Source organism: Sporosarcina sp. ZBG7A (genome assembly GCF_000813425.1).
In the GTDB taxonomy this organism is placed as follows: domain Bacteria; phylum Bacillota; class Bacilli; order Bacillales_A; family Planococcaceae; genus Sporosarcina.
In genome coordinates this window covers 1-57,671 of the sequence record NZ_JWIB01000046.1, presented here as the reverse complement: position 1 = coordinate 57,671, position 57,671 = coordinate 1, and the positions used below count along the sequence as shown (strand labels likewise).

The following is a 57,671-nucleotide window of genomic DNA, read 5'->3' as shown; positions in this document are numbered from 1 at the left end:
TGCAAATCAAAATGGCAATTGAGCGTATTGAAGAAGGTGAAGATGCAAAAGGTTCCATTTGGAAGCAGATGACGGAATTGAGAAGCTCTCCGAAGTAAAGGGTGTTAGCTAAAGAAGTACTCAGGATCAATTACATCTTGATAATCAGATTGCCAATAAGCAAGCTACAAGCGATTCAATAAAAAAAAACAGTGCCGACTGATTAAGATTCAGTAGGCACTGCTTTTTTTATACATGTGATGGTATTTCCGGGAATGTTACGATAAGTTTGCCTTCGTTTGAGACGATTTCTGCAATTGTTGTTTCAAACAGGTATGGACTGTCAGCATCATCTTGCTTCTGAACATTTTCATACTCGTTTTTAACAGCGAGTATCGGGAATGTGACAGGAACGGAGCGTCCGCGAACAGTTGTCTTAATAGTACCCATTAGGAGGAGCTCTTTATGAGACGCTCCGAAGCATAAACTTCCGGATACGCGACGATTCTTTCCGCTATGAATTTGTATTCCTTGAAGAAGTGAAATTAAACAGAGGAGTACATCACTGACTGCGCCAATCTCCAATTTTTCAAAACCGTTGTCTGTGAAATAATGGTTGAGTCCATTTCGGATTTCCTTGAAGGAAAAAAGAAGTTGGATTTTCTCTTTCGGTCCCCCTGAACCAAGTCTACTAATGACGTCATGGGCTCGATCGAAATAGGGTTTGACAGAGTTCGTATCTGTATCGCGCGTTGTTACAAGTTCCTTTAGTGCAAACAACACTTCAAATTGAGGATCGTTACCAGCTACAGTTAAAAAGCCGAGTACATCTTTTTCGTCAAAATTCCTTTGAGTAAAACGTTGGTAGTAATAAGCATTAAGTTGTTGGTGTTTAATATCCATGAAAATTCTCCTTGCGTGTAAAGTCTGTATGTAGTGTATCACAGGTAGAGTCTTTTCTGGTTTCAAATGCCGTTCGTTTTCATTCGGGAGTTTTCCATGTAGAATAGGAATGAGCGGTGTATCGCATAGAACACCACAGATCTTGAGGGAGGCTATTTACAATGAATGCTTATGAAGAATACATGCAAGGCATTGTTCAACCAATGCGTCAACAATTAGTTGCTACTGGCTTTACAGAGCTACTAACAGAAGAAGATGTGACATCTGCGATGGATGAACATAAAGGAACTGCACTTGTCGTCATCAATTCGGTTTGCGGTTGTGCCGCTGGACTTGCTAGACCTGCTGTACGCGAAGCATTGAGTCTAGTGGATCAGCAACCAGACCACTTATTTACTGTGTTTGCAGGACAGGAAAAAGAAGCCACAGCTCAAATGCGTAATTACTTTCCTGAAGTACCACCAAGTTCACCTTCAATAGCAATTGTAAAGAATGGCGAACTTGTATACTTCATACCTCGAGAGCAAATTGAAGGGTTTGAAATGGAACAAGTAAGAGATCACTTGACAGGTGCTCTGAACCAAGTCACCGTGTCGTGAAACGTGTACTGATTACAACCGCTGGACGACCAAATGAGGTAACAGAAACTCGTGCTTTGGCTGCGCAACACGCACTCGGCTACGAGCGAATTCCGCGCAACAAACAATCTGTGAAAAATCTAATGGTATCCAATTCGTGTGATCTCCTAGTAGCAGGAAAAGAACGTTATGAGTTGTACAGACAGACAATGAGTGAACCTTTTTTCTTTCACCCGGATACAGCTGCTTTTCGATTGAAACGTTTGCTAAAAGGGGAAACAGATCCACTCGTTGAAATGTGTCAGTTAGAACCGGGGAACTCATTTTTAGATTGCACGCTTGGTTTAGCGACAGATAGTATTGTGGCATCTTTTGCAGTTGGAGCTACAGGTAAAGTAAAGGGGATTGAAGCAGATCCTGATGTCGCATTCATCACGGCAACAGGATTGACACAATTCCAACCTAAATTCCAAGAATTGAAGGACGCGATGCAGAGGATTTCTGTGGTACACGAATCAGCACCCACATTCTTAACAGGATTATCTGATGATACATGGGATGTGGTCTATTTGGATCCTATGTTCTCACAAACCATCTCTGAGTCATCTAGCTTTGCACCATTGCGGCAAGTAGGGGTTCATGGGGGTCTGACAGAGGAGTGGGTTTCCGAAGCAAGGCGTGTTGCTAGAAAACGAGTTGTAGTGAAAGCGCATTTCAACGATCCGGTCTTTGAACAATTTGGTTTTACACAAATTATAAGACCCAATACAAAGTTCCATTTCGGGTTTATAGAAAAATAAAACGCCAATCGGTCTCGTTAGAAACCGATTGGCGTTTTGTGAATTAATGCGTGAAATTAAATGAACTTAAGTATAGGATGAATACTAGCATGCCGATTCCGGCGATTAATTGAAAATCCATCTGAGTAACCTCCTTAAAAAACATACACGTACTCTAAAGTTTATTGTACAATGAAATTAGAAAAGAGGGAACCTTTTCGGTTATTTTTCGTACTGTTCAGAAAGCGGTTGTTTAAAAATACATAAGTGTAGGTGATGGGATATGAAAAAATGGTTACAGCAACTGATGATCATATCAGTCGCATTCGTGACATTTGGTGTCATTTCTCCTTCTCATGAAATCTGGTCGACTCTTCATGAAAAGGAAGATGTAAAAGAAACTGACCAACCTCAGCATACAACTCAGTATGCCGTTGATTTTGACGATTCGTATTTTAATAGACTTGAAGCTACTGAAGATTTTCTTACTGAAGAAGACCTTGTAAATGGGGCACACACACTCGCATTCACAAAATTCGGTTCAAAAATCGGACCTATTATTGAAGATGAATTTGACGAAGTGATTTTCCCTCAAATCGAGCAAGTCATTCGTGAAAAAATTGGTGAACATGTACAAATGAATCGAAAATTAGCTATTTCAGAACAACCTTCTGGCGGAACCGCTGAAAAAATATTTAATATTAAAGATGTAGATGCAGATAAAAATTTGCTTCTTTTCCACGTGAGAACAGAGAAACGTCCGCAAGATGGGTACTTCTTTAACTTCCATTACCATCTACCTGAAGACGACTATCAAACGCATCACACGCTAGGAGATGTTTACTGGTCCAAAAACACACCACCAAGGTGGCTGTCCTAACAGCTGACTGGGTGGTTTTTTGTTGACTTCTTGGAATTTGTAATAGGTAACCTTCACTTGGTATAGTAAGACTAGAGAGTAACAGGAGGGTGTACAATGAAACAATATTTAGAACTTTGCCAGCACGTGCTGGATACAGGCATTCAAAAAGGGGATCGCACAGGGACTGGCACTATGAGTGTATTTGGTTATCAGATGCGATATGACCTACAAAAAGGGTTTCCATTAATGACTACTAAAAAGACGGCGTTTCGCCTGATTGTATCAGAACTTCTATGGTTTTTAAAAGGAGACACAAACATCCGCACATTAGTGGAAGAAAACAATCCGATTTGGGATGAATGGGCGTTTGAAAAATGGGTCAAGAGTGAAGAGTATACTGGACCTGATATGACGGACTTCGGAAGACGTGCTCCAGTTGATGATGAATTCCGTGCAAAGTATGAAGTTGAAATGGCACACTTTAAAAAGCGGATACTTGAAGATCCATCATTTGCTGAAAAATACGGCGACCTTGGTCCTGTATATGGAAAACAGTGGCGAAGCTGGGGGAATGGATCGGCTGAATCTGGACAAAAGCCAATCGACCAGATCGCAAAGTTGATCGAAGGGTTAAAAAATAATCCTGATTCGAGACGACATATTGTGACAGCATGGAATCCGACGGAAATGGAAGACATGGCATTACCACCTTGCCATGCGTTGTTCCAATTTTACGTAGCGGATGGGAAATTGTCGTGCCAACTGTATCAGCGGAGTGCAGATATCTTTATCGGTGTACCTTTTAACATTGCATCGTATGCGCTACTGATTCATTTGATTGCATTAGAAACAGGACTGATCCCAGGAGAATTCATCCATACATTAGGCGACGCTCACATTTATTCGAATCATGTCAACCAAGTAAAAGAGCAATTGAGCAGGGAACCAAGAGAGTTACCAACAATAAGTGTCAACATGGAAGGCAAGTCAATATTCGATCTAACGACATCTGACATTGTCCTATCGAATTACAATCCACATCCAAGGATCAAAGCACCGATTGCTGTTTAAAAAAGGAGGCACACTATGATTTCATTATTGGCAGCGCATGATGAGAATCGTGTTATTGGGGTAGACAACGAAATGCCTTGGCATATCCCAGAGGAGTTAAAATATTTCAAAGAAAAAACGATGGGAAAAGGAATCATTATGGGTAGGAAAACGTTCGAATCTATTGGTAGGCCACTACCTGGACGTCTGAACATCATCCTTACACGTGATCAGGATTACCAAGCTGAAGGTGTCGTCATTGTCCATTCGTTGGAAGAAGCCATTGCACGTGCTGAAAGCTATGCAGATGAAGTCATGGTAATTGGTGGCGCTCAAATCTTCGAAATGGCAATGCCATACGCTGATCGACTCTACACGACGATTATTCGTCGTACATATAAGGGAGATACGTTTTTCCCACCATATAACATGGGATGGAAACTCATCTCAGAATCCAATGATCATCTCACTGAAGACGGTCTCGCTTACGCTTATCACATTTATGAACGCGAAACAGCAGCATGAAAAAAGGCAGCCTTTTTGGCTGCCTTCCCTATCTATACAAAGAACAAAACACTAAAATACATGGAAGCGCTGCCAGCTAAAACGAACAGATGCCAAATCGCATGGTTGTATGGGAGACTACGCCATGCATACACTAAAGCACCAAGTGTATACAACACACCGCCCACAACGAGCAGCGCAATTCCAGTTCCTGTGAGTGTATCGTATAATGGTTTTATAGCAATAACGATTAACCATCCCATAACGATATAAAGGATGAGGGATACAATTTCGAAACGATGGATGAAGAATACTTTAAAAAGCGTTCCAAAGATCGCTAACCCCCAAACGATACCGAAGAGCGTCCATCCGAAACTACCGCCGATTGCAAGTAAAACAAATGGGGTATAGGTACCTGCAATTAAAAAATAGATGGCAGAATGATCGAAGATGGAGAAAAGCTTTTTGAACTTTTCCGGTAAACTATGAAGAAGTGTACTCATCGAATACAACAAAATCATGGAGACACCAAAAATAATGTAACTGACGAGCGCGAGTGCATCGCCTTGCTGAACCCCTTTTAAAATGAGGAAGACAAGAGCAGGAATACTTAAGAGTACTCCGATACCGTGCGTTATGGCATTCCATCGCTCCTCTTTACGGGTTTTATAGTCAAATGCGCTTTCCATTGGCGAAAAGCCTCCTTTTCGTTCATTATACTAAAATAGAAACATGGTTTCCACTGACAGAGGAGAGAATGACATGAGCAAAATCAAAATCGTAACAGATTCAACAGCAGATTTATCAGAAGAAGAAATTAAAAAATACGGGATTCAAGTTGTCCCTCTATCCATTCATATTGACGGAGATATCTATCAAGATCAAATCGACATCAAACCACTGGAATTTCTAGAAAAGATGGCGGCGGCAAAAGAGTTGCCAAAGAGCTCTCAACCTTCATCAGGTATCTTTACGGAGTTATACGATGAACTCGGTAAAGATGGGAGTGAAGTGATTTCCATCCATATGACGGGCGGAATGAGTGGAACTGTAAAATCAGCGGAAGCGGCTGCTGAGATGACAGAGACTCCTGTTACAGTCATCGATTCCCGATATATTTCACATGCATTATCTTTTCAAGTGATTGAGGCAGCTAAATTAGCGCAGCTTGGGAAAAAGATGGATGAAATTGTTCAACATTTGAACGAAGTACGATCTAAAACAATGCTTTATGTAGTCGTTGACAAATTAGATAATCTTGTTAAAGGTGGTCGTATTGGTAAGGGGAAAGCTGTCATTGGATCGTTACTTAACATTAAACCAATTGCCTCTCTTCAGGATGGTGTCTATACGCCTGTTGGCAAAGCGAGAAGTCATAAGCAAGTTGCCGCACAACTTTTCACCTCGTTTAAAGAAGATACAGCGGGGAAAATAGTGAAAGGTGTAGGGATTTCCCATGCACACGGTTTAGCAATGGCAGAACCATTGAAACGTCTAATCGAAGAAAGTGGTTTCACTGATATAAGGTTTTCGTTCACCTCACCTATTGTCAGTACGCACACCGGAGCAGGCGCAATCGGTTTTATGTACTACACTGAATGAGAACATGACTCTATTGGTAATTCATGAGTCTGATAATATAAAGGAAATGAGGAAACTTAAAAATGAGAAGAAGAGCATGGATAATTTTACTTGCCTTCTCATTGGTACTAACGGGATGTGATCAGGTGTTCAGAAATAATGCAGAGCCTTTTACGGAAAGACGAGACATAGAGTTTTCCAATTGGGATATCCCAACTAATTTTGTGCCGAAGTCGTTACACGTTGTGGGACTGGGAGATTCATTGACACAAGGTGTAGGAGATGAAATGAAAAAGGGCGGTTATTTTGAACGGGTAGCTTCAGATCTGACTGAATGGGAAGGTATTTCTTTCGTGGAAACGGAAAACTTGGCAAAACGAGGTCGTCGAAGTGACCAGCTTGCCCAACAGCTTGAGGAAGCTGATATTCAGGCTTCAATTGAAGACGCAGACGTAATATTCATTACTATTGGCGGAAATGATATTATGAAAGTATTAAAAGCCAATTTGTTTAAGTTGAAGACAAAACCTTTTTATAAAGAACTCGGCAAGTACGAAGAACGGCTAGATAAGATTTTTGGAACAATTCGAGCCCTCAATCCGGATGCACCTATTGTCATGTCAGGGTTATATAATCCAATATTACTTATTACCGACGAGGTAAAAGAATTTGACGACATCATTGATGATTGGAATGCGGCAATTGAAACAAGGATCGAATTGGACGGCAATAGCTGTTTTGTACCCGTCGCAGATTTGTTTGAAGAAAATACAAATATTGTCTATCATACAGACTTTTTTCATCCGAATGCACAAGGCTATACGTTGATGGAAGAACGCTATATGAAATACTTGGAGGATTGTGGTTTGCAAGAACTGTTCCAAGGGGAAATGGACAGGTAGGAGATGATCGCTTGAACCGATGGAAAATTGCTTTTTTCACATTATCAGGAATGGTAGCAGCAGGATTTGCAGGTGTTCTCTTTTTATTAGGTTCTGCGGGGAGCTCAGAGCCGTTACCTGAAGCAGAAGTGATCGAAAAAGGCGATGCTAATATCCTTACAGTCCGTACGACAAAAAAGGATTTTGAAGGAATTGCAAATACGTATATCCGTGAAGCTATGAAAGGTGAAGAATTACCTGTTCAAATGAAAGTGAAGGATGACGTAATCCTTTATTCAGAGCTAACAGTGTTTTCCTTTACGCTACCAGTTATTATGCATTTTGATCCCATCGTGCAAAAAGATGGGAATTTGATATTAAAACAGTCTTCCATGGAATTGGGTCAATTAAACATTCCACCATCAACTGTTTTAAAGGTTTTACGGGATTCCGTTAAGTTGCCTTCTTGGATGATGGTTCGACCAAAAGAAGAAGAGCTTTTCATTGATTTATCGAAAGTACCAGTTGCGAAGGATGTATCGGTGCGTGCAAAATCGTTCAACCTAGAAAAGGATGAAATCTTACTTGAAGTATCCATCCTCAAAAAATAAGGAGTGGTTTACGTCATGAAGAAATATGCAACGTTTGCGGGTGGCTGTTTTTGGTGTATGGTAAAGCCGTTTCATAAGTACGATGGTGTCTATTCAGTTGTCTCCGGCTATACTGGCGGAGACGTGCCGAACCCATCTTATGAACTTGTCTGTTCAGAAACAACAGGTCATCGAGAAGCGGTTCAAATTGAATTTGACAACGAAGTCATTTCATATCAAGAATTATTGGATATCTTTTGGCGTCAGATTGACCCCACAGATAGTGGGGGACAATTTTTCGATCGTGGGGAGTCGTACCGAACCGCAATTTTTTATCATTCAGCTGAGCAACAGAAAGAAGCTGAACAATCTAAGCTTGAACTAGAACAGTCAGGAAAATTTTCGAAGTCCATAGCTACTGAAATTCTACCTGCTAAACCGTTTTATTTGGCAGAAGAGGGGCATCAAGATTATTATAAGAAAAATCCAGGACATTATAAGCGCTATTCAGTTGGGTCTGGTAGAGAACGATTTAAATCAGAGAATTGGAGTGAGTGATCATGAAAGAGGATTTGAAAAATCGATTAACCGAAATGCAATATCATGTCACACAGGAACAAGGAACTGAACCTCCATTCCGTAATGAGTTCGACAACCATTTTGAAAATGGAATCTATGTAGACATTGTTTCAGGAGAACCTCTATTCAGTTCAAAAGATAAGTATGATGCGGGATGTGGGTGGCCAAGTTTTACAAAACCCATTGAAAAAGAAGAAGTGACTGAGCACTTCGACACTACACATGGAATGCGTAGAACTGAAGTACGCAGCAAAACAGCAGACTCGCATTTAGGACATGTCTTCCCGGATGGTCCTGGGGAAGCGGGAACTCGTTACTGCATTAACTCAGCAGCTCTTCGTTTTGTACCTGTTGAAAAATTCGAAGAAGAAGGTCTGGGCGACTACAAAGCTCAATTCCAATAAGAAAGGGGGTCCGCGGATGGACCGCTCTTTTTATCAATTTGTTTTGTCCTATCGTGGTGGCGAAAAAAACGATTCACATTCTATATTTGCTGAAAGCATGTTTAAGGATCAAAGTTTTCCAAGGTATGAACGTTCTTTCGATACGTTGTCACGCTATATTGAAGAAAAAGCCGATCCACAAATGCCTTCAGTTCTGTTTGACGAACTGTATCGTCATTTCGAAGATCGATTCCTTTAATCGGGCGGTGGAACCGTTGCAATACCGCCTGTTTAACTGTATGATAAGTACAGAAAATGAAAAAAGAGGTGCTATGTAGAGATGAGTATACATATTAATGCGAAAAAAGGCGATGTCGCCGATACGATCCTACTTCCTGGAGATCCTCTCCGCGCGAAGTATATTGCAGAAACATTCCTTGAAGATGTAGTCCAATACAACGAAGTTCGTAATATGTTCGGTTACACAGGAACGTACAAAGGAAAGCGTATTTCTGTTCAAGGAACTGGAATGGGTGTTCCATCGATTTCAATTTACACGACTGAACTAATGCAAGAATTTGGCGTGAAGAAACTGATTCGCGTTGGAACTTGTGGTGCTATTCAAAAAGACGTGAAAGTACGTGACGTCATCCTTGCTCAAAGTGCGACAACAAATTCTCCAATTAACCGCACGTTCTTCAACGATGTGGACTATGCTCCAACAGCAAACTTCGATTTGCTTTTGAAAGCTTATAACGCAGGTAAAGAGAAAGGTTTACACCTGCAAGTAGGAAATGTTTTCACTGAAGACTTTTTCTACAACGAGCACGCAGAACACGAGAAGCTTGCTTCTTATGGAGTTCTAGCTGTAGAGATGGAAACGGCTGCATTGTATACTCTTGCTGCAAAGCATGGTTGCCAAGCTCTTTCTGTTCTTACAGTAAGCGATCATATTCTGACAGGTGAAGCAACAACTTCTGAAGAACGTCAAACAACGTTCAACGAAATGATAGAAGTTGCTCTAGAAGCCGCTATTCAGGAATAATCCAAATGGGGCCGCCAGCCAGTTAGCGGCCCTTTTTCGACTATATACGTATTAAGAAGTAGAAAGTGGGATCGCGAATGGACGAAAATGAACAAAAAGAGCAAAACCGGCCACCAGAGCCGGAACAACATCCTGCTCACAATCGATATTTTAAGATCAAGCCGTTCTCATTCGTCATGTTGATTTTCACATTAGTCATTCTTACTGCAGGAATTACGTTTTTTGCACTTACGTTTGGTGATGACAAAGTTGTCGAAGTGGTAAGTCCTCAAAAAAACGATCGTCAGGAATTCCAAAAGTTTTATGACGCGTATGACGAAATTAAGAAAAAATATTTTGAAGATATTGACGACAAAGCTGTATTGGATGGCGCGATAAATGGGATGGTAGATGCTTTAGATGATCCGTATTCAGATTACTTGAATACAGAAGAGACTGAACATCTGATGGAGAATATTTCATCAAGCTTCCAAGGTATCGGTGCTGAGATCCAAGAAGCGGACGGCTATATCAAAGTTGTTTCCCCAATAAAAAATTCACCTGCTGAAAAAGAAGGCTTGTTGCCGAACGACCTGATTCAAGCGGTCGATGGTAAAAGCATTCAAGGCATGTCTTCTTCAGAAGCTGTCATGCTCATCCGTGGTGAAAAAGGGACGACCGTTACATTAACGATCAAGCGTGGAGAAAAAGCAGAACCTTTCGAAGTGAAAATAAAACGTGATGACATTCCGGTAGAAACTGTTTATGCAGAAATGCTAGACGGTGGAATTGCGCATATTCGTATGACAACATTCTCGGAGCATACGTACGACGAGTTACTAACAGCATTAGACGATATGGAAGCCAAAGGAATGAAAGGGCTAGTACTCGATGTCCGACAAAATCCCGGCGGTGTCCTAGATGGTGCTCTGAAAATTTCTGATCTATTCTTGGACAAAGGAAAAACAATCCTTCAAACTGAAGAAAAAGGTAAGAAACCAGTACTCTATCCAGCATCTGAAGGTCGAAAAGTAGAAGTTCCTGTTGCTCTGGTTGTCGATGATGGAAGTGCATCGGCATCAGAAATTCTAGCGGGTGCTTTAAAAGAATCCTCGGACACTCCGATTGTAGGAATTAAAACATTTGGTAAAGGTACAGTTCAATCTCCGTTAGATATGAAAGACGGTTCCAATTTGAAAATCACTACTGCAAAATGGTTGACACCGGACGGCAATTGGATCCATAAAAAAGGAATTGAACCAGATGTGAAAGTAGACTATCCTTCTTATGCGATGTTGCCTTTCCTAGACCCATCTGAAGAAATGAAAGAAGGACGGGTTTCCGCTAATACTGAAACTGCTAAAGAAATGTTGAAAGCAGTTGGGTATGATGTAGGGAAAGTTGATGGCCTATTCGATGCAACAATGACACAAGCTGTAAAAAAACTTCAAGCCGATCTTAAACTTGAGGAAACTGGTGTTTTGACAGGAGATACTGCAATTGGTCTCATGAACAAACTCCGTGAAAAAATCGAAAAAGACGATCCACAGTTGTTGAAAGCAAAACAAGTTGTGGTCGACAAAATCGGTAAATGAGCTGAAGGCGCCCAATCCAACCGGATTGGGCGCCTTCTCTACTAGAAAGGACTGAAGGTAATGATTGATGTGTATCTATATAGCGGTTTCTTAGGGAGCGGTAAAACTTCGCTCCTTCTACATTCAATTGCACAACTAAAAGCGGCTGGAAAAAAACCGGCTGTTTTGATGAATGAATTCGGGGAGTTACCAGTGGACTCAGATTCCGTATCAGCATCTGGGGATGTGCCGTTGAAAGAATTATTGAGTGGTTGCATTTGTTGTACGGGGTCTGAAAAGACAGAGGCGCAATTACAAGCGCTATTGGAAGACTACGAAGGCATTGATGTCATTCTAATTGAAACTACGGGCGCTGCACATCCAGTGGAAGCTCTGGACGCGGTGTATTCACCCTTATTTGCAGATCGACTTCAAGTAAAAGGTATTGTTACAGTGGCAGATGCACCCCGCTGGCTCCATCGTGAAGAGCTTTTACCTAGAATTCACTCATTAATGTTGGAACAAATTCGCCACGCGCATATCATTGCTTTAAACAAGTCTGACTTAGTGACTGAGTCTCAATTAGCAACAATATCTATGGAACTTGCTAACTTAAACACGTCTGCACCTATTGTTCAGACGGTTCAAGGCAAATTGGATTTTTCATTCATCGAGAAAACATTGTCGGCTGAAAAATCTACTCAACAACCGATCATCTCAGGTAAGAATTTACCACTTTCATCGAAAGTCATTTCGTTTTCTCGTCCTGTAAAAAAAGAGGATGTAGAAGCATGGACTGTATCACTTCCGGACACCGTTTATCGTATGAAAGGATATATTCCTATTGAAGGTGTCAAAAATCCGATGTTGTTCCAATATGCTTACGGCATGGTTAATTGGATGCCCGAATATGTAAAGATGCCTGAACGCCTTGTCATGATTGGGGAAGGCATTGAACAGATTGACTGGAACGATTAAATATACGCTTTATAATGGTTTGTCAACACGATCTGATATCCAATAATTCATCCGAAATCCATAGATATCCAATGGACTCACTCTTGAACTCTTTTTTCTTAGTCTACGAGATATGGAGTGGGGATGTCTCCAAGGTATTCCAGTTTTCCGTCAGCCTTCTTCGTTTACGATAGTTTCGAAGGGAGGCGTACAAGATGAAAAAATCGATAGCAGTCATCTTACTCGGTTCGGCACTCGTATTGCCGAACACTAGCCAAGCAGAAGCTTCAACTCTAGATTCTGCTCAAGTTAACAAAGTAGTAAAAACAATTACAGTGGAGGGGAATCTACACCAACTCCCAACACAACTCAAATACAACAAGGGGGATCTACAAGCCTATTACAATGGGTTAGCTAGTTGGTTAAAGAAACACTATGTTAAGCCACAAGAGAAACCTGTAGAAAAGCCGGATACGCCAGTTGAAAAACCGGACACACCTGTAGAAAAACCAGATACGCCAGTTGAAAAACCGGACACACCTGTAGAAAAGCCAGATACGCCAGTTGAAAAACCGGACACACCTGTAGAAAAGCCAGATACACCAGTTGAAAAACCAGATACACCTGTAGAAAAGCCAGATACACCAGTTGAAAAACCGACACCACCAACTAATCCAACACCTGAAGAAAAACCCGATCAGGGTCAAGGACAAGTTTCTGCAAGTCAAATCGAAAAAGCGGTCTTGACGCTTACCAATGCAGAACGTCAAAAAGCAGGTTTGAAACCTCTTCAAATGGATGATAAATTAATGAAGACTGCTCGTGCAAAATCTGCAGACATGGCTTCTAAAAATTACTTTTCTCATACGAGCCCAACATACGGCTCACCGTTTGACCAGATGAAAGCGAACGGTATTACGTACCGTGCTGCTGCTGAAAACATTGCAATGGGACAACGTAGTGCAGAAGAAGTCGTCAAAGGATGGATGAATTCTCCTGGACACCGTCAAAATATCTTGACTCCTGGCTTCACTCACATTGGAATCGGTTACGATGCAAAAGGTAACTATTGGACACAACAATTCATACAAAAATAAAATAAAGGGCTGTCCGGAAAAGTCGAAATATGACTTTCCCGGACAGCCTTTTTATATATGAAGTCGTTCATGTAACTAAAATACTCATTTATTTCACTTGAAGTTCATGTCTTTTCTGAACAACTCTTAGTCTAATACTTAACGCAATTGCTCCAACTGTTAATCCGGCAATTAAACCTACCCAAAATCCAAAGGGTCCAAGATCGGTATAGGTTGCTGATACATAGCCAACAGGAAGTCCAATCACCCATAGGGAGATAAAGCCCATCAGGAATGTGATGTTGACATCCTTGTAACCTCGTAACGCCCCTTGTATGGGTGCTTGAACAGCGTCCGACAACTGAAATAGCGATGCAAATATGAAAAACTGGGAAGCCAATGTAATGATTGACTTGTCTGTCGTGTATAACGAAGCGATTGGTTCGCGGAATCCTAATAATATTGCGATGCCTATAAAGCTAAAAATCACAGCAAAACTAATGCCAAGCAAGCTATACTTCTTCGCATCATTAGATTGACCTGCGCCAATCGACTGTCCGACTAGTATGGTTGCACCCATTGATATACTAAGTGGAATCATATACAACAAGGATGTGAAGTTTAGTGCGACTTGGTGCGCAGAAATCACTTCGGTTGAATAAGAACTCATCAATAACGTAACGACTGAAAAAATACTGGTCTCAATAAAAATGGACATTCCAATCGGTACACCAATGAACAAAATCTCTTTCCAATATGACCAACTTGGCAACTGCCAATGGTTCATAAGCTCATATTTCTGAAAAGGTTTACCAGTCACTGCAACTACTCCGGCGATGGCAAACACAATCCAATATGTAATTCCTGAAGCATACCCAGCGCCAGCTCCACCCAGCTCAGGGAAGCCGAAATGACCGTAGATTAATAAGTAGTTCAATAACACGTTGATGGGAGCGGAAATTAGGATAATGAACATCGACACTCGAGTAGAACCGAGCGCATCGAAGAACGATCGCAATACGGTATATGCGAACAATGGTGCAAGACCGACACTCATCCCTTTTAAATAGTCAATCGCAACAATACTCACTGGTGCTTCGAGTGACATGGTACGGATAATTGGGAAGAATACGAAAAGAATTAATCCAAAAACGACTGCTGCTAATGCAACGGATACATAGATACCTTGTTGAACAGACGGTCGCACATGCTCACTCCGACGAGCTCCGACGTGTTGCGCAATAATCGGGGTAAGCGCCATAAGGATTCCTGCAAGACCTGTATAAACGGGTACCCAGAACGATGAGCCAATCGTTACCCCGGCTAAATGGTATGTATTGTATCTCCCGGTCATAAGGATATCAAAGAATGTTACTAAGTACAGTGCAACCTGTGTGATTAAAATCGGCATGACAATCTTGGCAAAACGGAATGATTTTCTTTCCTGAGGAAGAGAAGATTCCATCGATTTCCCTCCTTTTTTGTTTCAATCCTTATTGTATCATGCTTATTTTGGTATACTATCAAAAGAAACATTTGAGAATGACTTAAATTTTTAACGAATAGTAGAGGTGAACGGCCCCAATGAAACGGCCAGTAATCGTGTTAACAGGTGGAGGAACGGCGGGTCATGTCTCGGTTAACGAAGCAATTATCCCAACATTTATAGAACGAGGATACGAGATACATTACATCGGATCCCATGAAGGAATTGAACGAGACTTAATCGGTAAAGGTCATCCAGAAGTGACTTACCATTCAATTGATAGTGGAAAACTAAGACGTTATTTTTCAATGAAAAATTTCACAGACCCTTTCAGAGTAGGTGCAGGTGTTCTACAAGCCTTTTCGATTTTGCGTAAGTTGAAACCGGAAATCATTTTCTCTAAAGGAGGTTTTGTATCGGTTCCTGTAGTACTTGCGGCTAAAATTGCACGTGTTCCAGTCGTTGCACACGAATCAGACGTATCTCCTGGTTTAGCAAACAAAATCGCACTTCCTTTTGTGAAGCACATATTTACTGTGTTTGAAGAAACACTTTCCTATGTACCCTCAGAGAGATCTTCATGTACAGGAGCCATTATTCGTCCTGAACTATTTGAAGGGGATCGGAAGACTGGGTTGAGAATGTCCGGATTATCCGAGGAGAAGCCGGTTGTCATTGTAATGGGGGGGAGCCAAGGCTCTGCAGTTCTCAATGATGCATTACGAGGGAACTTACCAACTATTTTAAAGGACTTTCAAATCATTCATCTATGCGGTAAAGGGAATCTTGACGAGTCACTAGACCAAACAGTAGGGTATATTCAGTTTGAGTATGTTACTGAAGGATTACCACACCTGATGGCAGCATCAGATTTAGCACTTTCCCGTGCAGGCTCGAACGCAATATTTGAATTACTTGCCATTCGTATACCGATGCTTCTCGTGCCGCTGTCTGCTGAAAAAAGTCGCGGAGACCAAATATTGAATGCCAAGCACTTTAAGAAACTTGGTTTTGCGCACGTAATTAACGAAGAAGACATCACGGAAGCATCTTTACAATCGGGTCTTATTAGTCTAGCTGATGATAAATCGAATATTGTATCGACTATGGAACAGACAGATGCAACAAAAACTCCCGAAGAAATGGCGAATCTAATTCTCTCTTGTCGAATGAGTGTATAAAACCATTTATCCACAAAATAGACACTTGCCTTTTATAAATTCTTGCATAGAGAGTCTACAAGGTGTAAACTAGTCCGCGGATAATACATGTAGTTACTAGAACGAAACCCTTTCAGTTCAAGTGTTTGCATGGTAACATAGAAATGGATATAAAAATTTGCGCAACATGCCAAAAGGCAAATGTGGAGGTAATAACTCATGTCGAACAGTGTTGGTTCCGAGCGTTCACCGTATGCAACTTTTTCAGGTCCGAACCTTGGCTATGTAATGGAAATGTATGAGCTTTATAAAAATGCACCAGAATCCATCGATCCGGAACTTGCTGAATTCTTTAAGCGAAACGGTAGACCTGAAACGGGAGGCGATAGCTCCTCAAGTTTAGCGACAGCAGATGGAGCTCAAGGAAGTCCAGCTGATTTCCGTAAGGTACTTTCCGCATACAAACTCATGGATGCAATTCGGGCATACGGACACCTAAACGCTGATATTTACCCGCTGAATGACCGTCCTAAAGACGCTTCACGAATTGAACTTTCAGCTTATAATCTATCTGAACGTGACCTAGAAGCAATGCCTGCATCACTCTTCTTAACAGAAGTGCCTGTACAAGTAGAGAATGCGCTGGATGCAGTGAACTATTTAAAATCCCTTTACACGGGCAAAATAGCTTACGAATTCGCTCATTTGATCGAAGTAGAGGAAAAACAATGGATCAAAGACAACATCGAATCTGGTAAATTAGCTGTTTCCCTTACAGCCGATGATAAAAAGCAATTGTTAGATCGTTTAACTAGAATCGAAGGTTTCGAGAAGTTCATCCACAGAACGTTTGTAGGAGCGAAGCGATTCTCGATTGAGGGCCTTGACACGCTTGTCATCTTCCTTGATGAATTGGTGAGACGTTCTGAAGAAGCAGAAACGAAAAAAATGCTAATCGGAATGGCACACAGAGGACGTTTGAACGTTCTTACGCACATTTTAAACAAACCTTATGAAATGATGTTTGCAGAGTTTGCAGGTGTACCATCAGGACCGTTTCTGCCTGAAGATGGTTCAGTTGAAGTGACACGTGGCTGGTTTGGCGATGTGAAGTATCACCTTGGTGCTTTGTACAAAGGTAAAACAGGCATGGATCGTTTCCTAGCGTACAACCCATCCCACTTGGAAGTCGTAAATCCAGTGATTGCAGGGCAAACACGAGCTGCACAAGAGAATACAGATCACCCTGGAATTCCCGTGCAAGACACGAATGCTGCTTATGCGGTCATGGTTCATGGAGATGCTGCGTTCCCTGGTGAAGGAATTACACAGGAAACATTTAACTTCAGCCGTGTTCGCGGATTCCAGACTGGCGGATCCATTCACGTCATTGCGAACAATATGATTGGATTTACAACAGAGTATTACGATTCACGTTCAACACACTATTCTTCAGATATGGCAAAAGGATTCGAAGTACCGATTCTGCACGTGAATGCAGATAGTCCAGAAGATGTTATCGGCGCAGCATTATTCGCGTTTAACTACCGACAGAAATTTGGTAAGGACGTTCTAATCGATCTTCTCGGTTACCGTCGTTACGGTCACAACGAAATGGATGAACCAATGGTTACAAACCCTGTTATGTACCAAGACGTGCACAACCATCCGACTGCTCGTCAGTTGTATGGAGAAAAACTAGCGAAAGAAGGCATCTTAACCGCTCAAGACGTTGAGAACTTGGATGCTGACGTATTTGCTGAGATGCAACGTGCTTATGACAAAGTAAAAGAGTCTTCATCGGATACTAGCAATAGTTCCAATGCGACTCCTGATGCTGTACTTGCAGGATATCCAAGAGACCTTCAAACGGGCGTGTCGGAAGAACGTCTTCGTCGCATGAATGAGGAATTGCTCTCTTATCCAGAAAGTTTCAATGTGTTCGGTAAGTTGGATCGTATATTAAAACGACGTCAAGATCCGTTCAATGGAAAAGGAAAAATCGACTGGGCGCATGCAGAACAACTTGCATTCGGTTCAATTCTTCAAGACGGCAAGCCAATTCGGATGTCAGGTCAAGACATTCAGCGCGGTACTTTTGCCCATCGTCATCTTGTGCTTCACGATGAGAAAACAGGTGAAGAATTTGTACCACTTCATCACATCAGTGACTCAAACGCATCATTTGTCGCTTACAACAGTCCGTTGACTGAAGCGGGAGTTGTTGGTTATGAATTCGGTTATAATCTAGAAGAAGAGAAGACCGTTACAGTTTGGGAAGCACAATATGGAGATTTCTCCAATATGGCTCAAGTGATGTATGACCAATTTATCTCTTCTAGTAATGCGAAATGGGGTCAGCAATCTGGTTTGATCATGATGCTGCCACATGGTTACGAAGGGCAAGGTCCTGAACACTCAAGCAGCCGTATCGAGCGTTATTTACAGCTTTGTGCTGAAAACAACTGGACGGTAGCGAATATTTCAAGTGCCGCAAACTACTTCCACGTACTTCGCAGACAAGCGGCAATACTTGGAGATGAAGCAGAACGTCCACTCGTCATTGCAACACCTAAATCACTACTGCGTCATCCACTCGTGGGTGCTGATCTTGCTGATTTGACGGAAGGTCACTTTGAAACAGTACTCGAAGAACCGAATACTGGTAAGAACGTAGACAGCGTGAAGAAAGTAATTATGACTAGTGGTAAAATGGCAATAGACCTAGCAGAAAAAGTGAAAGAGGGAGAAGGATTCGACCACTTGCATATAGCACGCGTGGAACAATTATATCCATTCCCATCTGACAAATTAGCTGCTATCATTCAACGATATCCGAACGCTGAAGAAATCGTTTGGGTACAAGAAGAGCCGAAGAATATGGGCTCATGGTCATTTGCACTACCATATTTGTATGAGATTTCTCAAGGTTTAAAAGTGAATTACGTGGGGCGTATTTATCGTGCAAGTCCTTCAGAAGGAAATGGCACAATGCATAAGCTTGAACAGCAGCGTATCATTGAAGAAGCACTTAAAAACTAATTACAGCAATTCCTAAACGATTGAACGATATTAGAGGAGGAAATTATTGTGGCAGAGATCCGAGTACCTGAACTGGCAGAATCGATTACTGAAGGAACTATTGCAAAGTGGCTAAAACAACCAGGTGAATCAGTAGATAAAGGTGAATTCATCGTTGAACTTGAGACAGACAAAGTAAACGTTGAAGTAATTTCAGAAGAAGCTGGAACAGTTCAAGAACTAATGGCGGCTGAAGGCGACACTGTCGAAGTCGGTCAAGTCATTGCGATTGTTGGAGCAGGTTCTGGAGCACCTGCACAGCAGCCTGCTGCTCCCGCTCAAGCTGCACAAGAACAGCCTGCACCAGCAGCATCTGAACCAGTTGCTGCGCAAGCACCTGCTGAAGAAGCAACTTCAGGAGATCGTTTGATTGCAAGTCCTGCTGCACGTAAACTTGCACGTGAAAAAGGCATTAACTTAGCTGACATTTCACCTGTAGATCCAATGGGCCGTGTACGCGTTCAAGACGTAGAAGCACACGGTACTGCTCCTAAAGCACAACCTGCAGCACCTGCCGCTAAACAAGAAGCAAAAGTGGACGATGGACGCGTAGAACGCGTGAAAATGAGCCGTCGTCGTCAAACGATTGCGAAGCGGTTGCTTGAAGTTAAGCAAAACACAGCAATGCTTACAACGTTCAATGAAATTGATATGACTAACGTGATGGAACTTCGTTCACGTAAAAAAGATGAATTCTTTGATAAGAACGATGTACGCCTAGGCTTTATGTCATTCTTCACTAAAGCAGTAGTCGCTGCACTTAAGAAATACCCTAAAGTCAACTCAGAGCTTGATGGAGATGATTTGATCATGAAAAACTACTTCGACATCGGTATCGCGGTTTCTACAGATGGCGGACTAGTTGTACCAAACGTTGTCGATGCAGACCGTAAAAACTTCGCTGAAATCGAAGCAACTATCGGAGAACTTGCTAAAAAAGCTCGCGACAACAAATTGACGCTTGCTGACATGTCAGGCGGTTCATTCACAATCACGAACGGTGGAGTATTCGGTTCACTTCTATCTACACCAATCCTTAACGGAACGCAAGTAGGTATTCTTGGAATGCACACAATCCAGAAACGTCCGATTGCTGTCGGTAATAACGTTGAAATCCGTCCGATGATGTATGTGGCTCTATCTTATGACCACCGTGTTATCGATGGTAAAGATTCAGTTGGATTCTTGAAAATGATTAAGGAATTAATTGAAAATCCAGAAGATCTTCTTCTTGGATCTTAATCACTAAATTACACCTCCCGCGTTTTGCGGGGGGATTTACTCTTACACTTTTCTATAGGAAGGGCGGGGTCCTAGAATGTCTTCGTTCAAAGAATGGCTTCACGCACCAGCAATCCGGCAAGTCGTCTGCAAACACGCAGATGCTGAAAAATATTTAGTAACAAACGTCCTCACGCCTGGAAAAACTTATGATGTGAAAAACGAAACGGAAGAATTTCTTTTCGTTGTTGACAACACAGGTAAAGTCGGCGGATATTACAAAACATATTTCGAGTGACATGCAGGTAGCCTTACGTAAACACCGATCCATGAAACGGCCTGATGCTATAATTGCATCAGGCCGTTTTATATAGAAGGAGACAAGAAGTCATGAACCTGTTAATCGAAGAAACTTTAAAAAATCGTGCAAATAGATCGTATACAGAAGAAGAGCAACTACTCATTCAAGTAGGTGGATATGTAAGCCCTACTCCCAACTTGTTCGAGGATATTTTAATTGCCATTTCGTTAAAAAAACCGATTCTTTTGAAAGGACCTTCTGGCAGCGGGAAAACTCGTCTTGCTCAAAGTATATCAGCAATGTTCCAGCAGCCCATGCAAAGCGTCAACTGTTCAGTGGACCTGGATGCTGAAGCGTTACTAGGTTTTAAAACCATTGTGACAAAAGACGGTCAAAGTGTTATTGAATTTGTAGACGGCCCAGTAGTGACTGCTATGAAGCGTGGCCATATTTTATATATAGATGAAATCAATATGGCCAAACCTGAGACGTTGCCAATTTTACATAGTCTATTGGATCATCGGCGCATGCTAACGAATCCTTTTACAGGAGAAGTCATCATAGCACACGAAGATTTTTCCGTCGTCTCAGCTATCAATGAGGGCTATATTGGGACATCACCGATGAACGAAGCACTAAAAAATCGTTTCGTATCATTTTCTATTCCGTACTTAGAAGCAGAGCAATTACGAACGGTATTGGAGAATGCAGTCCCAGAAGCGAAAGCATCTATAGTGGATACGATGATGAATCTATCAGAGGACTTATCTAAACAAGCTGCTAACGGATTGCTTGCTGACGAAGCCGCTTCTGTAAGAAGTCTAATCGATGCCCTCCAACTCGCTGTTCATATGCCTGTAGATCGCGCTGTAATGTATGCAATCTCTGAACTGTTGGAAGATAAAATGGAACGAGATCTCGTGAACGAATTGACAGCTACTTGGGTGAAATGAGGGATCGTGATGGATAAAGTCAGTCGGTTCATACAGTTTAATGATGAATCCGTAGAGACACGAAAAATTCTGCTTTACGAGAGAATTGCACAATCGTTAGCGAACGCTCCATTTGTGAAAATAACAGAGCGTCAGTTAATCGAGTATCAGCCAAAAGATGCAACTCTTGCGATGAGCGTATTTTGGCGACATCGTTCAGAACAGATAACTCATCTTGGTCGTCTTTCGGATATTTATCTGCTTGCTGCAGGTTTTTATCGACACTTTGACTTAGCGGCCTGGAGAGCTTTCAAGTTGGATATGAAGTCTAGCCGACTTCCTAAATTAGCAGGTCAACTATTGATGATGATTGAAGAATTTAGACTAATGGAATCCATTCAAAAGTCTCGCATGGGGACACAGAAAGCTTTTGCAGTGCGCAGTAAAGTCTATGCGGAATTCCATAGAGATCGTCTTCTGTCAAACACACAGCGGGGGTTCTCAGCGGACGCATTAGTTAACCAGCTATTTTTAGATATTCATATGGGGATGACAGCTGCATCTCACGAATCGTTGAATCATCTGCCTATGGATAGGGTTCGGCAAATTGTACAACAGGCTTACGACTTGGAAACCACAAGTCAAAGCGGTTTTCTAGCAAAGCGAATTATAGAACTCGTAGAAGAGCAATTGACTGGGGACATCGTACTTCCTATATACACGTTTGGAGACTACTTCGAAGATGGTACAGAGATGAACACCGATGTACGAGCAATGTCAGATCCGAGTGATTCAGAAGATCAGGAAGTGAAGGAGACAATTGAAGAGGAGTTTCGTACGTGGCACCAGGAGACCGAAGAAGATAAGGGAACTTATCTTGAATTTGAGCTGCAACAAGGAACCCAAGGTGCTGCAGATGCAACGGATGCGAGTCCTGGAGATGACAACGCAGAGGTTCAACAGTTTGGATTGGGAAGCTCGGAAGGTAACGATAAAGAGGGGATGCCGAAACAGGAGGCAGACCTTGAGGGGGACAGGGCAGAGGAGACATCAGCTAAAGCGGGTTCCGATTATGGTCCTGCACATACTCATGTCACGTTTAAAACAACAAAAATGCCAAATACGGAAGAGGCGTCCTCAACAAACCTGCTCAATGAATGGCGAAATAATCATTTACCGATTGTTCGTGCACTTGTTACCGAGATGAAAAAAAGATTAGAGCGAAAAAAACACCATAAGCGTGAGAACTTAACGAAAGGGCGCCTTTCATCAAAGCTAACAACCATGCTGACAGATGAACGGCCAAAACCCTTCTATCGGAAACAAGCACCTTCACCGGAACTCGATGCTGTATTTGGATTACTCGTAGATGGCTCGGCGTCTATGATTGACAAAGTCCAGGAGACAAAAGAAGCAGTTGTTCTTTTTCATGATGTCTTACGGAAACTTAACGTCTCCCATGAAATTACTTCTTATTACGAAGATGCATTTGAAGCAACGAAAGAAGAGCAACCGAATTTTTTTGAAGTCATGCATACGTTCGACGAAACGCATATCGACAGTGGCCCAGCAATTATGAACTTTGAAGCACATGAAGATAACCGTGATGGGTTTGCGATCAGATGGATGGCGAATCGCTTGGCGAATCGATCTGAACAGCATAAATTTTTACTCGTATTCTCTGACGGTGAACCGTCAGCTTTCGGATACGATCGCAATGGGATAGTTGATACAGCGGAGGCTGTTTGGGAAACAGAGAAGCGGGGGATATCGGTCGTTCATTTATTTTTATCTTCACAACCTCCGACAGAAGAACAGAAAGAACTGTTTGCGACAATGTTTGGGAACAAAACCGCTGCGTCTGATTCAGTGCAAGAATTCGCTAGCCAGACACTGCGTATCCTTAGAAAGTTACTCGCGATAGCAGCCCAATGAAAAACGCAAAACCACCTTATAAAGGGCGATTTTGCGTTTTTTCATGGATATTGAGGAGACGTTGCTTCAACTCTTCTTCCATTCTACCAATTTCTCGTTCTGCTTCTTTTCTCTTAACTCGGCCATCAGCCTGAATCACAAGAGTTTCCTCGATTGTTTGGATTAAGTTTTCTTGAGTCTTTTTCAACGTGTCAATCTCAATGATGCCGCGTTCGTTTTCTTTTGCGGTTTCAATTGAATTCAATTTTAGCATTTCAGAATTACGAAGTAATAAATCATTTGTTGTCTTCGTTACAAGACGTTGAGATTCGACAGCTTTCTTTTGGCGATTCAAAGTTAATGCAATTGCAATTTGGTTTTTCCATAACGGGATTGACGTCATGATTGATGATTGAATCTTCTCAGCAAGTGTTTGGTTTGTCTGCTGAATCATACGAATTTGAGGAGCACTTTGGATTGTCAATTGACGGGATAATTGTAAATCATATAACCGCTTTTCCAAGCGATCCAAAAACTGACTCATATCATTTACTTCTTGAATTGCCATTTGGTCATTGGAATTTTGAGCATCTGCACGCATCTGAGGAATCGTAATGTTAGCGAGTTCGTCACGTTTTATCTCTGCAGCGGCAATATAGACGTTCAATGCCTGAAAATACGTCTTGTTTTGCTCATATAAATTATCGAGCATGTGGACATCTTCTATCAAACCCCGTTTAGAATGTTCTAACTGGACACCGATACGGTCAATTTGTGTACTTAGTTTTTGATACTTCGTCATCATTTCTTGAATAGAACGGGATGCTTTATTGAAAAGGCGGCTCAAGCCGGTCTTTTTCTTTTCCGAAAGATCGTCAGGATCGATTTCAGAAAGCTTCCCCATTAAATCGTTTAAGACATCTCCAACAGGACCAATATCCTTACTTTGAACGTGATCCAACATTTTATGGGAAAAACGGGACAGTTCGTTTTGTGCTGTAGCACCGTAGGTTAAAATCGCTTCATAATCACCAACAGGAATTTGATCGGCAAGTTCCTTAGCTTTTTGCTGTTCCTCAGGTGATAGTCGATCCATTAGTGCTACAGAAGCATTGTTTTCAGTTTGCTCTGTTTGCATTTCTTTCGGGAGCATCGGTTCACTTCTATCAAATGGACTACTGAGTAGATCATCAAAAGATTTCACATCATTATTCATTGGCTGATTTTCGGTCATCTAGCGTTTCCCCTTTCGTGTTCGGCAAGGCTTTTTTACGTGCCATTGTAATATCTACATAGTCGAGTTCAAGTTGCAGGGCTGCTAAATCAGTAGCAAGGGCATCCTGCAAATCACTTTCCAACTGATGGGTGACATCAGTAATAGTTTCTCGAGTATGCTGCAGAGCAATACGAACTTCTTTTTCTTTCAGTTGTTGATTGGCAAGTAGTGCATATTTAGAGGTCAGTTCAACTGCAGAATCCAGATGTGCGTAAAAGAACTGTTCGGTCTGATAAAATTTCTTTGGATCGTTACGTACAATCGCGAGCACTTTTCTAGATAGATTACTCAGCTCATACACTTGACGGAAAGCCTGAACCGAGCGAACCTGTCCATATAGACTATTCAATTTTTTAATTTTTTGCTTGGCTTCATGAAGTTGTAATTCAATATGTCGATACTCAGAACGTGTCATTCCGAGTTCTTTCACTGATGAGCTGATTTGGACTTGTTTAATAGCAAAAGTACCTCCTAGGTACATCGTTATGAGAATCCCCGTTGCTGCCAAAAAAGGAATGCCAGTTCCCAGCAGTAAAAAGAGGTATGTTCCAAAACTGACGGGCGCCACGATGAAGTGCCGCGTAAAAAACTGTTTGACTTTTTTCATCTTCGGTCAGCCCTCCTTATCGTTAGTATATATATCATTATTACGTGTGAATGGCAGTAAAAGTTTCATCGATTCACTAATCTCTCTTTAGTATACCGTATTAGACCCATTCAGACGAACATTTGAAATGCAAATTAGTACAGATTGCTTGGAAAAACTCTAAGTGCTTTGTATAATTGTCAACTGTATAGGAAAAGAGGTTTTAGCATGTACGAGGTTATTTATATGAAAGCAGATTATGAACCTTGGTGGATGTTTGAAGGATGGGAAGAGATGGTTCGTTTAAGAAGGTCGTTTGAAGAAATGGACGAAGCAATAGAATTTGCACACTCGCTTATGGATGAAATGAGAGGCTGCTTTTCAAAAGAAAAAACTCGTAAAGGAGCATTTACCGCTTTTTGGAATCCTGGGGAAAGAACGTATTGTGATGGGTGTGACGATGATATGCAATTGTATCATGGGATCTTTTTATTGAAGGGCAATGAAACTATTTCTTTTATCGAGGAATAATAATTTGAATATTTCATAATGTTTATTTGACATTTAAAAGTGGTATGGTATAGTAGTACTAAGCTTAATAGCAAGCGCTCGCGACGAGAAACGTATTCACGTATTACAAAAAGTGATCGGCGACGTCGGTACTTTTTGTAATACGTGAATTTTCTTTTTTGTAGCAGGTTCATGTATTAGCAATTATTATTTGGAGGTTTTCATTTATGAAACAAGGTACAGTTAAGTGGTTCAACGCAGAAAAAGGTTTCGGTTTCATCGAGGTTGACGGAGAAGACGACGTATTCGTACACTTCTCAGCTATTCAAGGTGAAGGATTCAAATCTTTGGACGAAGGCCAGCAGGTTGAGTTCGAAATCGTAGAAGGTAACCGCGGTCTACAAGCTGCTAACGTTACGAAACTCTAATAACACAAAAAAGGGAACCCGCTTAAATAGTGGGTTCTATTTTTTATGCTTTACGGTTTAGTAACAGACTCCATAGTAGAGGTGACAAGTATATCTGCTTGACCTTTTGCAGTCATAACGGACTCCCGTTTAACTTCTCCGAAACCTTCAACAAAATATTTTCTATTTGTATAATTGTCACCTTTCTCTTCAAGTACAATCGCATGCTCGAACTTTTTATAGGGAGTTTCAACAGTAGCGTCTGTATTCACAATCGTCCATTTCCCAAAAGTAGCACCTTTTTCAAAAGGCTTCTGTAAATAAACACCTGTCACTTCCAATTTTTTAAGTTCGGCAACTGGTGGCACATTTCCTTCCACGTCAACTTGTTTCTCTTCTAAAGTTAGAATTCGATCTTTCTCCACTTTGTATATCTTTCTCAATAGAGCTCCTCCATTGTTCTCATATATCATCACGTACTCCTCGTATGGATGATACACCTGGACATCCAGCTCCGCATACTCATTTCCTTCACCTTCATAATGAGCTTTTGAACTGTCGGGTAGCAAATAGTCGAGCATTGCGGGATCTTTGACTTTGCCATTCGGATCATCCAGTTCCTCATAGCCATCATCATCATGATCCTTGTCTTTTATTTCACCACCGGCATCCGAATCAGCTTTTTCAACGGGACTCTGTTCGCCGCTGTTCCCAGAATTATTAGGTGCAGTAACGTCTTCACCATTCAGTTTGGAGCAAGCGGAGACGACGAGTAGACTTATGAGTAAAAAAAACACAAATTTAAATTTCTTCATAGTCAACCACTCCTTTTCCAATAGTATTACCGATTTCAAGGAAAGTATGTGCAACTGAAATTCTTAAGATTTATGTAAAGAAATACAAAAAAGCAACCGCTAAAAATAGCAGTTGCCTTTTTTGTAAAACCTACATGTACTGTGAACTTATTTTGAAGATGGTTGTGCTTCTTTCCATTCCAAATACTCATCATAGTTCATCATTTTGTCGAAAATTGTACCGTCATCGTTAATTTCAATAACGCGATTTGCAATTGTCTGTATGAACTGGTGGTCATGAGAGGTGAATAACATAACCCCTTTGTAAGCAATCAGACCGTTGTTCAACGCTTGAATTGATTCGAGATCCAAATGGTTAGTTGGCTCATCTAACAACAAGACGTTTGAATGAGTGAGCATCATTTTAGAAAGCATACAACGAACTTTCTCTCCTCCAGAAAGAACAGAAGGCTTTTTGTTTACTTCTTCACCAGAGAAGAGCATTCTACCGAGGAAACCACGTAAGAACGTTTCTGTTTCATCTTCAGGTGAATACGGACGTAACCATTCAACGAGTGATTTCTCGTTACCTTGGAAAAATTCGTTGTTATCGATAGGGAAGTATGCTTGTGAAGTGGTAACTCCCCATTTAACAGTACCGGAATCCGCTTCTTGTTCTTCCGCTAAAATTTCTAGCAAAGCAGTCTTAGCTAATGGATTTCCGATCAAGATGACTTTATCTTCTTTGTTCAATGTGAAAGACGCATCTTTCAGTAGTTGAACGCCATCTTGAGTTTTAGACAAGTCACGAACCATAAGGACATCATTTCCGATGTCGCGGCCCATTTGGAAGTTAACATAAGGATAACGACGTGATGAAGGTTTGATATCGTCTATGTCGATTTTATCCAATGTTTTCTTACGTGAAGTTGCTTGCTTCGATTTCGAAGCATTCGCACTGAATCGCGCGATGAACGCTTGCAATTCCTTCACTTTTTCTTCTTTTTTCTTATTCTGTTCTTGAGAAAGCTTGAGTGCTAATTGACTAGACTCGTACCAGAAATCATAGTTACCTGCATAAATCTGGATTTTACTGAAGTCCAAGTCCGCTATATGCGTACATACTTTGTTCAAAAAATGACGGTCGTGGGATACGACGATTACGGTATTCTCAAAGTTGATCAAGAATTCTTCTAGCCATTGGATTGCTTTCAAGTCCAAGTGGTTTGTTGGCTCATCCAGTAATAAGACATCCGGTTTACCGAACAGGGCTTGAGCAAGTAAGACTTTCACTTTGTCAGAACCTGTGAGCTCAGACATTTTCATCGCATGCAATTTCTCTGAGATTCCAAGACCTTGCAAGAGGATTGCAGCTTCGGATTCAGCTTCCCATCCGTTTAGCTCTCCAAATTCACCTTCGAGTTCAGCTGCACGCATACCATCCTCATCAGAAAAATCTTCCTTCATATAAATAGCATTCTTTTCGGACATAATATCATAGAGCCTTTTGTGACCCATAATAACAGTCTCAAGAACTTCTACACCTTCAAACTCGAAGTGATCCTGTTTTAATACTGCCAGGCGATCGTCATTATTTAAAATGACATTACCTGTTTGTGGTTCTATTTCACCGGAAAGTATTTTAATGAATGTTGATTTACCGGCACCATTCGCACCGATTAGCCCATAACAATTCCCTGGGTTAAACTGTATATTAACATCTTCAAAAAGTTTCCGGTCTCCAAAACGAAGACTTACATTACTTACTGCTAACATAATTGACCTCCTAAAATTCACACTTTGCCCATTATAGCACGGATTGTCGCTAGGGTGGGGGAAATTACAGTGGTAATAATCAATTTTCAAGCTTACAATACAATCATAAGTCTTTCGACAGTATTTAAAAGAAACTGTTTAGGAACTTTCTCTCTTTTGCAGAGCCTTACGATTTTTATAAGCCGATAAAGTACCGAGTTCTTTATTGATTAGATATTCCATTTGCACATAATGTTTACGAGAAGGTAATTCAATCGAATCCAGACCTTTCATCGTGTAAATGAAGTAGTATCCATTGATTTGCCGGAACACAGCGACTATGTCGGGAAATGAGTCAAATACACTTTTCACTTGATACTTCCGTGTATAGGACCAATGAATTATTTTCATGAAATTTCATCCTTTCACAGAAAATTATACGACCTTAAAAAAACAAACGCAAGTTCGATGAAATATTATTAGAAAGGAATCCTTATGAATTCTATTTCTCTGACTACTAAAAAAACAATGCTTCTGATTTTCGCTATTTTTGCAGTGTCTATAAATATGCGACCTGCTATCACGTCAATTGGTCCGCTATTGGATACAATCCGGGTCCAATTATCATTGACGAATGCACAAGTTAGCTTACTTACTGCGTTGCCTGTTATATGTATGGGAGTGTTCGCTTCACTAGCACCAGTATTAAATCGGCGGTTCGGATTGAATGCAACCATGGTTTTTATGGTTGCAGTTATTGGTGTGATGACAGCTCTCCGTGAATTTGTCCCCACCTATACAATGCTTTTAGTTTCTTCTATTGGAGTCGGGGTTGCGATTGCGGTTACTGGACCATTACTCTCCGCGATGATCAAACAAAACTTTCCGCATCGGGCCGGTCCGATCATTGGGATCTATTCGTTCGGGCTCGGGGCAGGCGCTACAGCAAGCACTGGTTTGTCTGCTTACTTTTATGAAATGACTGGATCCTATTCGTTTGCACTCAGTATTTGGGCTGTATTAGCTTTGGTAGGTATTGCAGCATGGCTGGTATCAGGAACCGATCAGCTGGTAGTTCATCAGCAGCAAGGAGCGTCATGGAAAGAATCTTCTAAGGCGGTTCGTTCTCCCTGGAAAAACAGTAAAGCATGGTTGTTCCTATTGTTCTTTGGACTACAGTCTGCAGGTTTTTTCTCAATTGTTATCTGGCTCGCACCAATCGCGATTGAAAAAGGGATGACACTTGTTCAGGCAGGTACACTGGTGAGTCTTATGACGGCAGTTCAAATTATCTTGAATATTACAATCCCGCTTATGATGGAACGTTATCCGGGTCGTAAAATGTGGCTACTATTTATTCTCTCAATAGGGTTAGTTGCAGTTATGCTATTCTGGACAGATAATCTACCATTGCTATGGGTGGGAGCGCTACTTATGGGAGTTCCTTTAGGCGGCATGTTTCCAATTGCGCTCGTTCTGCCTCTGGATGAGACTGCAAATGCGGTAGAAACGAATTCTTGGACAGCGATGATGCAAACTGGTGGATATATCATCGGTGGGATTTTCCCATTAGTCATTGGGGTATTGTACGATGCAACAGGAAACCATCAAGTGACAATTGCGCTATTTGGTTTGTTATTTTTAGGAATGATTGTTTTGGCCTTTTTTATAGGAGATAAAGAAGAGTAGAGGAATTGGAAAAGGGACGCCCGATTGGGCATCCCTTTGTTTTTTTGTATAGCCGATTATTGAATATGAGAAAAAAGTTACTTCTTTTTATAATCAAGAATTGTGTACTTACTCACAACGATCATTGCCGCGGTCGTTGTTCAGCAGTTGTTTCCTAACATAAGCAACGCAAACCCTACCTACTTTTGCGTCCTTGCGGCCCTATAGCCGCGCCAGTTTGAATACGTATAATGGGTAAACATTCCGCAGAATGCCAGTATTCAAGAATCAGCTAACTGGTTATAACCAATTAATCATACCATCACGCTAAGACTATGTCAACAAGAATTTATAGGGAGTTGGAGTGAATAAGCAATCTGGTTCTAAAAGGAAGGATAGTTTCTTACAGTAACCTATAAGCTACAGAGAGGTGGAGAAAGTGTGGAAATTGATGGCGTCTTTTCTGGTGGAGGATTAAAAGGGCTAGCTTTGGTGGGAGCATGTAAAGTATTCGAAGAAAAAGGATACACATTTAAGCGTACTGTAGGAACGAGCGCGGGTGCAATTGTTGCTGCCATGTTAGCCGCAGGGTACACGGCTAATGAAATGGAACAGATTATGCAGCAACAAAACTTCCCAGAACTCCTCGATGCAAGGAAGACATTCATACCGATTCCATTTATGAAGTGGCTTCAACTATATTGGCGCATGGGGCTTTACCAAGGAACGGCTCTGGAAAATTGGTTCAGTGACATTCTAGCTGAAAAAGGAGTATATACTTTTGCAGATTTACCTGAAGGGTCTCTTAAGATTATTGTATCCGACTTAACGAACGGAAAACTAATCGTACTTCCTGATGATTTAGGTGAGTATGGCTTGAGACCAGACTTTTTTCCAGTGGCACGTGCGCTAAGGATGAGCACGAGTATTCCTTTCTTTTTCGAACCAGTCGTTCTTCATTCATTAGCAGGAAACTCTGTGACAGTAGATGGTGGTGTCCTTAGTAATTTTCCTCTATGGGTGTTCAATGAACCCGAAAATGGTGACTCCCGACCAATTGTCGGCATGAAATTGAGTCATAATCCAGCAGATAAGAAAAAAACAGTCATTCGTAATGGATTAGGACTTTATGAAGCGCTATTTACGACAATGAAAGACGCACATGATGAAAAACACGTCTCCACAAGACTTGAAAAAGACGTTTTATTCATTCCGACTGACGGGATATCCGCTGTCCAATTCGATTTGTCAGACGAGCAAAAAGAGACCCTCGTCATTAGTGGAGAAGTATCAGCTACAAACTTTTTGAAACAGTGGGGCAAGACGTCGATTTTAACTAAAGTTATTTGAATAATAAAGTAAATCTGTATGTTGTTTCTTGTCGGAAAATGGTATAATAGTCATAAGGAATTATGACTGTGTCGTTGGAAGGGCGGTGTTCCGTGTGAAGATATCCTTAAAACATTTGCTATTAGCAATCGCTTGGCTTTCAATCGCCTTAACACTAGCTAGTAGTCTTTATGCAGGATACCGCGCTGACCAACAAACACTAGAAAAAACCACTTTGGAAACAAATTTTGCATACGCGCAAAAATTAGCGAAAATGACAGAAGACTACTTTTTGAGGACTGAACGAATCCTGGCATACTCAGCGAGCGAGTTGTCTTTATCATTAAACCATGTCAATCAGGAGCAATTAAATCATGAGGCAGAACGGTTAGTCGTTCAAGCGGAATCGTTGAGCTCAGTTGTCATTACAGATAATAGAGGAATAATTATAGGTACTTCCTCTGGCATTAGAGCGCTTGCCGGAAAACCTCTTTTGGACGAGGCTGGACTTGAAACATTGACAAAGGGCATGGCCTCTATCAGTAAGCCCTACGAAACCCAGACAGGTAGGTTGGTTATCTTTATCGCAGCCCCGATTAAAAATATGGAAGGTAACGTAATTGGACTGATTGGTGGAAGTATCTACCTCAAGGAAGAAAATGTACTGAATGAGCTCCTAGGACAACACTTTTATGAAGATGGATCCTATGTGTATGTGGTTGATGCTGATGGGATGCTGATGTATCACTTGGATCAAGAACGTGTAGGTGAGTATGTGACACAGAATCCAGTAATTGCAGAATTGAGAAAGGGTCACAGCGGAAGTATGAGGCTGTTGAATAGCAAAAATCAAGATATGTTGGCAGGATACGCTTCAATTCCTTTGACCAAATGGGGAGTGGTTTCTCAAAGGCCAACCGAAATAGCATTGGCATCCTCTAAAGAAATGTTGAGTGAAATGATTTTGAAGTCTCTTCCTTTTATTGCTCTATCAGCTCTGATCATTTTGTATTTCGCTTCACAAATTGCTAAACCACTTGAGAAATTAGCAAGTTATGCGACGGACCAATTAGAAAGAGATGGTCATGCACCACTCGAGAGCGGTGCGTGGTATCACGAGGCGATTCAGCTGGATCTAGCTTTAACTGATAGCTTCAGCAGATTTCAGAAAAAAGTCGATCATTTTTATCTAGAATCATCTACAGACCCACTTACAGGCCTATTGAATCGAAGAGCACTTAACGAGCAGGCGAGAATACTTATGGAACAAAAAGTACCCTTTTCATTAGTAATTTTAGACATCGATCGTTTCAAAAGAGTCAACGATACTTATGGCCATAATAGGGGAGATGAAGTTCTAAAATATCTCGCGGATAAATTAAAACATCATGTAAAAGCCATAGGAACTTGCTATCGATTTGGAGGGGAAGAGTTCGTTATCTTGTACCCTCAAGTAGAATATGAGCAAGCAACTGAATTTACAGATGAGTTAAGAATTGACGTTGCTTCCGAAAACAGTCCAGTAGGTGAACCAATTACATTTTCAGCAGGTGTCGCCAACATACCAGAGCACGCAGAACATTTCTTACGGGTACTTGAATTAGCAGACGAATGTTTGTATCATGCGAAGGAAACTGGTCGCAACAAGGTCGTCAATGCGAAGGATTGGAACAAGCACGTGTAGGCTAACTTCCATGTATCTTAAAAAAGTGGTAAACTGGACAACAGCTTAAAAAGAAGCAGGTGTTGAAGATGATTGGAAGAAATGATCCGTGCCTTTGCGGCAGCGGTAAGAAATACAAGAAATGTTGTGCAGGCAAAGAAGAACTAACAGTTGAAATTGTACAAGCGGAAGAATTGGAACGGATTCTGCAATCTTTTTACGATGAGTATCCAAAGCAAAAAGACTTCGGTGATTATCGTGAGTTTGCCATCCAATGGAAACTCCCACTCTCCGCAGCATACTCTGAAGAAATGATCGAGGCAATTGCGCTAGACGAATTCTTTTTCCATAATCGAACGGATATTTGGAAAGGCTTTGTGCAAAAGCAATTGAAAAAAACAGTCCGTCCATCGGTTATCAAGGTCCTTGAGAGTTGGTCAGTACCACAAACGCTGCTTGGACAAGTAGTTAAAACGGAGGATTCTTATTTAACGGTGTATGATCGGTTAAATAACCAGACTGTCCTGTTACGCAGAGAGTCTGACAAACCAGTTCCAGAAGATGTTCATCTCTGGTGCTTCACACTTCCGGATGGAGCAGATGGGTTGCTTGCAGTTTCGACGTTAATCTTTTTCCCGGTAGACCAAAGTTCTGTGTTTGATGAATTTGTGACTGAGTTTAGCAATGTCGATCAAGATTCTGAAACGTACATGAAAAATCACTCAGTCACCCTATGGGAAAAACTAGCGGAGAATGGATATAAAGGAGAAGAGTTCACCGATTTTGAACAAGGCGTGCTGGCAAGGGTTGCCTCATTTTTAGAAGCAAATGATCGCAAATCAGATGAGCTTCTGGAATTGATCGAAGATTACTTAGTCGAGGAACAGCCAAATGCGCGGAAAGATGTTGCGATAGCAGCAGGTGCCATCCGTTACGGACAAGAACACGCATTGTTTGAAACTCTTGAGCTCACTGTCAAAGCCATTGCCGATGAATTCGAGGTATCTCCATCCTCTTTGAACCGTTATTACAACGGAATCACAGAATATGCAGAAATGAAAGCGAACGCATAATTATATAGGTAGACCCCATACTCATTTGAGTACGGGGTTTATTTGTCTGTGAATGGTTTTTGAAATGTTGAATTAGGTAATCAATTGTATGATTTGTAAATCTTGTGATGCGCTCGTAAATTAATTGAACGTGATCATAAACTGCCAAAAGTGCTCATAAAAATAGGAAAGTGATCATAAATCGCAGAAAATGCTCATAAAACTAGAAATACAACCATAAAAAGGTGATTTTTTGAAGCTTTGACAGCAGTACCGACAGTTTCAAGGAAAGTATAGGTACTACCTAGAGTAGAATCGGTATTTTTGTGCAGAGAGTCGGCACTAAGAGGATTTTATTCGGCAAAATGGGAAGTTTTAGAAAGATTTAAGTGATTAATTGGTTGCGCTTCGCTTGTTTGAAACGGATACTCAGTTGAAAAAAGGGTCTAACGTTCTCGGACACTTACTGATGGTTGCCTGACATCGCAGAAGGCTTCTCCATCATTCGAGCGAGTTTCTCGATCACCTCTGGCTATTTCTCCATCACTTAGTAAAGTTTCTCGATAACGGGACACAATTCAACAAGATTTAAGTAATTAATTGGTAGCGCTTCGCTTGTTGATTGCACAAGTCATGATTCAACTTTCACCTTAACTCCACACAGTGCGAAACGTGATAGTCACCCCCCATTTCCCAAACCAAAAAAGCCGCCAGATATCAGATAACCTGATATCCAGCAGCTATTTAAGTTCAATTTGTAGCTTTTTCGTTAACTTTAAATTCTACCCAATTACTAATTTCAAAAGTAGGTTTGCTATCTGTTGTATTTTCCAAACCATTTGGGTTATACCAACATGTATCGACTCCAAAGTTGTTGCCACCACGAATATCTGAAGTAAGGGAATCCCCCGTCATCAAAACACGGGACTTATCCGTTACGCCAAGACGATCCAAAGCCTCTTGGAATATTTCAGGACGTGGCTTTTGGAAGCCGGCTTCATCAGAGGACACGATCGTTTCAAAGCGATTATTCAATGAAGAACAAGCAACTCGGGCGATTTGAGCTTTGATGAAACCATTCGTCACAATCGCAAGACGTACATCCCCTAAACTGTCCAACATGTCGATGACACCATCTATTAGGTGAGCTTCTTTACCAAGCAACGTTAAATAAGTTTCAGAAAAGCTAACAGGATCAAGCTCGATACCAAATTTATCAAACAATTGACTGAACCGACTAACGTTCAGTTGTTCCATAGTCGTTGAGCCTTCTTCCAATTGTCTCCATAGAACTTTGCTGATGGCTCTATATTCTGTTCGATAGGCATCCAGTCCCTCTACAAGTCCAGCTTCTGTAAAAGCATTGCGAAATGCATTTTGCTCACTTGTATCAAATTCTAAAAGTGTATCATCTAAATCGAAAAGGAAAACATCATAATTCATCCAATCATCACCTGTCTGCAATTTTTCTTTGTAAAAGTATAGCATTCACGGCAGATTTAAAACAAGCATTGAAGCCGTGGTTGTATACACAAAAAACTGAAGAGATTCAACTTAATTTTCAATTTTATTCAGTTTAACTTTTGGGTGGGAGGGTATCTCACATAGAGAAGCAGATCATGAGGAGGTCGAAGCATTAATGACATTAAATGAAGAACTTCAGACTCTGAAAGATTACCATTGCGAGGACCGGTGTGTACTAAGTGTGTATTTAAATACGAATCCAGCTGATCCTGATCAGCAAAAAGGTGCTTGGAAAATCCATTTAAAATCCGGATTGAAGCGTTTGGAAGAATATTTGGAAGCTTCGAATGACAAAGAACGAACAGCATTTAAAAAAGCTAAAGCGCGTGTAACGGAAGAAATCGAAAAAAATCATAACGATTTAAAAAAGGGAGTCGTCATTTTTGCAGCAGACGACCCGGATTTATGGTCGGTCCATTATGTACAAATTGCGGTCAAAACAAGTTTCCATTGGGAAAACCATCCCGTAATTGAAGAATTGAATTACATGCTTAAAGCATATCCTAATTCAGGAATCATCATGCCGAGTATAGGAAGCGTCCGTATTCTAGATACAGCGATGGGATTTGTGGCAGATGATTTGGTCTACAATTTCGACTCTGGATTAGATGTATGGCGTGAACAAAATGACATGAATCCATCAGGAAACAGAGGTACAGGTGGTAGCCAGTCCGATGACTTTGACCAACGAATGAAAGAAAACTTAGAGCGTTTTTATAAATCAATGGCAGCAGACGTGGAGAAAATGAAGAAAGAACGGAATTGGGATGAGATTCATGTCGTTGGTGAAGCAGAGTCCTCACAAACCTTCGCATCCGCTCTCAACAAAAAGCCAAAAAGTGTTATCCATAAAAATTTGAACAATTCCATCCCGGACAAAGTTCTACACGAAGTATTCGAAAAGTAACGTACATCATAAAACCGTCCTGTTAAAAGGGGCGGTTTTTTCGTCGCAATAGATTGACAAATCGCATTCTGCGTCAATCTGTGGTAGGATTTATAACAAAACTAGATAGGACGTGACATTAATGATTTCTATAACTATTCCTGAAATTGATGTAAAAATTGAACAACGGCTCCAAAAAGTATCTGCAAATATTGTTCCAATCAAACCGATTTGTGGGTTTGTAGATTTGCACGAAATCCCGCGCGACAAAGGCGGAATCATTTTGTTCTACAACAAACAAGACGAATTGCTTTTTGTTGGTAAAGCAAGAAAGCTACGTCCGCGAGTGAAAAAGCACCTAGAAGATAACGTTTCGCCATTAAAACCACATCGCGATGAAGTAAATAAAATTGCTGTAATCGTTGTGGACGATGCAATGGAACGCGAAATATACGAAACGTACATCATTAACACGATGGAAGCTAAATACAATACAGACAAAGTCTTTTTCGAGTAAGTAAAAAGGAGGCGAGCACTTTGGACAAACGAATTGAAGCTGTGCTGGAAGAATTGAAAAAAACGCTGGGACTTCAGCAATATGTTCTTCATACACACTCACTTTCACAAGAAGTGTCTGCATTTGGCGGATTTGACATCTTGCTAACTGCAGATTTGCTTCCGCCTACTGTGGATTCACAAGAAGATGAAGACATGCTTCCGGATGGTGCTGTCGCAATTTCTTATTCACTACGTTTTGAACAACTGCGTTCGGTTATAACAGTAGGCGATTGTTCAAAAGCTGAATCTATCGGTTCGACTGAAACACAATTCGTTCAGTGGGTAGAATACCAAACAGGACTACGTATGGGCAATGGGTTCGTCCTGACTAATCGTTCTGAATTCGGAATCGAAGGCACACTCATGCATAACGATATTCCTGTTCAAACCAATAGCTTTTTGGAGATGGAATGGGACGAGCAAGGAAGAATTCTTATGTGCATCTTGCCAATCATTGTATCCGATCAGTTTGAAGAAGGACCTTTTTCACTAACACTCGAAGCGATAGAACCACTTGTACGGCAGCAACTAACTCCAATTCGTCTGCCGATTGAGGACGAAGCGCGTTTTGCAGATTACTATGCAATCGATGAGGTGTTCATCGCACAAGATGGCACTGTTTTACCATATTACACTGAAGAACAGTCAGCGAGATATCCAAGAGCTGTTTTAAAATGGTCATCCGTTTCAAAACAACAATTTGAAAAACAGGCGATTCAGCCATTTGGACCTGATCTAACAGCCGATGATGCCTTTGCTGCTCTCAACCAAACTTTTAGCGGAGTTACTGAGGAAGTACTTCAGTGCTGTATACAATCTGCGACCGCATTTTTGTCTTCGGAGCTACCAGAAGAATCGGGCGAATGGGAAGTTTATCGGATTATGCAACAACCGGGAATAATTGAAGTTGTTTGTCGCAAAGTAGGCGGAATTGCAGGTCCACTTCGCAGGAAGCTTTTAATCATGCTTAACAAAGATACATATGAAGTGATGAATTTCATGGATTCAAACGAAATGGCACAACTTTTTGAAGGATTTAAACAACCTCGTGTAGAAACGGTTTCTCAGGAAGAAGCCTTTGAAAAAATGGTTTCGTTTATTACACTCGAACCTAAGTACGTATACCATCAAGGTTCGCGGACATACAAACTTTGTGGTTTGCTAGATTCTGAGGAATGTGTAGATGCCGTGACAGGCGAACTGAAACAACTAAATGATTTGTAAACTTTTTGGTTTGCTTGAAACGGGGTTTGGAGATGAAGGAACGGGAACAATGGACATCTAAAATTGGATTTATATTAGCAGCAGCCGGAAGTGCAATTGGTCTGGGTGCTATTTGGAAATTCCCTTATATGGCGGGCATGAATGGCGGTAGCGTGTTTGTGCTGTTGTTCATAGTGAGCACACTGTTGATTGGATTACCGATTTTACTAGCGGAATTTCTCATTGGTAGACGTGGACAGGCAGATGTCGTTACATCGCTTGAGAAGTTGTCAAAAGGAAAGAACTGGAACTGGGTTGGATGGATGGGGCTTATTGCATCGTTCATCATTTTATCATTTTATAGCGTTGTTGGCGGCTGGATCTTATCGTATCTCATTCGTTCATTGACGGGTGGTCTTACTGGTGCCGACTATGGCGGATTATTTAACGAGATTATTGCAGATCCAATAGAAGTGCTGATCGCGCAAGCAGCGTTCCTTGCGATTACGGTCTGGATTGTACAGAGTGGAATAAGAGGTGGAATTGAGCGTGCAAGTCGTTGGATGATGCCATTACTGTTCATCTTTTTCATTTTACTCGCAGTACGTTCTTTGACGCTTGATGGTGCAATGGAAGGGATTCGCTTCCTGTTCGTTCCAGATTGGAGCTACTTAACAGGCAAAACGATTCTCATGGCACTCGGTCAAGCATTTTTCTCGCTGAGTGTAGGTGTAACAGCAATGATGACCTACGCTTCGTATTTGAAAAAAGAAGAGCGTCTTGGTCAATCTGCTCTGAATGTGTCGATATTGAATATCGTCATTTCTTTACTCGCAGGAATCGTTATTTTCCCGGCAGTGTTTGCCCTTGGTCAATCACCGACTGAAGGTCCTGGTCTCATTTTCGTTGTACTGCCAGCAATTTTCAATGAAATTCCATTTGGTGGATTTTTCTTAATCGTATTCTTTATTTTGATGTTGTTTGCGACGTTGACGTCAGCAATTGCAATGCTTGAAATAGTCGTTTCGACAGGAATCCGTAAGAAACACGATCGACGCAGACGTGCAGCATGGACATTTGGTGGATTGATTTTCTTAGTTGGAATTCCGAGTGCATTATCATTCGGCGTTCTCGGGGATATTAAAATCTTTGGCAGCTCCATATTCGATTTCGCTGATCTGCTTACAAGTCGAATTGCCATGCCTCTTGGTGCACTTGCAGTCTCGATTTTCGCAGGATATGTGCTTAGTCAAAAAGACACGGCAGATGAATTAAATATGAATCCTACTCTCCATAAAATATGGAAAAATCTTGTGCGATATATTGTTCCAGCAGCCATTGTCATCATTTTTGTGACTTGGGTTGTTGAATTATAAAAAACAAGCCGTGTGCTAAATTTAGCGCATGGCTTGTTTTTTGTTTCAAAGCATAGAAAATTGAAACTAATTTCACAATATTACGTACATATATCTAAAGGAACTAATTTACATTCGCGTTACATACAAAACGAGAGAGAGGGTTTATGATGAAAAGTCAACTCACTTATAAAAGAATAGGGTTATTTACACTCGCAGCATTAGCTTGTGTTTCTCTCATGGGGTGTACACCAACAAGTGAGGCAATTGAAAAGAGAGAAACAAAAACGGAAACTGTCCCAACAGCAGAATCAGCAGTTGAAATGCATATCAAAACAATCGAAGCTGTTTTGAAAGAAGAACTCAATGGTCCAGATGTTGAATACGGTCAATTAGCAGATGCTGCTATGGGTGGAAATAACGACCCAAATAGTGTAAAGCAAAAAGAAAATGTAGTGAGATTAAATAGTTATGTCAAAGAAAGATATCAACAATATTTCACTGAGGAAGGCTTGAAAGAATTCCAATCTAGTGGTTTAAAGAGTTATCATAGTTATTACGATACCGAGTTCGAAATTAGACTTGTGGAATCAGAAATAAAGCAGAGCGACATTGACACAGCAAGTAATCAATATCACATTAAGTCAATAGTTGAGTTAACATCACCTGGCGAAGAACCCTCTCTACACGAAGTAGAAGGTCAAGTAATCTTCTCTACGAAAGAAGGGAAAATTGGAAGATTCTCTCTTGGTCAAAAAGATCCCACACTTTCAGATAAGATAGATGAACTTAGTAAGAGGGATTGAAACATCTTGTATTGAGAACATAGCAGATTTCATTCACGTTTAATAGATTATCACGAGAGAAGGTTTTTGATGAAAGGTCAATTCACTAATAATAAAATAGGGTTATTTACACTCGCAGTATTGGCTTGTGTGATTGCTACAGGATGTACACAACAAGACGCAGCAATTGAAGGGGAAGAAAGTGAAGCTGCAGCTGAAACAGAAACCGTATCAAATGAGGAAAAGTATATTCAAATTGTTGAATCAGTACTGAAAGAAGAACTCAATGGTCCTGATGAAAAATATGTTCAATTAGCAAAAGCTGCTATGTATGGGACAGAAGATCCTAATAGTGTGAAGCAAAAAGAAAATGACATGAAACTAGCCAGTTATATAAAAGAGAAGTACCTACCTTATTTCACTGAAGACGGTTTAACAAAAGTGCAAAGCATAGGTATGTTATATCAATACCAATCTATGTTCTATTTTGATGCAGAGTATACATTAAGACTTGTTGATTCAGAAGTGAAGCAAAGTGATATAGATACAGCGAGTAATCAATATCATATGAAAGCTACAGTTGAATTAACAGCACCTGGTGAAGTGCCTTCACTGCACGAATTAAGAGGCAAAGCGATTTTTTCCACGAAAGAAGGAAAGATTGGAGACTTCCAACTTAGCCAGAAAGATTCTACACTGTCCAATAAACTATTCGAACTTGCTGAGAAGGACTAAAATACAATAGATTATAAAGACAAAAGACAAAAGACAAAAGACAAATAGAAATGGAATGCTAGGCATCTTTTAGACCGCCAGTATTCCATTTTTATAACGAATTGTGTATGCTTTCTCAAAATAGAGAGAGATTCTCAAGTTGATCTCTAAGCAGAAAAGCTAGATTGTTAGCTAGAATGATAATTTGAGAAGAAAAAAGATATTGATTGGTCTTATTTTTATCATCTTTGCAGGGACTGTTCGATTTGAAATAAGATTCTGGTTATAAGCACGAAGCATTGAAAAAGTCTTTCTAGAGTCTCCAATCAGCTCAAGCACTTCAAGTTTTTTCTTTACTAATAGTCCTGCATCAATGTAACTATAATTTGTTGTTATTCATTGGATACGATGTGAGAGGTCCATGCATCAATTTACTATACTCTCAAAGAGTTCAAAGCAAAACCAATGATGAGTTTAAAAATCAAAATCTATTATGACAATGACGGTGATGGTAAGATGACTGGTCTTGCAATTAGGTAAAAACATATTCTGAATATGGAGATTGCAAATTTCTCGACATCACAAATCCAGACTACCTATCTGAAGCTAACTAGATACAAATATATGGTACAAACTTGGTGGGAAACTGATTAAAATTAAGAGTAACTTAGGATCTGGGGGAATAACAAATGACAGCAACTCAATTAAATGAACAAACAACCGATTTTTTTAACGAACATAAACTATACGAAAATGATGAAATCCAACAAATCCAATTGCAACATCGTTTGAGCCTTGTGGAAGCATTCAACCTACCTAGTGGAGGAAGAATCTTAGAAATAGGATGTGGGCAAGGCGATACAACAATGGCAATTGCTCATGCAATAGGTGAAAAGGGACAGGTAATCGGAATCGACAACGCCAGCCGAGATTACGGAGCACCATTCACGCTAGGCGAAGCAACGGACTACATTTTGAAATCCTCTTTAGGAGACCGAATTACATTTCACTTAGACACAGATTTTAATGATTTTGAAGTTACAGTTCCTTTCGATGTTGCTGTATTCTCTCACTGCTCCTGGTACTTTAAAGATCCCCATGAGCTTCTTACATTCCTCAAAAGACTTCGCGGAATGGCAAAACGAATTTGTTTTGCAGAATGGGATATTCAATTTACAGAAATGCCACAGCGAACTCATTTCATTGCTGTATCGATACTCTCCCTCTACTCACAATTTGTAGAGAATGACAGTAATGTTCAAAATCTATTTGACACCTCCCAAATCCGAAAGTTGCTTGAACAAGCAGGTTTTCAAATTGAAAAGCAAATGACTGTGGATGCAACATTTTTGCCAGATGCAAAGTGGGAAAAGGGATATGCAAATAGTATCCGTACAGAGTTCGTACAAGCTGCACCACGAATGGAATCACTTTTAACAAGTTATTATGAGTTAATGAATGATCCTCAAGATGAAGAACTTTCATTGAACAGTTTTGTTGTCACTGCAATATAACTTTATTCAAAAACCCCTTTTTATATAAGCTTATATAGAGACAAAAAAGTTGCCCCTTAGGTCAGCTTTTCTGTCTCAATTCCTTATGTGTGAATGGACATTTTCCTTGAATCGGCTCACTGTCGTCGCCGATAAAGAACTGTTTCCACTCATTATGCTTCGGATCTCCAAAGTGGCTAATATCGGGATGTTTCGGCAAATGATCCCATGCTTCAACTCGTTCCCGGACTTTGTCTCGTGACATGATCCCGCCTTTTTCAGTTCCTTTTAATCCTTCGAAAATTTTGCGTGGTTGAAATCCAATCACCATCGCATTCCCTAGGTCACGGGTCTTTCGTTGTTTGTAAGCGGGTGTATTGCCGAATGCGAAAATGGGTTCGCCATTGAATCGGAAATCCCACAAATGATGGTCCGGATCACGTGGACTTTCGATAGGCCACTTGATTTCATCGACTTCGTGTAAGTATTGAAGGATTTCCCAAAACTGTTCTCGATAATCTTCAAGTGTTCGTTCTGTTGCAAAAGGTTCAACAAAAACAAACAATCCGTGTCTCTTATGCTTCGGGTCATCAAAGAGAGCTAAGAAATCACTGAGTGCCAGTGGGAGATTACTCCAATCCTTCTGTGTAATATATGCATAACGCAATTCACCTTTCAGCTGACCATTGATGCCGAAATAGCAAGGAAACGTCTTATCTGTTACTGTGTTCTTGAACGTTTCATACTCACTCAGCAACCACTCCGGTAAATCCTTCCTCTTGTCAAAATCTTCTTTTGTTAATAAAGCACTTTTTGTATGAATCAATCTATGCCTTCCTCTCCTCACAGTTCTCACTTTAACAATACGTTTCAAAATTTGTTACTATGATTATGTATAAATCGTTGAATCATCTCACATACTAGTAATCACAGAGTCGCGGCACCACTCTGTCCCGCGCCAGGGGCACTTTCGGCAGAAGGTGGAAAAGAATACTCAGCCTATTCCGACTAGGGATTGCCTAGTAGTGCCGCAGTTTACATAGATGTACTCAGTAAAAAAGTACCTTTTCTTCCGAATGAAAACTCGGAGAGGAAGGTACATTTTTGCTGTTTAATGGAACATAATATGCTTTTTTCAATTTAGTTCAGCATACATCTACTATTTACAATCATCCCTCAAGTAACGCATGGTATTCAATCAGTTCTCCATCGAGTTCAACAACTAAGATGTAGATGGTGTCCTCACGATTATAATCCCCGTTAGAGGAAAACACTTCAGTTCCTTCTGGCAATTGACTTGCATAGAAGTTCTGGAAAAACAAGGTGCTAGTCGTTCGCTTCTTTATTTCGCCTATCTTCATGCCTTTAATCAGTTCAGAGGCAGATTGCGGGCTCCCTTTTGAATAAACCAAATCGCCCACTTGAATAATATCTGCTGAATTATCCTCCTTTAAAATGTCTTTTGCAGTTGGATTACCTGAATCTAATCCACTAAACCCAGCAAGGACAACTAAAATTCCTGTGATCACCATGAATTGGAGCAGCTTCATTCCAAAAACTCCTCCTTCACTTTGATAATTCGAGAGTACCTCAATTATTTATATATAGTTAAGGATAACATGAATTAGTTTGTATGTTCAGTCTTCTGCGAAGGTGAGATGAAATACTAAAAGATATTGAAGGTATACACAAAATAGTACCACGGTTACCAAATTCTCGAATACATACTGAAGATCATTCTCCTGTATACTTATTAAGAGATTGAAATGAACTGAGGGTAATAGAATGAAAAAAATAAAAATGAATTGGAAGAAGTTCCTGCTGATAGCGGTCATTCTATTTTTGAGTTTACAAGTTATCGGTGGTTTCTTTTTCTATGAGCTCGCCATTAAGAGGGGACCAAAAGAATTCCTTCAGAACAATGCAGATTTAGAAGTAGCCGACGATACGATGGATCTCTATACCAACGGGGATTGGACGAAATGGGTAGATGATCAAAACTTTGAAACACTTACCTTGACTTCACGTGATGGATTGGAATTATCGGGGTATTACTTGCAAGCTGAAAAACCTACGAACAAACTCGTCATTTTAACACATGGCTATTTGGGGCACGCTAAGCAAATGGGATTGTTCGGGATCTTTTACTATCAAGAATTAGGATATAATATTTTCATGCCTGACGCACGAGGACACGGGAAAAGTGAAGGGAATTATTATGGATTTGGCTGGCCAGATCGCCTGGATTTGATCGACTGGACGGACTTACTGGTTGATAAATTAGGGAAAGACACGGAAGTCATCTATCATGGGTTATCAATGGGGGCAGCAACTGTCCTGATGGCCAGTGGGGAAGCGGAGTTGCCGTCAGAGGTGAAAGCAATCGTTGCAGACAGTCCTTATGGTTCGGTCTATCAACTATTCGCTTATCAGATGAAGCGCATGTTCCACCTGCCTGCATTTCCTTTGCTCGATAGTACCAGTCTTGTTACAAAGGCGCGCGCCGGATACTTGTTTAGAGAAGCGAGTGCGTTGAAAGAAGTGCAACGTACAGATGTCCCGATTCTCTACATCCATGGGAAGGCAGACACTTTTGTTCCAGTTAAAAATGCGATTGAATTGTACGAGAAAACCTCAAGTAGCACTGAGCTCTTCTTAGTAGACGAGGCAAACCATGGAGAATCCTACGCAAAAGCACCTGAAGCATACAAGAAAAAAGTACAACAGTTTCTTCAACATACGGTGAAATGAAAAGAGTGTCTGCTCATAAAGGAATTCATCTATAAAGAAAACCTGAAGAATGTGATGCTTCCTTAGATAATTGAGAATGGATCTTCACGTTTGACAAAGGTTATCGAGAATTTTCAAAATTGAGGAGAACTCGTCGAAAAACCGTCAGAATTTATCTTAAAAACATTAGGTACAAGTTATTCCAGGATTCTTCATTTCTCGCTTTGTCTTGTTAAATAGACAGTCCATAAGTGATGAGGAAATTGATGAGGTTGTTTTTTGGGTCGTTCAAGGTATCGGACAGTAATCAAGAGAAAATATGGAAGTAACAGGGTTGAATGTATTTTTGAAGGAGGTGCTTAAAGTTCGATAATGTACGACGATTATCTGATACGATCCACACTCATGCAAAGCCAGTAGTTAGAAAGGCGATACTTTGTATGGGGCGGTTTAGTTAATTTTATCGCTAGAGCTTTTCTGATCAATTGGCTTTGCTCCCTTATTCGAATTTAAAATAAGGAGCGAGTGAAATTGACGTATGTGAACGCACACAATGTTTTACCTGAAGAATTGATAAAAGAAATCCAAAAGTATGTACAAGGTGAAACACTTTATATCCCTAAGCACGAAGATACATTTAAAAAGTGGGGAGTAGCTAGTGGCAGCAGAAAGAGATTGGATCTGCGTAATGAAAAAATACGTGAGTGTTTTACCAATGGTTTAACTATTGATGAATTAGCGGAGTCCAACTATCTCTCTGTTGAAACTATAAAAAAGATTGTCTACTCTCATAACTAGAATGAAGTATGAACCCCTATGCGTGATGGTACTCGCATAGGGGTTATATGTATAAAATCACTCAAACTGATTCTCACCCTAGCGGATCGGTTTTTATTCCATTAGAATAACTCTATAGAGATAGCAGCTAGTAGTGAGGAGCGATGAAAAATGACTGAAAGATTTATTAAAAATGAACAATTTAACTATATCCATAGGCAGGTGGCATTCATAAGAGAAAGCGTAAGGCAACATATACCTCCTGGTGTACTAGCTTCAGTTTATGAATTATCAAATGAAAAAATCATGAATTGCATTCCTGACATAACTGCAGAACAAAGAGACATTTTGGATTTTTCTAGCTTGAAAGCAGTAGAAGAATACGACCAGGCTATTGTGGAATTAGATTCATATCGCCTTCCATTCCCTACAATAACCGAGCAACAACTGAAAAAGCTCTTTCCAAAAACTAAAAAGCTGAAGCTGCCGGATTTATCAATCATAGACTTAAAACAGATTACGTATTTAAGTTGGAATGATAGCAGATCCAATCGCAAGTACATATTGTACGAGCTGGATGGCAAACTAGTAGGGATTGAATGCTCGTTTTCACCTAATTCGTCGAATAATACGTGTTCGATTTGCCATGGTCAGGGAGCTGTCACTTTTTTCACTACAATTACAAAAGAGAAAAAGCAAAATAATCCAGATTATTTCAGAACGATTGGCAATCTGATTTGTGTAGACAGTCATGAATGTAATAGGAACATTACAGATGTCACTTATTTGGAGAATTTGTTACGAGACTCTTTACGAAAGTGAATAGTATTACTGAGGGTTGATATGATACTATTATCGGCTCCAAAGTGATACAAATCTACTTTGTAAAATAAATAGTGTCGTGGTAAAGGTTAAACCAGTTGTTCTAATTATGAGTTTTCCTTAATTCAAAAGTGTATTATGAAGAGTCTTCAATACAAAATCCGATTACTTTAAAAGTCAATTGATATCCAAGTTATTTTGAGCAAGGCAGTCCATCAACAACAGAGCTTAAGCAAGCATGAAAAAACCAACCTGCAAACACGCGGCAAGTTGGTTTTTGTTTGACTTAAGCTTTTTTCGCAATCAAACCTTTAGGCAGACGCTTTACTAAATAGTAACCAAAAACAGCCAATGTGATGAGAAATGGTCCTAGCAAATGTCCGCTTAGGCTTTCGATGGATGCTGAAGTCATCCAAGAAAGTGCATAACTGAAAGTGAAAAACAAACCGAGAATCTGTATGTGATTCACCACAAATGAAAATAATGTATTTGAATTTTGGGTGAAGACCATCAATGCATAGAGTCCTATCAATGCGATTAAGGCAGTTTCAATAAAGGCCGAATAACTAAAAAGAGTATCCAGTTTTACGAATTCAGATTTAGTGATTTTTCCCGTGGCAAGAAATGGCTGACTGACTTTTGATTTGTACATCTCAATAGCGAGATAGGCGACATTGATTGCTGTGAGAAGAAGTATGTAGAATTGAAAAAGCCGACTAGTTGTATTACGAGTTGTTTTATTCTCAGTTGCAGTCTTCATGTAATCACCATTCCATTCATGTAGTAAATTCTAAAGTCAAAAAAAAGAATCCATTAGACAACTATAAGGTATAATGTATATGAATAGTCTAATTATACAGATTTCTTTTTAGATTTCAAGATGTTTTTATTTGATGTAGTCGTTACTTGGAATGGTTTACGAAATACTCACTGAAATGAGGAATTATATGGCGACTATCGTAATAGCATTACTCGTTCTGTATAGTATGATTCTTTTCCGAAATGGGATTCAAATGCATGATGTCATGATAGAATACACAGTTCTCTTCTTACTTTGCTCTTTTTTGATAGTAGTACTGTGGAAAGTATGGAGAAATCTGTCCAAGTCCATAAAAGTAGTATTTACCACCTTGCTGGTCTTGCAAGTTTCTTTCATTAGTTATGAAGCCTATGTTAGCGAACCCAAATATCTGTCAAATGAACAAAATACGTTACTATTACTATTAGCGGGATCACCTGATTATCAGCAACTAAACTTGACGTCTGTGGATCTGAAAACTGTTCAAGTTATCGGAGACTCAAAACAAGGAAGTTTTCACCACCCTGACGATTATATTGTAGAAATTACAACATCGAACAACAATGAAGTATATCAATTTATGTGCAAAGGGAGCGGACCAACCTGTGAAGAGTTGGGATTTAGAGAGCAAGTACTCAGAGAAAGATGAATAACACCAATATAAAAGGAAGAAGAGAACCCGTCATGATTGGAGTTCTCTTCTTATAATGCATGAATGAAATTAAGGTTTTTCCAGGATTTCCGCAGGAGGTTGAATCGGTACTTTTGTTTGTTTTCCTTGAGAGTCTAACAAAAGTGTATCAAGTTGACTAGAAATCTCTTTTTGGACTGCAATGACAAAACTTCTCGGGCTCAGGTCAGCAGTACACGCGTCAGCCAACGGAGAAAAATTGATTGTTAACTCTTTTGTTCCAGGTTCTGCATCCATGGTGTCAATTTCATATGGACAGCTGCTGGATTCGAACATCCCGATAAATAATAGATCATTTTCCTTTAAATCTACTTCAGGAATCTCTCCATCGAGTTGAAACTGCTGCCACATTGCTTCATAATCCTCCTGATTAGTAACAAGAACAGCAAAATGGTTTTTGGGATCTTGCACTTCAGCGATACTTTCAAATCCACTCGGCAACGTCTTTTCAGAAGCAACTAAATTGGAGCTTTCCGGTGATTGCTGCTCTTTATCCTTTGAAGTACAACCTGCAACAATTAACGCTAAGAACGTCATCATAAAAATTAGGGTTTTTTTCATACAATTCCTCCTCGTGAAAGTTTAACTAAAGAGTTGATAGATGTTTGTAATTCAACACCTGTTAATTCTCATGAATAAAACCGTAAAGCTTTTCTAAGGACACAGAGGACAAGGTATAAATTGTATTACGATCTTTTTGATTCAAAATGGTTCCGTTATCCTCTGTTAGCCAGAGTGAATAGGATTCTTCACCAAGCCTGAAGTTATAGTGTGGTTTTGTCATATTAACTATACCTGGAACCTGGGTAGAATCTTTAATCGCTGTCCTGAAAATGTCGATTTCGTGTGGATGAGTTATCTCAATTATTTCCGTCGTAGCAACAGGACTATTGTTGACCGTTTGCATTTTACTTTCTTGTTCCTCTTTTGTAGAACAACCAAACAGAAAAATCCCAATTAAAGTGTACTGAACGAACATATATTTCAAGTCCTCACCCCTATTACACTATAGACGGACAATCGAATTTAAACGTTACATATTAAATTAGGCATTCACTAAATTTTTAGGACTAGTTAGAGGTCAGGCCAGTTGTTTCATACATATTTTTTACGGATAATGCTACACCAAAGGGTAGGATGAAGTGAATTGGACAGTCGAGAAATACATCACCCTTGTCGATTCCTTATTGTTCGGTTTTATACTTGTCCTTACATGCATCTGTAAACGAAAAATAGCTTCCTTTCGACAAAGTATATCCTGAGACTGGATACAAATAGACGAAGGAAGCGCTGACAGAATTTGACGATCATTTTCATCGAAAACTAGAACTACTCATTACTTTGAAATCTATTTCCGTTTGGCGATAGTAAGTTCTGATTTCAAATAAAAAACATCCTTCTCTATTCGGAAACTCAAGAAGGATGCTTAAAATTAGTAGTAATGCTCAGTTATCATTTGTAATGATGTTTTTATTTCAGCCAAAACACGTGAAATTATACAAAGAAGGCAACGAGTAAGATGAGAAGTAGTGGCACGAATATGATGAGATAGCCGATGGGATTCCCGAAATTGATACTCCAACCGACTCCGAATCGTTTCTCTACGAAGATGGTAGGGTCCTGTTTATTTACATAAAAGACACCTAACTTCCAATGAGCATCGTTATCTTCATGTGTGACTCCTATATTTTCTTCTTCCGCAACAGATACAGCAATACGCGAACCACCTTGACCAACTTTGAATGCATAGACGGCAGAGGAGATCAGTATGATCAAGAGGAAACCGAGTGGCAATCCCATCATCAAGGAAACGTTTTGAAAACCTACATGTATTGTAGTGAGTTGCAGGAACCCGAAAAGAATTGTCAATAGAATCGTCGTCATCAGTAAAAACCAGCTCGTATATTTACGGAATGCAAGTTGTTGAATTTGGGAAGATTTCTTTTTGCTGGAATTCAATTTAATTCCTGACTGTTTTGTTGCGATATTGATCCCTAGCATCATCACTTGCATAACCAAAAGAATAATTAATAAAGCAATTGAGGAAAATGGAGTTTTTGGACTGAATGCATCTGGTTGACCATTGGCACCCCAATGTGTTGGGATCATGTCAGGCAACAAACTATATTGCGTTACGGTGTAAATGACTAAACCAATCGTTACGAGTATTGGCAGTACATACATAGACGATGGGAGCATGGCATCTTTCGCGTGACTCTGTAAGTCGGCAACACGAATTTGTTTTAAGGAGGTCCCCCATTTATTGGTCTGTTTCAATTCTGTTGTTTTTGCATGAAAGTAAAGGTACAGCGCCATGCTTAGTAGTAGAAGGCCAGATTGTATTGCTAATCCTATCCAAACAAGTTGTTCCTCGGTTGCATGAGTAGTAGTTGACCAAACTAGAAAGGCAATGAATGCGATGATTCCTGTCATAAAAATAATGCTAGAAAACCTGCGTCGATAAGAAGCAAGTGATGGATCCATTGCAAACTTTTCGGGAATTGTAACGCCGAAAACAAGCGTTCTTTTCAACAAAAATGGCATAGCGGATTGCAATACAATCATGAAAGCAAGCGTGACTAGAAAAATAGCTAATGACATAGATTATTCCTCCTTTAAATGAGTAAGAATGGATGAAACAAGTTTTTGTATTTCTTCCGGGTCCATGCCAAGTACAAGTGATTCAGCAAGAATAGGTTTAATTTGCTCGATAATTCTTCGTCGATTATCACTGGTAATCCCATCCTGAACGATGGGATTAATGACGGCACCAGACTTTGGCACGATGCGTATGATCCCTTTATGCTCAAGCTCATGATATGACTTGTTGACGGTGTGCATATTCACGCTTAGGTCAGAAGCTAATGCTCTCACAGAAGGTAACGTATCTCCCCCTTGTAACTGCCCACGTGCAATCAGTTCAATCACCTGATTGGCTAATTGAGTATAAATCGGGATATCGGATGTTGGTTCGATTTGGATGAACAACTGGTCACCTCCTAACTGCTCTATTATTAGTATAACAGAACTGTTCTAATATATGTATAACAAACGATGCTAAACAATAAGAAATTGTGATTTGCACTGAACCGTGTTAATATCCGAAGTAACACTAAAAGGTGTTACTTATATTTAGGAGGAAAGAAAACATGAATGTAAAAGATAAACTACCTGAAATCCGTAAAACCATTATTTTAAACGCGCCAATTGAAAAAGTATGGAAAGCTGTTTCTACGTCGGAAGGGCTGGATGCATGGTGGATGCCCAATACATTTGAAGCGTTTTTAGGAAAAGAGTTTGTCCTTCATGCAGGACCTTATGGTGATTCACCTTGTACTGTAACGGAGCTAGAACCACCACATCGTTTGGGGTTTGACTGGGATAAAGGCTGGCATCTAACGTTTGAATTAAAAGAGCTAGATGGACAACAAACAGAATTTACTCTTATCCATTCGGGATGGAATGCAGAACAGGGAACTGTACGCGAAACCATGAATGGCGGTTGGGAAAGCGTTGTAAAAGTGAAACTACCTGCTTATATCGAAGGTTAATATGTCTGAGCAAAGAAAGCACGATGTGTTCCAAGCGATTTCAGATTCTACCAGACGCACCTTATTAAAATTACTTGCAGAGAGGGAAATGTCGATTGTAGAAGTAGCGGAGCATTTTCCAATTAGTCGAACTGCTGTCAACAAGCATCTTCATATTCTTTCCAATGCAGGTATAGTAAAAAGTCGTAAAGTGGGACGGGAAACCCGATATATTCTTGAAGCGAAACCCCTTATTGAAATACAAGATTTTCTAACATTCTTTGAAACATACTGGGAGGATCAGCTGGCTGCTCTTAAAAAGTTTGTAGAGGAAGATAACCATTAGGTAAGGATAAAATATAGGATCCAAGGAATAGCATCGGCCAAACTTAAGCGTTAGCCAGGCGTGTTTTTACAGGAACTGTAGAAATGCCTGAGTATTTTAATAGGTTGCAAAAGGATTTGACGCGACACCGATTAGTGTCCTATAATTATTAGGACACTAATTGGTGTCGTTTTGATTTTCACAAAGTATAACTATTGTAGTTAAAGGGATAATTATAAAAGGAGGAGGGTGATTTTGCGCGAAAAAGATTCAACAGGAGACGTTTATGGCGCAGTTGCTGATCCAACCAGGCGAAAATTGATGCGCCTGTTGGCAGATGTGGAAGAATTGCCTCTCCATGAGATTACGACACATTTTCAAATGGGACGCACAGCAGTTTCAAAACATTTGGCAATTCTAAAAGAAGCGGATCTCGTATGCGCGCGAAAAGTTGGCAGGGAAACGAGGTACCGGCTGAATGCGGAACCATTGAAAGAAATTCAAGATTGGGTCTCATTCTACGAAGGATTTTGGAAAACCCGATTTGCAAAACTAAACAAGCTATTGGAGGAAGAATTATGAAACCTGATGTATCGTTAGATTTTCAATATAAAAGTTCGATTGATAAAGTTTGGAATGCGTTAACGGATTCCGAAAAGCTTGCAAAATGGATTTGGGATAACGACTTTAAACCACTCGTAGGACATAAATTTCAATTCCGTGCAGAACCAAACGAATGGTGGAATGGGATTGTAGAAAGTGAAGTATTAGTAGTAGAAGAGCCCCATACGCTTTCTTATACGTGGGTCAGTGCTGGAGAAGCGACTACTGTTACTTGGACATTGAAAGAGAGTGTAGATGGAGGAACTAATCTGCATTTTGAACAAACAGGATTTAGTGAAGAAACAAAAGCACGCCAAGGCGCTATCGAGGGAGCTAAATATTCCTGGACAAAAATGGGCGAAGAGCTCGAAAAATTATTGGCAGCACTGTAAAGGGATTTCTGGTATCCAACTCCTTCAGATTAGATTGGACTAATAACTTTTTGAAGTGTAAAAAGCGTATGAAGTACGGTTTTCCACTAGGATAATAGTGTTATAAGAAACCACCTCAACTACTTAGACATGTAGTCGAGGTGGTTACTTTTTTAGTTTTCTCAACAGCTGTTATTTTTTCGATAAGAACATGCCAAATTGAAATAACTTAAACTAAGTGAAATGACAAGTTGAAGGAATATATACTTTTAGCTTCTATATTTTATTTAATTACTATTATTCACGATTTTCCCATAAGCGTCTAATAATTACTTGATCACCATCAAGCTGGAGTAAATAAATGTCAGGATTACTTAGTTTCTCCCAATCTGAAAATCCAAAAGCCTGGTCATAATACTTTAACGCTAGTGATAATAAATTCCCATGAGTTACAATGATAGATGTATTCACTTCACTCCTTTTAATCTCCTCAAACAGCTCAATAATTCGGTTCGATGCTTCCAGGCTAGATTCACCACCATCGTATCGGATTTCCATATCCTCGTAACTTGCTTTCAATTTCTCTAACCAATCCTCAAGATTTTCGTTGCTTAACACTCGTTCTTTCAAACGTTCATCAGTTGCAATTGGAATTCCAGTCTTTTGTGCAAAAGGGAAGATGGACTGAATCGCACGCTCGAAAGGACTAGAAATGATTTGATCGACTTTTAGAGTCGAGAAGAATTCAGTTAACTTTTCAGCTTGTTGCGTGCCTTGTACAGTCAATGGTGCTTCAGAGGCTTGTCCTGTCGCTTCACAATGCCTCACTATATATAACTTGCTCAACATTCATCACTCCTATCGAATTTACTCTCATAGATCCATATTCTTTTCAAGCTCAAGGAAAATCTCTTCTTTTTCATCATTATTATCATCGACTTAGCATCAGTTCGCTACTATTTTTTGCAGTTGTGGATATGATCTTAAATTGAGTTGCACTCCATTCGCTTTAATGAACCCCTCAAGGTTTTACGGGGCATCTAGAATTGGTTGTCCAACAGTACATCTCCCTCTACGAATTGAAAAAGACGCTTCAAAATCCAATCAATGAAAAATTGGAACCAATACTTGTACTCGGGTAAGCAATACTTCTCCTAAATCTAGCAATTCCCTTTATAGAAAATCAGAAATCAAAAAAGATGCTTCTGAATGAAACATTTCTTTTGATCATTCCGCTTAGAGGGACTAGGTTATTTTCGAACGGCAGAAGATATATATATTCTTAGATTGTGCTAAGTCCACAAGCTAACTTCTTTGCAAAGGATTTGATGAAGCGGTTTTAGTGGTATCAATCCGGGAGATTCGGATTTTCCTTAAGACGTATTAGGCGGAAGATGCGTCTGTAGAGAAAAAGGGACATGTACAAGTTGGAACAGGCTTAAATGTCAACGCTGGGGTTGTGTCGCATCCAACAACAGATGGAAATAAACACATTCCTACAGGCGGAAGCACCGGAAAAGCACTCATTTACGGCGGCGCTAGTGGTACTGCAACTTGGGGTGATGTCGCTAGTGAATTGAATATCGTGAAGTACGACACGCCCGGTACGTTTACATGGACTGTTCCCGAAGGCGTGATCAGCGTTTATGTTAGTGGTTCCGGCGGCGGCGGTGGTGGTAGTGAGTATGAATCCGGAGGCGGTGGCGCTGGGTCTGTCATCGACAAAAAGATAAGTGTCATCCCAAATCAAAGTCTTAGTGTCGTTATTGGCGCTGGCGGTAACGCAGCCGCATCCGGTGGAGTGACTAGTTTAGGATCTTTAATCTCACTATCCGGCGGCGGTGGTGCAGGGGTTAACGGAGGTATTTCTAATAACGGAGGTGCGTCAGGAGGAGCTGGTGGTAGTGCCGGAACCTCAATTTTTGGAATAGGTGGGAGTAGTATTTTTGGTGCGGGGGAGGCGATGAACGCTAATACAATGAACGCGACAGGTACTAATGCGAGTGGGTACGGAGGCGGGGGCGGAGGTTCGCCGAGGGGTTACGCACCCGGTAAAGGTAGTGGCGGTTTCTTACTTATCAAATACATCAAATAGGAGGTGCATCAATGCGCTACGCACAAATATTACACAACAAAGTACACTGGATTTTTGAATCAGAAGAAAAACCGCAATTTGCGCCGAATATTGTATTGGTAGATATTACGGATAAGCCGGACGTCCAAGAGGGTTGGGATTATGACGAGGTTACGGGAGTTTTCACTCAACCTATTCCAATTGAGCCTGAACCACTAGAACCAACAGAACTTGAGGTAATTTCAAACTATGTACTCGATGTAGATTACCGTTTAGCTATGATTGAAATGGGACTATAAAATTAAATGGAGGTTTTATCTATGAACATCACATACAGATTATGCAAAAATAAGATTGAAAAGAATATGTATGAAACACAAGAGGAAATGCAACAAATGCTAGACGTATTTTTCGGTGTAGGTAGAATCACTGTGGATGAGTACCAAGAGTTAACGGCTATTTTGGAAGCTAGACACGAAGTAGCATAATGTCGCATTTGGACAATAATGTGTAGCAGAACACCTCTTACGAGGTGTTCTTTTAATACTTTGTTAAATAATCGGTGCAGTTATGGTAGAATTGCTGTGCCTATAACGGTTCAATGCATTGAAGAAACATCAATAGAATGGGAGAGCACAGATGAAATATTTACCTTTATTCGGCATTATTTTATCAACAATAGTTTTAATCACGAATGTGTGGGTTGATTTTAAATTATATATGCCAAGTGTAGTTGCTAAAATAATATTAACATTTTTTTGGATTACTTATTTTTCACTCATGTTCCATTCACTTTTCTTAGAGTACTCCAAAAAAGAGCATGATTAAACTGAATAAGTTTCCCCGAATAGAGCTCTTTTTTGTAGAAAGATTAGTTCTCGGTTTTCATAATCGGGTGCGTTATTTGAAAAACGAAGATCGTCATTTGAAGGTCTTTTTTCTGACGCATACGGACAATAATGTGTAGTAGCGGGAATATAAAAGGGATATTCCGATAAGTGGTTAATTATGGTATTATCATACTGTGCAGTTTTTCAACTACATTAAGGACATTGAAAAGCGATTTAGAATCTTCATTGCGAAATACGGTCAAATGACTGATTGACTGATTTTAATAATTAATTTTTAAGGCGGTTCATCTATGAAATTAAAAAATTTATTTGGAACATTACTTGGCTTTACCATAACACTTTTAATACTTGGGTTTTGGAGAGGCGAGTTTGATTGGAGTTTATGGATTATATGTTTGGTAGGTGCAACAATCGGTCATTTTACAATCGCTTTTATCTCGAAAATCAACTAAAGAAAATAATTAAAAGTAAAAGTGTAAATGGTTTACACGGTCTTATTTTGGTAATAGGATGCGTTTATTGAATAAGTCAACATACTATTCGTTGGCTTTTTTAGGTTGCATTCGGATCATAACGTGTCGTAGCAACACCTAATTCGAGGTGTTTTTTAATTACTCAAAATTGGGTGATTATGGTACGATGGAATAAATAGATTTTGTTACGGAAACGGGCCATTTTGTTAGAGAGGTACTAAGAAAAGGAGGGAGTAGTTTGGATAATAAAAAGCATTCTAAAAACCTTGTTATCGTTCGATTAGTAGCGACAGTATTAATCCTTCTGTCTTTAATATTGCCGTATTTCGGGTTAATGGAGTTCAGTACGACTCCATTTGTGATTCTCATAACACTTTTTGTTTTTTACGTTATGGAAAATAAATATGGTGAAAAAACCGCTAGTGAATAGAATTAGAGAAGAAGCTTACTACCAGAATAGGGGGCTTTTCTGTAACACTAATATGTCGCAATAGGGCCAGATAAAAGATTAATTGTTGTAATCAAGTTCGGGCTTTAATACTAAATTTAAGAAGGAGGAGAAGAAAATTATTGGTTTAATATTATTACTATTTCTCTTATTACTAATCTCTTTAAATATTGGATCCTTCTTATTGTTGAAAAGAGGGAATCTTGGCTTGTCAACATTAAATC

The 57,671-nt window shown here is 40.2% G+C and carries 65 protein-coding genes (1 of these 65 running past the window's edge); 48 read left to right on the top strand and 17 right to left on the bottom strand.

Annotated features, from left to right (window positions below):
- A protein-coding gene (locus RL70_RS15125; RefSeq protein WP_039044241.1) for a virulence factor crosses the window boundary here: on the top strand, positions 1-98 show its end. 1,030 nt of this gene lie to the left of the window's left edge; the window shows 98 of its 1,128 coding nt (coding positions 1,031-1,128); its start codon lies beyond the left edge, outside the window; its stop codon occupies positions 96-98.
- A 130-nt stretch (positions 99-228) separates the two neighbouring features.
- Here RL70_RS15125 and RL70_RS15120 read toward each other — a convergent pair whose 3' ends face one another.
- Positions 229-882: a hypothetical protein gene (locus RL70_RS15120; RefSeq protein ID WP_039044240.1), complete on the bottom strand. Its 654-nt coding sequence runs from the start codon at positions 880-882 to the stop codon at positions 229-231.
- Between the two features lie 161 nt (positions 883-1,043).
- Here RL70_RS15120 and RL70_RS15115 point away from each other — a divergent pair, with 161 nt between their 5' ends.
- From RL70_RS15115 to RL70_RS15095, 5 genes are all read left to right on the top strand, one after another.
- A complete protein-coding gene (locus tag RL70_RS15115; protein WP_039044239.1) occupies positions 1,044-1,481 on the top strand; it encodes a BrxA/BrxB family bacilliredoxin in 438 nt (145 codons plus the stop codon).
- The gene (locus RL70_RS15110) at positions 1,478-2,260 is read left to right on the top strand and encodes a class I SAM-dependent methyltransferase (protein ID WP_039044238.1); all 783 of its coding nucleotides are present in this window, start codon (positions 1,478-1,480) and stop codon (positions 2,258-2,260) included. Before RL70_RS15115 ends, RL70_RS15110 begins: the two co-directional genes overlap by 4 nt.
- Before the next feature lie 262 nt (positions 2,261-2,522).
- Positions 2,523-3,119: a YpjP family protein gene (locus RL70_RS15105; protein WP_039044237.1), complete on the top strand. Its 597-nt coding sequence runs from the start codon at positions 2,523-2,525 to the stop codon at positions 3,117-3,119.
- A gap of 96 nt (positions 3,120-3,215) precedes the next feature.
- Positions 3,216-4,172 (top strand): thymidylate synthase, encoded by a 957-nt coding sequence (locus RL70_RS15100; protein WP_039044236.1) that lies wholly within the window; start codon positions 3,216-3,218, stop codon positions 4,170-4,172.
- 15 nt (positions 4,173-4,187) lie between these two features.
- Entirely contained in the window at positions 4,188-4,676 is a 489-nt protein-coding gene (locus RL70_RS15095) for a dihydrofolate reductase (RefSeq protein ID WP_039044235.1), read from the top strand.
- A gap of 32 nt (positions 4,677-4,708) precedes the next feature.
- Here RL70_RS15095 and RL70_RS15090 read toward each other — a convergent pair whose 3' ends face one another.
- Positions 4,709-5,344, bottom strand: coding sequence for a hemolysin III family protein (locus tag RL70_RS15090; protein ID WP_039044234.1), 636 nt, complete (start codon positions 5,342-5,344; stop codon positions 4,709-4,711).
- Between the two features lie 73 nt (positions 5,345-5,417).
- Between RL70_RS15090 and RL70_RS15085 the strand changes: the two genes are divergently transcribed.
- From RL70_RS15085 to RL70_RS18250, 10 genes are all read left to right on the top strand, one after another.
- Complete coding sequence (locus tag RL70_RS15085; RefSeq protein ID WP_039044233.1) at positions 5,418-6,257, top strand: DegV family protein; 840 nt, start codon at positions 5,418-5,420, stop codon at positions 6,255-6,257.
- Positions 6,258-6,319: 62 nt separating this feature from the next.
- The gene (locus RL70_RS15080) at positions 6,320-7,138 is read left to right on the top strand and encodes an SGNH/GDSL hydrolase family protein (RefSeq protein WP_039044232.1); all 819 of its coding nucleotides are present in this window, start codon (positions 6,320-6,322) and stop codon (positions 7,136-7,138) included.
- An 11-nt stretch (positions 7,139-7,149) separates the two neighbouring features.
- A complete protein-coding gene (locus RL70_RS15075) occupies positions 7,150-7,728 on the top strand; it encodes a YpmS family protein (protein WP_039044231.1) in 579 nt (192 codons plus the stop codon).
- Between the two features lie 15 nt (positions 7,729-7,743).
- Complete coding sequence (msrA, locus tag RL70_RS15070) at positions 7,744-8,265, top strand: peptide-methionine (S)-S-oxide reductase MsrA (RefSeq protein WP_039044230.1); 522 nt, start codon at positions 7,744-7,746, stop codon at positions 8,263-8,265.
- 2 nt (positions 8,266-8,267) lie between these two features.
- Positions 8,268-8,690 carry a peptide-methionine (R)-S-oxide reductase MsrB gene (gene msrB / locus RL70_RS15065; protein WP_039044229.1) on the top strand — a complete coding sequence of 141 codons (423 nt, stop codon included), beginning with the start codon at positions 8,268-8,270 and terminating at the stop codon, positions 8,688-8,690.
- Between the two features lie 16 nt (positions 8,691-8,706).
- A complete protein-coding gene (locus tag RL70_RS15060; protein WP_039044228.1) occupies positions 8,707-8,928 on the top strand; it encodes a YozE family protein in 222 nt (73 codons plus the stop codon).
- Positions 8,929-9,009: 81 nt separating this feature from the next.
- Positions 9,010-9,714, top strand: coding sequence for a purine-nucleoside phosphorylase (gene deoD / locus RL70_RS15055; protein WP_039044227.1), 705 nt, complete (start codon positions 9,010-9,012; stop codon positions 9,712-9,714).
- Positions 9,715-9,791: 77 nt separating this feature from the next.
- Positions 9,792-11,288, top strand: a complete 1,497-nt coding sequence (locus tag RL70_RS15050) for a S41 family peptidase (protein WP_039044226.1) — start codon at positions 9,792-9,794, stop codon at positions 11,286-11,288.
- 60 nt (positions 11,289-11,348) lie between these two features.
- Positions 11,349-12,245: a GTP-binding protein gene (locus RL70_RS15045; protein WP_039044225.1), complete on the top strand. Its 897-nt coding sequence runs from the start codon at positions 11,349-11,351 to the stop codon at positions 12,243-12,245.
- Positions 12,246-12,439: 194 nt separating this feature from the next.
- Positions 12,440-13,321 (top strand): CAP domain-containing protein, encoded by an 882-nt coding sequence (locus RL70_RS18250; RefSeq protein WP_039044224.1) that lies wholly within the window; start codon positions 12,440-12,442, stop codon positions 13,319-13,321.
- 88 nt (positions 13,322-13,409) lie between these two features.
- On the opposite strand, the gene RL70_RS15035 is transcribed toward RL70_RS18250, so the two are convergent.
- Entirely contained in the window at positions 13,410-14,765 is a 1,356-nt protein-coding gene (locus tag RL70_RS15035) for an MATE family efflux transporter (RefSeq protein ID WP_039044223.1), read from the bottom strand.
- A gap of 119 nt (positions 14,766-14,884) precedes the next feature.
- Between RL70_RS15035 and RL70_RS15030 the strand changes: the two genes are divergently transcribed.
- The 6 genes from RL70_RS15030 to RL70_RS15005 all read left to right on the top strand — a co-directional run bounded on the left by RL70_RS15030 (position 14,885) and on the right by RL70_RS15005 (position 23,416).
- Positions 14,885-15,967, top strand: coding sequence for an undecaprenyldiphospho-muramoylpentapeptide beta-N-acetylglucosaminyltransferase (locus tag RL70_RS15030; protein ID WP_039044222.1), 1,083 nt, complete (start codon positions 14,885-14,887; stop codon positions 15,965-15,967).
- 198 nt (positions 15,968-16,165) lie between these two features.
- Positions 16,166-18,988, top strand: coding sequence for a 2-oxoglutarate dehydrogenase E1 component (locus RL70_RS15025; RefSeq protein ID WP_039044221.1), 2,823 nt, complete (start codon positions 16,166-16,168; stop codon positions 18,986-18,988).
- Positions 18,989-19,036: 48 nt separating this feature from the next.
- Positions 19,037-20,269 (top strand): 2-oxoglutarate dehydrogenase complex dihydrolipoyllysine-residue succinyltransferase, encoded by a 1,233-nt coding sequence (odhB, locus tag RL70_RS15020; protein WP_025784292.1) that lies wholly within the window; start codon positions 19,037-19,039, stop codon positions 20,267-20,269.
- Positions 20,270-20,345: 76 nt separating this feature from the next.
- Positions 20,346-20,546, top strand: coding sequence for a DUF6501 family protein (locus tag RL70_RS15015; RefSeq protein WP_025784293.1), 201 nt, complete (start codon positions 20,346-20,348; stop codon positions 20,544-20,546).
- Positions 20,547-20,638: 92 nt separating this feature from the next.
- Complete coding sequence (locus tag RL70_RS15010; protein WP_039044220.1) at positions 20,639-21,502, top strand: AAA family ATPase; 864 nt, start codon at positions 20,639-20,641, stop codon at positions 21,500-21,502.
- Between the two features lie 9 nt (positions 21,503-21,511).
- Positions 21,512-23,416 carry a nitric oxide reductase activation protein NorD gene (locus RL70_RS15005; protein ID WP_039044219.1) on the top strand — a complete coding sequence of 635 codons (1,905 nt, stop codon included), beginning with the start codon at positions 21,512-21,514 and terminating at the stop codon, positions 23,414-23,416.
- A 16-nt stretch (positions 23,417-23,432) separates the two neighbouring features.
- Here RL70_RS15005 and RL70_RS15000 read toward each other — a convergent pair whose 3' ends face one another.
- Positions 23,433-24,629, bottom strand: coding sequence for a toxic anion resistance protein (locus RL70_RS15000; RefSeq protein WP_039044218.1), 1,197 nt, complete (start codon positions 24,627-24,629; stop codon positions 23,433-23,435).
- Positions 24,604-25,278, bottom strand: coding sequence for a 5-bromo-4-chloroindolyl phosphate hydrolysis family protein (locus tag RL70_RS14995; RefSeq protein WP_039044217.1), 675 nt, complete (start codon positions 25,276-25,278; stop codon positions 24,604-24,606). Before RL70_RS14995 ends, RL70_RS15000 begins: the two co-directional genes overlap by 26 nt.
- 207 nt (positions 25,279-25,485) lie before the next feature.
- Between RL70_RS14995 and RL70_RS14990 the strand changes: the two genes are divergently transcribed.
- A complete protein-coding gene (locus tag RL70_RS14990) occupies positions 25,486-25,788 on the top strand; it encodes a DUF1033 family protein (RefSeq protein ID WP_039044216.1) in 303 nt (100 codons plus the stop codon).
- Positions 25,789-25,994: 206 nt separating this feature from the next.
- Complete coding sequence (locus RL70_RS14985) at positions 25,995-26,195, top strand: cold-shock protein (protein ID WP_025784299.1); 201 nt, start codon at positions 25,995-25,997, stop codon at positions 26,193-26,195.
- 50 nt (positions 26,196-26,245) lie between these two features.
- Here the strand turns inward: RL70_RS14985 and RL70_RS14980 are convergent, their stop codons facing one another.
- The 3 genes from RL70_RS14980 to RL70_RS14970 form a co-directional block, all read right to left on the bottom strand.
- A complete protein-coding gene (locus tag RL70_RS14980; RefSeq protein ID WP_039044215.1) occupies positions 26,246-26,989 on the bottom strand; it encodes a hypothetical protein in 744 nt (247 codons plus the stop codon).
- Positions 26,990-27,136: 147 nt separating this feature from the next.
- A complete protein-coding gene (locus RL70_RS14975) occupies positions 27,137-28,744 on the bottom strand; it encodes an ABC-F family ATP-binding cassette domain-containing protein (protein ID WP_039044214.1) in 1,608 nt (535 codons plus the stop codon).
- 138 nt (positions 28,745-28,882) lie between these two features.
- Entirely contained in the window at positions 28,883-29,134 is a 252-nt protein-coding gene (locus tag RL70_RS14970) for a hypothetical protein (protein ID WP_039044213.1), read from the bottom strand.
- Between the two features lie 84 nt (positions 29,135-29,218).
- Here RL70_RS14970 and RL70_RS14965 point away from each other — a divergent pair, with 84 nt between their 5' ends.
- The 4 genes from RL70_RS14965 to RL70_RS14950 all read left to right on the top strand — a co-directional run bounded on the left by RL70_RS14965 (position 29,219) and on the right by RL70_RS14950 (position 34,456).
- Complete coding sequence (locus RL70_RS14965; protein ID WP_039044212.1) at positions 29,219-30,412, top strand: CynX/NimT family MFS transporter; 1,194 nt, start codon at positions 29,219-29,221, stop codon at positions 30,410-30,412.
- A gap of 420 nt (positions 30,413-30,832) precedes the next feature.
- Positions 30,833-31,741, top strand: a complete 909-nt coding sequence (locus RL70_RS14960; RefSeq protein ID WP_039044211.1) for a patatin-like phospholipase family protein — start codon at positions 30,833-30,835, stop codon at positions 31,739-31,741.
- Positions 31,742-31,835: 94 nt separating this feature from the next.
- A complete protein-coding gene (locus RL70_RS14955; RefSeq protein WP_156137990.1) occupies positions 31,836-33,404 on the top strand; it encodes a sensor domain-containing diguanylate cyclase in 1,569 nt (522 codons plus the stop codon).
- Positions 33,405-33,472: 68 nt separating this feature from the next.
- On the top strand, positions 33,473-34,456 hold the full coding sequence (locus tag RL70_RS14950) for a YecA family protein (RefSeq protein WP_039044209.1): 984 nt from the start codon (positions 33,473-33,475) through the stop codon (positions 34,454-34,456).
- 729 nt (positions 34,457-35,185) lie between these two features.
- On the opposite strand, the gene RL70_RS14945 is transcribed toward RL70_RS14950, so the two are convergent.
- Positions 35,186-35,878, bottom strand: a complete 693-nt coding sequence (locus RL70_RS14945; RefSeq protein ID WP_039044208.1) for a YjjG family noncanonical pyrimidine nucleotidase — start codon at positions 35,876-35,878, stop codon at positions 35,186-35,188.
- Between the two features lie 196 nt (positions 35,879-36,074).
- Here RL70_RS14945 and RL70_RS14940 point away from each other — a divergent pair, with 196 nt between their 5' ends.
- The 7 genes from RL70_RS14940 to RL70_RS14910 all read left to right on the top strand — a co-directional run bounded on the left by RL70_RS14940 (position 36,075) and on the right by RL70_RS14910 (position 42,974).
- A complete protein-coding gene (locus RL70_RS14940) occupies positions 36,075-36,866 on the top strand; it encodes a VLRF1 family aeRF1-type release factor (protein ID WP_039044207.1) in 792 nt (263 codons plus the stop codon).
- Positions 36,867-36,987: 121 nt separating this feature from the next.
- A complete protein-coding gene (locus tag RL70_RS14935; protein WP_039044206.1) occupies positions 36,988-37,362 on the top strand; it encodes a nucleotide excision repair endonuclease in 375 nt (124 codons plus the stop codon).
- A gap of 20 nt (positions 37,363-37,382) precedes the next feature.
- Complete coding sequence (locus RL70_RS14930) at positions 37,383-38,627, top strand: hypothetical protein (RefSeq protein ID WP_039044205.1); 1,245 nt, start codon at positions 37,383-37,385, stop codon at positions 38,625-38,627.
- A 32-nt stretch (positions 38,628-38,659) separates the two neighbouring features.
- Positions 38,660-39,982 carry a sodium-dependent transporter gene (locus tag RL70_RS14925; protein ID WP_039044204.1) on the top strand — a complete coding sequence of 441 codons (1,323 nt, stop codon included), beginning with the start codon at positions 38,660-38,662 and terminating at the stop codon, positions 39,980-39,982.
- Between the two features lie 149 nt (positions 39,983-40,131).
- Positions 40,132-40,767 (top strand): hypothetical protein, encoded by a 636-nt coding sequence (locus RL70_RS14920; protein ID WP_039044203.1) that lies wholly within the window; start codon positions 40,132-40,134, stop codon positions 40,765-40,767.
- 69 nt (positions 40,768-40,836) lie between these two features.
- Positions 40,837-41,481, top strand: coding sequence for a hypothetical protein (locus RL70_RS14915; RefSeq protein ID WP_039044202.1), 645 nt, complete (start codon positions 40,837-40,839; stop codon positions 41,479-41,481).
- A gap of 668 nt (positions 41,482-42,149) precedes the next feature.
- The gene (locus RL70_RS14910; protein WP_039044201.1) at positions 42,150-42,974 is read left to right on the top strand and encodes a class I SAM-dependent methyltransferase; all 825 of its coding nucleotides are present in this window, start codon (positions 42,150-42,152) and stop codon (positions 42,972-42,974) included.
- A gap of 61 nt (positions 42,975-43,035) precedes the next feature.
- Here RL70_RS14910 and RL70_RS14905 read toward each other — a convergent pair whose 3' ends face one another.
- Both RL70_RS14905 and RL70_RS14900 read right to left on the bottom strand, forming a co-directional pair.
- Entirely contained in the window at positions 43,036-43,779 is a 744-nt protein-coding gene (locus tag RL70_RS14905; protein WP_039044200.1) for a YqcI/YcgG family protein, read from the bottom strand.
- Positions 43,780-44,122: 343 nt separating this feature from the next.
- Positions 44,123-44,503: a hypothetical protein gene (locus RL70_RS14900; protein ID WP_039044199.1), complete on the bottom strand. Its 381-nt coding sequence runs from the start codon at positions 44,501-44,503 to the stop codon at positions 44,123-44,125.
- Between the two features lie 235 nt (positions 44,504-44,738).
- Here RL70_RS14900 and RL70_RS14895 point away from each other — a divergent pair, with 235 nt between their 5' ends.
- From RL70_RS14895 to RL70_RS14885, 3 genes are all read left to right on the top strand, one after another.
- Positions 44,739-45,704 carry an alpha/beta hydrolase gene (locus tag RL70_RS14895; RefSeq protein ID WP_039044198.1) on the top strand — a complete coding sequence of 322 codons (966 nt, stop codon included), beginning with the start codon at positions 44,739-44,741 and terminating at the stop codon, positions 45,702-45,704.
- A gap of 510 nt (positions 45,705-46,214) precedes the next feature.
- A complete protein-coding gene (locus RL70_RS14890; protein ID WP_039044197.1) occupies positions 46,215-46,481 on the top strand; it encodes a CD3324 family protein in 267 nt (88 codons plus the stop codon).
- 150 nt (positions 46,482-46,631) lie between these two features.
- Positions 46,632-47,282 carry a FusB/FusC family EF-G-binding protein gene (locus RL70_RS14885; RefSeq protein ID WP_039044196.1) on the top strand — a complete coding sequence of 217 codons (651 nt, stop codon included), beginning with the start codon at positions 46,632-46,634 and terminating at the stop codon, positions 47,280-47,282.
- Between the two features lie 286 nt (positions 47,283-47,568).
- On the opposite strand, the gene RL70_RS14880 is transcribed toward RL70_RS14885, so the two are convergent.
- The gene (locus RL70_RS14880; protein ID WP_039044195.1) at positions 47,569-48,042 is read right to left on the bottom strand and encodes a hypothetical protein; all 474 of its coding nucleotides are present in this window, start codon (positions 48,040-48,042) and stop codon (positions 47,569-47,571) included.
- 187 nt (positions 48,043-48,229) lie between these two features.
- On the opposite strand from RL70_RS14880, the gene RL70_RS14875 reads away from it, so the two are divergent.
- Positions 48,230-48,730 carry a hypothetical protein gene (locus RL70_RS14875; protein WP_039044194.1) on the top strand — a complete coding sequence of 167 codons (501 nt, stop codon included), beginning with the start codon at positions 48,230-48,232 and terminating at the stop codon, positions 48,728-48,730.
- 72 nt (positions 48,731-48,802) lie between these two features.
- On the opposite strand, the gene RL70_RS14870 is transcribed toward RL70_RS14875, so the two are convergent.
- The 4 genes from RL70_RS14870 to RL70_RS14855 all read right to left on the bottom strand — a co-directional run bounded on the left by RL70_RS14870 (position 48,803) and on the right by RL70_RS14855 (position 51,760).
- Entirely contained in the window at positions 48,803-49,333 is a 531-nt protein-coding gene (locus RL70_RS14870) for a hypothetical protein (protein WP_039044193.1), read from the bottom strand.
- Between the two features lie 61 nt (positions 49,334-49,394).
- On the bottom strand, positions 49,395-49,760 hold the full coding sequence (locus RL70_RS14865; protein ID WP_039044192.1) for a hypothetical protein: 366 nt from the start codon (positions 49,758-49,760) through the stop codon (positions 49,395-49,397).
- A 506-nt stretch (positions 49,761-50,266) separates the two neighbouring features.
- A complete protein-coding gene (locus RL70_RS14860) occupies positions 50,267-51,373 on the bottom strand; it encodes a DUF1648 domain-containing protein (protein ID WP_039044191.1) in 1,107 nt (368 codons plus the stop codon).
- A 3-nt stretch (positions 51,374-51,376) separates the two neighbouring features.
- Entirely contained in the window at positions 51,377-51,760 is a 384-nt protein-coding gene (locus tag RL70_RS14855; protein WP_039044190.1) for a GntR family transcriptional regulator, read from the bottom strand.
- Positions 51,761-51,921: 161 nt separating this feature from the next.
- On the opposite strand from RL70_RS14855, the gene RL70_RS14850 reads away from it, so the two are divergent.
- The 4 genes from RL70_RS14850 (at position 51,922) to RL70_RS14835 (ending at position 53,622) form a co-directional block, all read left to right on the top strand.
- Positions 51,922-52,323, top strand: coding sequence for an SRPBCC domain-containing protein (locus RL70_RS14850; protein ID WP_039044189.1), 402 nt, complete (start codon positions 51,922-51,924; stop codon positions 52,321-52,323).
- Between the two features lies 1 nt (position 52,324).
- Positions 52,325-52,648, top strand: coding sequence for a metalloregulator ArsR/SmtB family transcription factor (locus RL70_RS14845; RefSeq protein ID WP_039044188.1), 324 nt, complete (start codon positions 52,325-52,327; stop codon positions 52,646-52,648).
- A 234-nt stretch (positions 52,649-52,882) separates the two neighbouring features.
- The gene (locus RL70_RS14840) at positions 52,883-53,209 is read left to right on the top strand and encodes a helix-turn-helix transcriptional regulator (RefSeq protein WP_039044187.1); all 327 of its coding nucleotides are present in this window, start codon (positions 52,883-52,885) and stop codon (positions 53,207-53,209) included.
- On the top strand, positions 53,206-53,622 hold the full coding sequence (locus RL70_RS14835) for an SRPBCC domain-containing protein (protein WP_039044186.1): 417 nt from the start codon (positions 53,206-53,208) through the stop codon (positions 53,620-53,622). Before RL70_RS14840 ends, RL70_RS14835 begins: the two co-directional genes overlap by 4 nt.
- 276 nt (positions 53,623-53,898) lie before the next feature.
- On the opposite strand, the gene RL70_RS14830 is transcribed toward RL70_RS14835, so the two are convergent.
- On the bottom strand, positions 53,899-54,450 hold the full coding sequence (locus RL70_RS14830; protein WP_052246000.1) for a histidine phosphatase family protein: 552 nt from the start codon (positions 54,448-54,450) through the stop codon (positions 53,899-53,901).
- A gap of 610 nt (positions 54,451-55,060) precedes the next feature.
- Between RL70_RS14830 and RL70_RS17405 the strand changes: the two genes are divergently transcribed.
- The 5 genes from RL70_RS17405 to RL70_RS14810 all read left to right on the top strand — a co-directional run bounded on the left by RL70_RS17405 (position 55,061) and on the right by RL70_RS14810 (position 57,429).
- A complete protein-coding gene (locus RL70_RS17405; RefSeq protein WP_052245999.1) occupies positions 55,061-55,696 on the top strand; it encodes a glycine-rich domain-containing protein in 636 nt (211 codons plus the stop codon).
- An 11-nt stretch (positions 55,697-55,707) separates the two neighbouring features.
- Positions 55,708-55,974 (top strand): hypothetical protein, encoded by a 267-nt coding sequence (locus RL70_RS14820; RefSeq protein ID WP_039044185.1) that lies wholly within the window; start codon positions 55,708-55,710, stop codon positions 55,972-55,974.
- Between the two features lie 21 nt (positions 55,975-55,995).
- On the top strand, positions 55,996-56,163 hold the full coding sequence (locus RL70_RS18065; protein WP_197054130.1) for a hypothetical protein: 168 nt from the start codon (positions 55,996-55,998) through the stop codon (positions 56,161-56,163).
- A gap of 653 nt (positions 56,164-56,816) precedes the next feature.
- Positions 56,817-56,978, top strand: coding sequence for a hypothetical protein (locus RL70_RS17945; protein WP_156137988.1), 162 nt, complete (start codon positions 56,817-56,819; stop codon positions 56,976-56,978).
- A gap of 259 nt (positions 56,979-57,237) precedes the next feature.
- On the top strand, positions 57,238-57,429 hold the full coding sequence (locus RL70_RS14810) for a hypothetical protein (RefSeq protein WP_039044183.1): 192 nt from the start codon (positions 57,238-57,240) through the stop codon (positions 57,427-57,429).
- The last annotated feature ends 242 nt before the right edge of the window (positions 57,430-57,671 follow it).

Coding starts and splice junctions, on each gene's coding strand:
- RL70_RS14970 (WP_039044213.1), bottom strand. CDS start 29,134: ATGAAAATAATTCATTGGTCCTATACACGGAAGTATCAAGTGAAAAGT.
- RL70_RS14835 (WP_039044186.1), top strand. CDS start 53,206: ATGAAACCTGATGTATCGTTAGATTTTCAATATAAAAGTTCGATTGAT.
- RL70_RS15105 (WP_039044237.1), top strand. CDS start 2,523: ATGAAAAAATGGTTACAGCAACTGATGATCATATCAGTCGCATTCGTG.
- RL70_RS15080 (WP_039044232.1), top strand. CDS start 6,320: ATGAGAAGAAGAGCATGGATAATTTTACTTGCCTTCTCATTGGTACTA.
- RL70_RS14870 (WP_039044193.1), bottom strand. CDS start 49,333: ATGAAAAAAACCCTAATTTTTATGATGACGTTCTTAGCGTTAATTGTT.
- RL70_RS14945 (WP_039044208.1), bottom strand. CDS start 35,878: ATGAATTATGATGTTTTCCTTTTCGATTTAGATGATACACTTTTAGAA.
- RL70_RS14845 (WP_039044188.1), top strand. CDS start 52,325: ATGTCTGAGCAAAGAAAGCACGATGTGTTCCAAGCGATTTCAGATTCT.
- RL70_RS14965 (WP_039044212.1), top strand. CDS start 29,219: ATGAATTCTATTTCTCTGACTACTAAAAAAACAATGCTTCTGATTTTC.
- RL70_RS14885 (WP_039044196.1), top strand. CDS start 46,632: ATGACTGAAAGATTTATTAAAAATGAACAATTTAACTATATCCATAGG.
- RL70_RS15050 (WP_039044226.1), top strand. CDS start 9,792: ATGGACGAAAATGAACAAAAAGAGCAAAACCGGCCACCAGAGCCGGAA.
- RL70_RS15120 (WP_039044240.1), bottom strand. CDS start 882: ATGGATATTAAACACCAACAACTTAATGCTTATTACTACCAACGTTTT.
- RL70_RS15025 (WP_039044221.1), top strand. CDS start 16,166: ATGTCGAACAGTGTTGGTTCCGAGCGTTCACCGTATGCAACTTTTTCA.
- RL70_RS14850 (WP_039044189.1), top strand. CDS start 51,922: ATGAATGTAAAAGATAAACTACCTGAAATCCGTAAAACCATTATTTTA.
- RL70_RS14985 (WP_025784299.1), top strand. CDS start 25,995: ATGAAACAAGGTACAGTTAAGTGGTTCAACGCAGAAAAAGGTTTCGGT.
- RL70_RS14935 (WP_039044206.1), top strand. CDS start 36,988: ATGATTTCTATAACTATTCCTGAAATTGATGTAAAAATTGAACAACGG.
- RL70_RS15045 (WP_039044225.1), top strand. CDS start 11,349: ATGATTGATGTGTATCTATATAGCGGTTTCTTAGGGAGCGGTAAAACT.
- RL70_RS14920 (WP_039044203.1), top strand. CDS start 40,132: ATGAAAAGTCAACTCACTTATAAAAGAATAGGGTTATTTACACTCGCA.
- RL70_RS14915 (WP_039044202.1), top strand. CDS start 40,837: ATGAAAGGTCAATTCACTAATAATAAAATAGGGTTATTTACACTCGCA.
- RL70_RS15095 (WP_039044235.1), top strand. CDS start 4,188: ATGATTTCATTATTGGCAGCGCATGATGAGAATCGTGTTATTGGGGTA.
- RL70_RS14895 (WP_039044198.1), top strand. CDS start 44,739: ATGAAAAAAATAAAAATGAATTGGAAGAAGTTCCTGCTGATAGCGGTC.
- RL70_RS15060 (WP_039044228.1), top strand. CDS start 8,707: ATGGACCGCTCTTTTTATCAATTTGTTTTGTCCTATCGTGGTGGCGAA.
- RL70_RS15035 (WP_039044223.1), bottom strand. CDS start 14,765: ATGGAATCTTCTCTTCCTCAGGAAAGAAAATCATTCCGTTTTGCCAAG.
- RL70_RS15000 (WP_039044218.1), bottom strand. CDS start 24,629: ATGACCGAAAATCAGCCAATGAATAATGATGTGAAATCTTTTGATGAT.
- RL70_RS15005 (WP_039044219.1), top strand. CDS start 21,512: ATGGATAAAGTCAGTCGGTTCATACAGTTTAATGATGAATCCGTAGAG.
- RL70_RS14975 (WP_039044214.1), bottom strand. CDS start 28,744: ATGTTAGCAGTAAGTAATGTAAGTCTTCGTTTTGGAGACCGGAAACTT.
- RL70_RS14875 (WP_039044194.1), top strand. CDS start 48,230: ATGGCGACTATCGTAATAGCATTACTCGTTCTGTATAGTATGATTCTT.
- RL70_RS14900 (WP_039044199.1), bottom strand. CDS start 44,503: ATGAAGCTGCTCCAATTCATGGTGATCACAGGAATTTTAGTTGTCCTT.
- RL70_RS14950 (WP_039044209.1), top strand. CDS start 33,473: ATGATTGGAAGAAATGATCCGTGCCTTTGCGGCAGCGGTAAGAAATAC.
- RL70_RS17945 (WP_156137988.1), top strand. CDS start 56,817: ATGAAATTAAAAAATTTATTTGGAACATTACTTGGCTTTACCATAACA.
- RL70_RS14940 (WP_039044207.1), top strand. CDS start 36,075: ATGACATTAAATGAAGAACTTCAGACTCTGAAAGATTACCATTGCGAG.
- RL70_RS15100 (WP_039044236.1), top strand. CDS start 3,216: ATGAAACAATATTTAGAACTTTGCCAGCACGTGCTGGATACAGGCATT.
- RL70_RS15010 (WP_039044220.1), top strand. CDS start 20,639: ATGAACCTGTTAATCGAAGAAACTTTAAAAAATCGTGCAAATAGATCG.
- RL70_RS14995 (WP_039044217.1), bottom strand. CDS start 25,278: ATGAAAAAAGTCAAACAGTTTTTTACGCGGCACTTCATCGTGGCGCCC.
- msrB (WP_039044229.1), top strand. CDS start 8,268: ATGAAAGAGGATTTGAAAAATCGATTAACCGAAATGCAATATCATGTC.
- RL70_RS14860 (WP_039044191.1), bottom strand. CDS start 51,373: ATGTCATTAGCTATTTTTCTAGTCACGCTTGCTTTCATGATTGTATTG.
- RL70_RS14820 (WP_039044185.1), top strand. CDS start 55,708: ATGCGCTACGCACAAATATTACACAACAAAGTACACTGGATTTTTGAA.
- RL70_RS18250 (WP_039044224.1), top strand. CDS start 12,440: ATGAAAAAATCGATAGCAGTCATCTTACTCGGTTCGGCACTCGTATTG.
- RL70_RS14925 (WP_039044204.1), top strand. CDS start 38,660: ATGAAGGAACGGGAACAATGGACATCTAAAATTGGATTTATATTAGCA.
- RL70_RS14830 (WP_052246000.1), bottom strand. CDS start 54,450: ATGTTGAGCAAGTTATATATAGTGAGGCATTGTGAAGCGACAGGACAA.
- RL70_RS15115 (WP_039044239.1), top strand. CDS start 1,044: ATGAATGCTTATGAAGAATACATGCAAGGCATTGTTCAACCAATGCGT.
- RL70_RS14910 (WP_039044201.1), top strand. CDS start 42,150: ATGACAGCAACTCAATTAAATGAACAAACAACCGATTTTTTTAACGAA.
- deoD (WP_039044227.1), top strand. CDS start 9,010: ATGAGTATACATATTAATGCGAAAAAAGGCGATGTCGCCGATACGATC.
- RL70_RS15085 (WP_039044233.1), top strand. CDS start 5,418: ATGAGCAAAATCAAAATCGTAACAGATTCAACAGCAGATTTATCAGAA.
- msrA (WP_039044230.1), top strand. CDS start 7,744: ATGAAGAAATATGCAACGTTTGCGGGTGGCTGTTTTTGGTGTATGGTA.
- RL70_RS14980 (WP_039044215.1), bottom strand. CDS start 26,989: ATGAAGAAATTTAAATTTGTGTTTTTTTTACTCATAAGTCTACTCGTC.
- RL70_RS15015 (WP_025784293.1), top strand. CDS start 20,346: ATGTCTTCGTTCAAAGAATGGCTTCACGCACCAGCAATCCGGCAAGTC.
- RL70_RS14990 (WP_039044216.1), top strand. CDS start 25,486: ATGTACGAGGTTATTTATATGAAAGCAGATTATGAACCTTGGTGGATG.
- RL70_RS18065 (WP_197054130.1), top strand. CDS start 55,996: ATGAACATCACATACAGATTATGCAAAAATAAGATTGAAAAGAATATG.
- RL70_RS15090 (WP_039044234.1), bottom strand. CDS start 5,344: ATGGAAAGCGCATTTGACTATAAAACCCGTAAAGAGGAGCGATGGAAT.
- RL70_RS15030 (WP_039044222.1), top strand. CDS start 14,885: ATGAAACGGCCAGTAATCGTGTTAACAGGTGGAGGAACGGCGGGTCAT.
- RL70_RS14880 (WP_039044195.1), bottom strand. CDS start 48,042: ATGAAGACTGCAACTGAGAATAAAACAACTCGTAATACAACTAGTCGG.